Genomic DNA, 57,671 nt, shown 5'->3' with positions numbered 1-57,671 from the left:
CGGGCATGGGCTACAAGGCCAAGGTCGATACCCTGGCGGTGCCGATTACTTTTGGTGGGCTCAAGGACGGCCAGGTGGATGTGTTTCTCGGCAACTGGATGCCGGCTCAGCAAGGCTTCTACGACAAGTTCGTGGCCAATGGCGATGTGGTGCAACTGGCCAAAAACCTCGACGGCACCGAGTTCACCCTCGCCGTGCCGGACTACGTGTGGGACGCCGGGGTGCATGACTTTGCCGACCTGAACAAATTTGCCGACAAGTTCAACAAGAAGATCTACGGCATCGGCTCCGGCGCGCCGGCGAATATCTCGTTGCAGGAAATCATCAAGAAGAACGACTTCGACCTCGGCCAATGGAAGCTGATCGAGTCCAGCGAACAGGCGATGCTTGCCGAAGTGTCACGGGCGGTGAAGAAGCAGAAGTTCGTCACCTTCCTCGGCTGGACGCCGCACCCGATGAACGTGCAGTTAAAAATGCACTACCTCAAGGGCGGCGAGAAATATTTCGGTGATACAGGCAGCGTATATACCTTGACCCGCAAGGGTTACGCCCAGGCCTGCCCGAACGTAGGAAAACTGCTGACCAACCTGAGTTTTACCCAGGACATGGAGAACAGCATCATGGCCGAGGTGGCCAATAACAAGGTCAGCAATGCCGATGCGGCGAAGGCGTGGATCAAGGCGAATCCGGCGGTGTTGGAGAAGTGGCTGGACGGTGTGAAAACACTGGACGGCAAAGACGCATTGCCCGCTGTAAAAGCCAAACTCTAAGACCTGATGCAATCCAAATGTGGGAGGGGGCTTGCCCCCGATGAGGGAGTGTCAGCTGATATATCCATGGCTGACACACCGCTATCGGGGGCAAGCCCCCTCCCACAAGGTCCCACATGTACTGATACCCTTGAGTCAAACCTTCAAACCGAGTCCCTGATGCCCCGGCCCAACCGCCATACACTGTTCCCCTTCCTCAGCTGGCTACCGCGCCAAACCCGCGCCAGCGTCGGCCGGGATGCAATCGTCGGCCTCAGCGGCGCTGTACTGGCCTTGCCGCAGTCGATTGCCTACGCGCTGATCGCCGGCCTCCCACCGGAATACGGGCTGTATGCCGCGATCATTCCGGTACTGATCGCCTGCCTGTGGGGTTCGTCCTGGCACTTGATCTGCGGCCCCACGGCGGCAATCTCCATCGTGCTGTACGCCAGCGTCAGCCCATTGGCCGTGCCAGGGTCCCAGGACTACATCACGCTGATCCTGCTGCTCACCTTCCTCGCCGGGGTTTTCCAGTGGTTGCTGGGCATGCTGCGCTTCGGCGCGCTGGTGAATTTCGTCTCACATTCGGTGGTGCTCGGCTTCACCCTGGGTGCCGCCGTCGTTATCGCACTCGGGCAATTACCCAACTTGCTGGGCCTGGATTTGCCGAGTCAGGCCACGGCGATCAAAAGCTTGCTGGCATTGGTGGATCACAGCGGCGAATGGGACCACGCCTCACTCACTCTGGGCCTGGGCACCTTGCTGGTGGGCGCGCTGCTCAAGTATCTGGTGCCACGCTGGCCGACGCTACTGATCGCCCTGGCCCTGGGCAGCCTGGTGGCGTGGCTATGGCCGGCGATGTTCGGGCATGTGGCGCTGGTCAGCTCGTTTGTCGGCAAGTTGCCGCCGTTCAGCCCGTTGCCGATGGACCCGGACATGATCCTGCGCCTGCTGCCCAGCGCCGTGGCAGTGGGGATGTTGGGGTTGGTGACCAGCCTGTCGATTGCCCGCTCGTTGTCGGCCCGTTCACAGCAGTTGCTCGATGCCAACCAGGAAGTTCGTGCGCAGGGTTTATCCAATATCGTCGGCGGTTTTTTCTCCGGGTACTTGTCGGCCGGTTCGTTTACCCGTTCCGGTCTCAGCTATGAGGCGGGCGCCTGCTCGCCGTTGGCCGGGGTGTTTTCGGCGTTGTGGGTAGCGCTGTTTGCGTTGTTTGGCGCAGCGCTGATTGCGCATATTCCGATCCCGAGCATGGCGGCGAGTATCTTGCTGATCAGTTGGGGGCTGGTAGACCGTCGCGGTATTCGCGCGCTGTTCCGCGTGAGTCGCGCCGAGTTTGTGGTGATGAGCCTGACGTGTATCGCGACCTTGCTGCTGGAGTTGCAAACGGCGATTTACGCGGGGGTGTTGGCGTCGTTGTTTTTCTACCTCAAACGCACGTCGCAACCACGGGTGCAGCAATGGCGTGAAGGTGATGAAGATGTGTTGCGGGTGGGCGGGTCGATCTTTTTCGGCGCCAGCCATTACCTGCAAGTGCGCTTGCAGAGCCTGCAAGGTGAAAGGGTGGTGATCGAGGCGCAGCAGATCAACTTCATCGACTATTCGGGGGTAGAGATGTTGCACCAGGAGGCGCGGCGGTTGCGCGGGTTGGGGCGGAGTTTGACGTTGCGGCGGGCAAGGCCGCAGGTCGTCGAGGAACTGAAGAAGCTGGAGGGTCCAGACAACTGCCCCCTCCATTTCGAAGACTGAAACACGGTTAAAACTGTGGGAGGGAGCTTGCTCCCGATGGCGGTGTGTCAACCATGGATATATCAGCTGACACTCCCTCATCGGGGGCAAGTCGAGTCGTCGCACCGCCCCTCCCACATTGACTGTGCCCACTTTGGATTGGGGTTAAGCCAGCTGACGGCGCAGCTCGGCCAACACCGGCGCCGACTCCGGGCGCACACCGCGCCACAAGAAGAACGCCTCTGCCGCCTGCTCTACCAACATTCCCAGGCCATCCATTGCCACGGACGCACCTTGCTCACTCGCCCAACGACAAAACGCCGTCGGCTCCTTGGCATACATCATGTCGTAGCAAAACGTCTTGCCCGGTTCGATCAGGCTGCCGGCAATCGGCGGCACATCACCCGACAAACTGGCGGACGTGGCGTTGATGATCACGTCCACCGGCTCACGCAGCCAGTCGAAACCGCTGGCAGACACCGGGCCCAAATCGTCGAACAACTCGGCGAGCCTTTCGGCTTTTTCCACGGTGCGGTTGGCGATGATCAGCGAGGCGGGGCGCTCGGCCAGCAGGGGCTCCAATGCGCCCCGCACTGCGCCGCCAGCGCCCAGCAACAAGATACGTTTGCCTTGCAGGCTCAGCCCGGCATTCACCGTGAGGTCGCGTACCAGGCCAGCGCCGTCGGTGTTGTCGCCGAGTAAGGTGCCGTCGGCCAGTTTGCTCAAGGTGTTCACCGCGCCAGCACGCTCGGCACGCTGAGTAAGGCTGTTGGCCAAGCGATAGGCCTCTTCCTTGAACGGCACGGTGACGTTGGCGCCACGGCCCTGTAGGAAAAACTCACGGGCACAGCCGGTGAAATCCTCCAGGGGCGCGAGCAACGTGCTGTAGTCCAGTTGCTCGCCAGTCTGCTCGGCGAACATGCGGTGGATCAACGGCGATTTGCTGTGGCCGATAGGGTTACCGAATACGACGTAACGATCCATCAGACCACCGCCTTGGGCGCAGCCACGCCGAGCCAGTCGCGGTCTTGCAGGAAGTAGTCGGTGAGGCGCGCTTCTTCGCTGCCGGCCTCGGCTTTCCAGTCGTAGCTCCAGCGCACTTGTGGGGGCAGCGACATCAGGATCGACTCGGTACGCCCCCCCGATTGCAGGCCGAACAGGGTGCCACGGTCGTAGACCAGGTTGAATTCAACGTAGCGGCCACGGCGGAATTCCTGGAATTCGCGCTGCTGCTCGGTGTAGGCGGTGGCCTTGCGACGCTGCACGATCGGCAGGTAAGCGTCGATGTAGGCATCACCAATGGCGCGGATGAAGGCGAAGCAGGTGTCGAAGTCCCACTCGTTCAAGTCATCGAAGAACAGGCCGCCGATGCCGCGCGGTTCGTTGCGGTGCTTGATGTGGAAGTAGGTGTCGCACCAGGCTTTGTAACGCGAGTACACGTCCGGACCGAACGGCGCGCAGGCTTGCTCGGCCACGCGGTGCCAGTGGATGCAGTCTTCTTCGTTGCCGTAGTAGGGCGTGAGGTCGAAGCCACCACCGAACCACCACACCGCCTCTTCGCCTTCTTTTTCGGCGATGAAAAAACGCACGTTGGCGTGGGACGTTGGAATGTGAGGGTTGTGCGGGTGAATCACCAGCGACACGCCGAGGGCTTCAAAACCACGACCGGCCAACTCGGGACGATGGGCGCTGGCGGACGGTGGGAGACCGCTGCCAAACACGTGGGAAAAGTTGACGCCGCCTTTCTCGATCACTGCACCGTCTGCAATCACACGGGTGCGACCGCCGCCGCCGGCAGGCCGGGTCCAGGCGTCTTCGATAAAGCGCGTGTCCGGCTCAAAGGTTTCCAGGGCGCTGCAAATGCGGTCTTGCAGGTCAAGCAGGTAGGCCTTTACAGCCTCGGTGCGGGTAGTCATGGCATCACCTTGAATCGGGCAAAGCTACGCGAGGCCATTGGGCGTCGGCGGCAAATGGGCGCACAGGATACCACCGCACCCCATTGCGCCGCAGTTGACGAAGATCAAGCTTAGGAGTTCGATAGGCGGCTACGCGAATTCGAACCCAGGAGAAGTGCAGATGGCCAAACGTATCCAGTTCAGCGCCCATGGCGGCCCCGAAGTGCTTGAGTATGTGGACTACACGCCGGCGGAGCCTGGCCCACAGCAGGTTCGCGTACGCAACGAGGCCATCGGCCTGAACTTCATCGACACGTATTTCCGCAGTGGCCTGTACGCGCCGCCCGCCTTGCCATCGGGGTTGGGCGCAGAGGGCGCTGGCGTGGTCGACGCGGTGGGCAGTGAAGTCACCCAATTCAAGGTCGGTGACCGCGTGGCTTACGGCAGCGGCCCGCTGGGCGCCTACAGCCAACTGCATGTGCTGCCTGCCGCCAACCTGGTGCACCTGCCCGACGAGATCAGCTTCGAACAAGCCGCCGGCGCCATGCTCAAGGGCCTGACCGTGCAGTACCTGCTGCGCCAGACCTATGAGTTGAAGGGCGGCGAAACCATCCTGTTCCACGCGGCGGCTGGTGGCGTGGGTTCGCTGGCCTGCCAATGGGCCAAGGCCTTGGGCGTGAAGCTGATCGGCACGGTAAGCTCGTCGGAAAAAGCCGCCCTGGCCAAATCCCTCGGCGCTTGGGAAACCATCGATTACAGCAAGGAAAATGTCGCACAGCGCGTACTGGAATTGACCGACGGCAAAAAGGTGCCAGTGGTGTATGACGGTGTGGGCAAGGACACCTGGCTGACGTCGCTGGACAGTGTGGCGCCACGGGGTTTGGTGGTGAGCTTCGGCAATGCGTCGGGCGCGGTGGATGGGGTGAACCTGGGGATCCTGGCCGCCAAGGGCTCGCTGTACGTGACCCGCCCGACACTGGCGACCTACGCCAGCAACCCGAAGGATTTGCAACTGATGGCTGACGATCTGTTTTCGATGATCAAGAGCGGCAAGGTGCGCATTGATATCAACCAGCGATATGCGCTGGCGGATGCGGCGAAGGCGCAGACGGAGTTGTCGGGGCGCAGGACGACGGGGTCGACCATTCTGTTGCCGTAGGGCGATGGATTTTCAGGGGCTGTAAGGGCCTCATCGGGGGCAAGCCCCCTCCCACAGTTTGATCTGTGAAAACATTCAAATGTGGGAGGGGGCTTGCCCCCGATGGCCGCGACTCGGTTTCAAGAAGGCCGCACCACATCCCCCGTCACCAAATCCCGAATCAAACTCGGGTTCTTGCGCCCGCCCAGGGCGCCCCCCAATACCAGGTCCACCTGGCCACGGAAATACTGCTCCACCCGCAACCGCGTGCGCGCCGCCGGGCGGCCCTGGGGGTTGGCCGACGTGGAGATCAACGGCCCCACCTCTGCGCACAAATCACGCACCAACGGATGATCACTGACCCGCAGGGCGACCGTGTCATGCACACCGGTGACCCATTCCGGCAGCAAGCCCTGGTGAGGCACCAGCCAGGTATTCGGCCCCGGCCAGGTGCTGGCCATGCGGTCGATCCAGGTGTCCGGAAAGTCTTCGAACAGAAAATCGAACTGGCGAATATTGTCCGCGACCACAATCAGGCCCTTGTCCACCGAACGATTCTTGATCGCCAGCAAACGGTCCACCGCCTCTTCATTCCAAGGGTCGCAGCCCAGGCCCCATACCGCCTCGGTTGGGTAGGCAATCACCGCGCCTGCACGAATTTCCCGTGCGGCTTCCAGCACACGCCACCGACTCACCATTGCTCACTCTCCAGACTATTGCTCTGCGCAGTGTACCGATGTTCGTTATAAAACCCAGTTACAAAAGCGGGCAGCGCGCATGCCAGCGCCCGCTTTCACAGGTCACCAAACCCTCCAGTTCCAGCTCAGTGAGCGCTGCCAGCACCTGGGACAACGACCTTCCGCTGGCAATCGCCAGGCCTTCGCTGGTGTGCGGTGCCGCGTGCAGCAATGCCACCAGCGGATGGGTCACCGGCATCGGCGCCGGACGCGACAATGCTTGCCAGCCGCGCAGCCCCTCAAGAATGTGCTCGATGGTTTCCACCAGCACCGCGCCCTCGCGAATCAACTGGTGGCAGCCCTTGGCGCCAGGATGATGGATGGACCCCGGAATCGCGTACACCTCGCGCCCTTGCTCGGCTGCCAGCTTGGCGGTGATCAGCGAACCGCTGGCCATGCTGGCTTCTACCACCAGCACACCGAGGGACAGACCGCTGATGATCCGGTTGCGCCGTGGAAAGTTGCCAGCCTGGGGCGGAGCGTCCAGTGGAAACTCGGAAACGACCGCGCTGCCTTGGGCAATCATCGCCGCCGCGAGACGCCGGTGGCGCTGTGGATAAAAATTTTCGAGCCCGGTGCCCAACACTCCAATTGTCTGACCACCGACATCCAATGCGGCTTGATGCGCCGCACCGTCGATGCCCAGGGCCAAACCGCTGGTGATCACAAAACCGGCGCTCGCCAAGCTGCGGGAAAATGCGGCGGCGGTGTCCATGCCTGGCCGGGAGGCGCGGCGGCTGCCGACCATCGCCAGCTGGGGTTTTTCCAGGATTGAAGGGTCGCCCGCGACAAATAACAGCGGCGGCGCATCATCGATCTGGGCCAATAATGCGGGGTACTCGGGTTGGTCCCACATCAGCAAATGCTGGGCCGGACCGGCCAACCAAGCCAACGCCGCGCTGGCGCCATCGCGGACTTCATGGCTGCGCCGAGCCTGCGCACTGCTGGCGGGCAACCCAAGGGCACGCCAGGCACTGGCGGGGGCGCTAATGGCCTTTGAAGCGCTGCCAAACGCTTCGATCAATAAGCGAAAACGCTTCGAACCTAGTTCCGGCAGCCTGTGCAAGCGTAGTCGGGCTTCCAGTTCTGACGGAGATATTTCATGGCTGTTTGTCGGATACATCGGACCATCCTTGACCGGAACAAGCTGTGGATAACTCTGTTGGTAACTTATTTAGCAGGCTATTTATTGCGTTTGATGGGCAGTCTTGAAGCGGTCCATGACCGCCAACGGTCGTGAGGCACTGAGGACCAACCCGTAACTGAGTTTTTCGTAGGTGCGGAACACCAATAGAGTGCCGGCGCGAACATCGGGGAGCTTCAGCGGATCGCCCTTGAGGGCATCACGCACAATGGCACCGGTTTTGATCACGGTGAGCAGTTGGCCCTCGACCAGGCCATCGCGCCGGCCTTTATTCAGCGTCACGGCGTCCAACACGCCGATCTGGGTGACGCCCTTGGGGATATCGATAATGTGCCCTTCGATCAGGGACGTTGATAGCGGCGCTTGCAGGGTTGCCGGGTCTACGGGAGATTGCGCGCGCAACAGTCGGTCACCGGGACGCACCTCTTGGGTCACGCGTTGCAGGGCCAACGTGGTGAGGTCACCTGCCGTGACGAAACGGGCTGTGCCGATATCGTCGACATTAATGCCCAACAATTCATGGGTGCGCGGATCGGTATACACCTTGCCGCGTCGGAATATTCCGTAATGGGGTTGGGAAGGGTCCAGGTCGCCCCTGGCGTGGACCCGGTCTCCATTGGCACCCAGCACGCGGCCGCCATCGGCCGCGATGATGTACGGGGCGCGGTCTAGATCCTGGGGAGTATCAAGAATGCGGTTATGCAATAAAAACCGCTGGATGGCCTGTTGCGTCGGCAGATCCAGGCGCTGGGCAGGCGGGGGAACAAGGGCCATGGCAAACGGTGCCCACAGCAGCAAGACGAGTAGCGATTTCCTCATGGGGTGAATCTCCTTTATTATGTGCGTTCGCGTGAAATGCCTTGGCCTTCGCGGCTTTTAAGGGTTTCACACCGGTCGTGTGGGTCCATCCCAACGCCGATTTGCCTTTACCTCACATGTGCAGCAATTACGCTTATGGCTATTTTGAACATCCTCGAATTTCCCGACTCGCGCCTGCGCACTGTCGCCAAGCCGGTGGCCGTAGTGGACGACAAGGTTCGTCAGTTGGTCGATGACATGTTTGAAACAATGTATGAAGCCCCGGGCATCGGCCTCGCCGCGACCCAGGTCAACGTGCATCAGCGTGTCGTGGTCATGGACCTGTCGGAAGATCGCACCGCGCCGATGGTGTACATCAACCCCGAGTTCGAACCGCTGACCGACGAGATGGGCGAATACCAGGAAGGCTGCCTGTCGGTGCCGGAGTTCTACGAGAACGTCGAGCGCCCGCTGCGCGTGAAGATCAAGGCCCTGGACCGCGACGGCAAGCCGTTCGAGCTGATCGCCGAGGGCCTGCTGGCGGTGTGCATCCAACACGAATGCGACCACCTCAACGGCAAGCTGTTTGTCGACTACCTGTCTACGCTCAAGCGTGACCGGATCAAGAAGAAGCTGGAAAAAAAGCATCGCCAGCAAGCTTGATGCCTCTCTTCCAAAGGCTTGCTGCGGCAAGCCTTTTTCTTTTGTGACTGTTTTTAACCGAGACCTCCCATGACCGAGCCACTGCGCATTGTTTTTGCCGGCACGCCTGAATTTGCCGCCGAACACCTCAAGGCCCTGCTAGCCAGCCCTTACGACATCGTCGCGGTGTACACCCAGCCGGATCGCCCGGCCGGTCGCGGGCAAAAACTGATGCCGAGCCCGGTCAAGCAACTGGCCCTGGAACACAACATTCCTGTGCTGCAACCGCCAACCCTGCGCAATGCCGAGGCCCAAGCCGAACTGGCGGCGTTGAAACCGGACTTGTTGGTGGTCGTCGCCTACGGCCTGATCCTGCCGCAAGCAGTGCTGGATATCCCGCGCCTGGGCTGCATCAACAGCCATGCATCGCTACTGCCACGCTGGCGCGGTGCGGCGCCGATCCAGCGCGCCGTGGAAGCCGGCGACAGCGAAAGTGGCGTGACCGTGATGCGCATGGAGGCGGGTTTGGACACCGGCCCGATGCTGCTCAAAGTCACCACCCCGATTACCGGCGAAGACACCGGCGGCAGCTTGCACGACCGCCTCGCCGAGCTGGGCCCGCCCGCCGTCATCCAGGCCATCGCCGGGCTTGCCGCTGGCACCCTGGAAGGCGAAGTGCAGGACGACAGCCTGGCCACCTACGCCCACAAGCTGAACAAAGACGAAGCGCGCATCGACTGGAGCCGCCCGGCGGTAGAACTGGAACGCCTGGTACGCGCCTTCAACCCGTGGCCGATCTGCCACAGCACCCTCAACGGTGAAGCGCTGAAAGTGCTGGCCGCGACCCTGGCCGAGGGCACAGGCGCTCCCGGTGAAATCATCGGCGCCAGCAAGGACGGTCTGCTGGTGGCGTGCGGTGAACAGGCACTGTGTCTGACCCGTCTGCAATTGCCTGGCGGCAAGGCGCTGAATTTCAGCGATTTGTTCAACAGCCGTCGTGAGAAATTTGCCCTGGGCACCGTCCTTGGGGTGGCCGCGCAATGAATCCACGTCTGGCCGCCGCCAAGGCTCTCGCTGCCGTCCTCAACGGCAAGGCTTCGCTGAACAGTTCGTTGCCGACCCAACTGGATAAGGTTGAAGACCGTGATCGCGGTTTCACCCAGGACCTGGCTTTTGGCACCGCCCGCTGGCAGCCGCGCTTGTCGGCGTTGGCGGCCAAGCTGCTGCAAAAGCCCTTCAAGGCTGCGGACGCGGATGTCGAGGCACTGTTGTTGGTCGGTCTCTATCAGTTGCTCTACACCCGCGTGCCGGCCCATGCCGCGATCGGCGAAACCGTCGGTTGCGCCGACAAGCTGAAAAAGCCCTGGGCCAAAGCCCTGCTCAACGCGGTACTGCGCCGCGCCCAGCGCGAAAGCGAAGCGCTGCTGGCCGAGCTGGAACACGACCCGGTGGTGCGGACCGCGCACCCGCGCTGGCTGCAAAAATCCCTGAAAGCCTTCTGGCCTGAGCAGTGGGAAGCCATTTGCGCAGCCAACAACGCGCACCCGCCGATGATCCTGCGGGTCAACCGTCGCCATCGCAGCCGTGACGCGTATCTGCAATTGCTCACCGATGCCGGTATCAACGCCACACCGTGCGTGTACAGCGTCGACGGTATCGTGCTCGAAGCGGCCACCGATGTGCGCAGTCTACCGGGCTTTGCCGAAGGTTGGATCAGCGTGCAGGACGAAGCCGCGCAACTGGCCGCCGACCTGCTGGACCTGGCGCCCGGCCAACGTGTACTCGACGCCTGCTGCGCCCCCGGCGGTAAGACCTGTCACATTCTGGAAGTGGAAAAAGACCTGGCCGGTGTCGTCGCTGTCGACCTGGAAGCCAAGCGTCTGGTGCGTGTGCGCGAAAACCTCGCACGCCTGGGCCTGAACGCCGATCTGATCGCCGCTGATGGCCGTGACACCGCCACCTGGTGGGACGGCAAGCCGTTCCAGCGCATCCTGCTGGACGCACCGTGCTCCGCCACCGGCGTGATCCGTCGCCACCCAGACATCAAGCTCACCCGCCAACCCGACGACATCGCCGCCCTGGCCGTGCTGCAAGGCGAATTGCTCGATGCGATGTGGCCCACCCTGGAAGTCGGCGGCATCCTGCTCTACGCCACATGCTCCACCTTGCCCACGGAAAACACCGAAGTCATCGAAGCCTTCCTCTCCCGCACCAGCGGCGCGCGGGAGCTGGACCTCGCCACCGCGGCCGGGATCAAGCAGCCCCACGGTCGCCAACTGCTCGCGCAGGAAGGCGGACACGATGGCTTCTACTACGCCAAACTGATCAAGATCGCCGCCGCACGCGGCTGAACGGGTTTAAGGGAGTGACCGGATGAAAATCATCATCCTTGGGGCAGGGCAGGTGGGTGGCACGTTGGCCGAGCATTTGGCCAGCGAAGCCAACGACATCACCGTGGTCGACACCGACGGCGAACGCCTGCGCGACCTCGGTGACCGCCTGGACATCCGCACCGTACAAGGCCGCGCATCGTTCCCGACGGTGTTGCGCCAGGCCGGGGCCGACGATGCCGACATGCTGGTGGCGGTGACCAACAGCGACGAGACCAACATGGTCGCCTGCCAGGTTGCCCACACCCTGTTCCACACTCCGACCAAGATCGCCCGCGTGCGTGAAGCGGCGTACCTGACCCGCGCCGGCCTGTTCGACAACGATGCGATCCCCGTCGACGTGTTGATCAGCCCGGAACAAGTGGTGACCCACTACATCAAGCGCCTGATCGAAATTCCCGGCGCCTTGCAGGTGATCGACTTCGCCGAAGGCAAGGCGCAGCTGGTGGCGGTCAAGGCTTACTACGGCGGGCCGCTGGTGGGCCAGCAACTGCGCCAGTTGCGCGAGCACATGCCGAATGTGGAAACCCGCGTAGCGGCGATTTTCCGACGCGACCGGCCGATCTTGCCCCAGGGCGACACGGTGATCGAAGCCGACGACGAAGTGTTTTTCATCGCCGCCAAAGCAAATATTCGCGCAGTGATGAGCGAAATGCGCCGGCTGGATGAGTCCTACAAGCGCATCGTTATCGCCGGTGGTGGGCAGATCGGCGAGCGCTTGGCCGAGGCCATCGAAAGCCGTTACCAGGTGAAGATCATCGAGATGAGTCCGATCCGTTGCCGGCATTTGTCCGACACCCTCGACAGTACCGTCGTACTCCAAGGCAGCGCCTCGGACCGCGACCTGTTGCTGGAGGAGAACATCGCCGACGCCGACATCTTCCTGGCCCTGACCAACGATGACGAAGCCAACATCATGTCGTCGCTGCTGGCCAAGCGGCTGGGCGCGAAGAAGGTGATGACCATCATCAACAACCCGGCCTACGTGGACCTGATCCAGGGCGGCGATATCGACATCGCCATCAGCCCGCAGTTGGCGACCATCGGCACCTTGCTCGCCCACGTGCGACGCGGCGATATCGTCAGCGTGCACTCCCTGCGCCGTGGCGCGGCGGAAGCCATCGAGGCGATTGCCCACGGTGACGCCAAGTCGAGCAAGGTGATCGGCAAGGCCATCCGCGATATCGGCCTGCCGCCGGGCACCACCATCGGCGCGATCATCCGCGATGAAGAGGTGATCATCGCCCATGACGACACGGTGATCGCCACCGGTGACCATGTGATCCTGTTCCTGGTGGATAAGAAACATATCCGCGATGTGGAGAAACTGTTCCACGTGGGCCTGAGCTTTTTCTGATTTGACGGAGTGACCGACATGCTCGAATCCCTGGAAAAAATGCTCGCCAAGGGTGTGGACAATTCACTGCTGCGCTTCGGCTTGGGCAAGGGTTATCTGGACTTGAAGGACAACGGCCGGGCGGCGGAGCATTTGCAGAAGTGTGTGGCGTTTGATCCGAAGTATTCGGCGGCGTGGAAGCTGCTAGGCAAGGCGCAACTGGGATTGGAAGATCGTGCGGCGGCGCGGCTGGCATGGGAGAAGGGCATCGAAGCGGCCCAGGCCCATGGCGACAAACAGGCCGAAAAAGAAATGACGGTGTTCCTGAAAAAACTCGATCGCCAGGCTTGAGCGGAATCCAAATGTGGGAGGGGGCTTGCCCCCGATTGCAGTCTGTCAGCTACAGATGTATTGGCTGACACACTGCTATCGGGGGCAAGCCCCCTCCCACATTTAGTCCTACGGTGTTAGTACCACCGCTCCTCACCCGGCGGGCGTTTCTTGAAGCGCTTCATGCTCCACATGTACTGGCTCGGGTAGGCGCCGACATACCGCTCCACCACCTTGCTCATCGCCGCGCAGGACGTGGCGGTATCGGTGCTGTACATGTCTTCCGGCGCCGCTTCCAAAATCACTTTGTACCCTGAACCGTCCGGCAGCCGCAGGGCATGCAGGAACACGCCCACGGCCTTGTGGCCGGCGAGCATGTTCGGCACGAACTTGCTCGTCAGCGCCTGGGTGGCGAAGAACGGCACGAAGATCCCGGCCGATTCAGCCGGCTCCGGATCGGCGGGAATACCCACCTGGCCCCCTTTGCGCACTTCCTTGATCACACTGAGGATGCCTTCCTTGGTGGACGCCGCCACGCGGTTGCCCAACTGCACGCGCTGTTTGCGCAGCAGTTCGTCCACCGCCTTGAGCTTGGGCGGACGATAGAAAATGATCGGCTTGCACTGGCTGCAATAGAAGTGGTTCAGCACTTCCCAGTTGCCTAGGTGGCTGGTGATGCCGACCACGCCTTTACCCGAGGCCAGCGCTTCGTGCAGCACTTCCAGGCCTTCGACTTCGCGCACCAGGTCGATGGAGCGCTGTGCCGGCCAGATCCACGCGCAGGCGCTTTCGGTCAGGGACTTGCCGATGTCCATCAGGCTCTGGCCGACCAGGCGCTCGCGGGCGGCCGGGTCCATGTCCGGAAAGCATTTGGAGAGGTTGATCCGCACAGTGTCGCGGGAGCGGTTGGGGGTTTTCCACATGATCCAGCCAATCGCGGTGCCGACGGCCTGGACAGCACGCCAAGGCAGCAGGGCGAACAATCGCAGAGCCCCTACCAGCAAGGCGCCTTTAAACTTTTCCACAGGTCACTCCTGATCGTGTGTGGTGCGCAAAGCGGGCATTCTAACCGGCGTTGGCCAGGTCCGCGTAACGGTCGCAGTCTTGGGTGTGGTCCATGACCATGCCCGAGGCCTGCATGAACGCGTAGCAAATGGTTGGCCCGACAAAGGTAAAGCCGGCCTTCTTGAGCGCTTTGCTCATGGCTTCGGCTTCGGGCGTGATCGCCGGCACATCGCTGCGATCCTTGAAGTGATTGACCTTCGGCACCCCGCCCACAAACGACCAGAGCAACCCCACCGGGTCCTCCAGCGCCAGCCAGGCCGCGGCGTTGCGGCGGGTGGCGTTGAGCTTCAAGCGATTGCGCACGATGCCCGGGTCGAGCATCAGCGCTTCGATCTCGTCGTCCGTCAGTTGCGCCAAACGCTGCGCATCAAAGCCAAACAAGACCTTTCGATAATGCTCGCGTTTGCGTAAAACGGTGATCCAGGAAAGGCCTGCCTGGAACCCTTCGAGCAAAAGCAACTCGAACAAACCCTGCGCATCGCGCAGCGGCGTTCCCCACTCCTGATCGTGATAAGCCATGTACAGCGGATCTTCAGAACACCAAAAGCAGCGTGGCATAAGGCTCCAGGGAGTGGTGGCAGGGCCGAATCGGGTATACTCTCGCTCTTTAAATCGCAGCCCAAGTAACAGGTGAATTTTGTGAGCCAGCCTACGCCAGCCGTGCGTACCTTCCAAGACTTGATCCTCGCCCTCCAGCAATACTGGGCCGAGCAAGGTTGTGTGGTACTTCAGCCCTACGATATGGAAGTAGGCGCCGGCACTTTCCACACCGCAACATTCCTGCGGGCCATCGGCCCGGAAACCTGGAACGCCGCTTATGTGCAGCCCAGTCGTCGCCCGACTGACGGCCGCTACGGCGAAAACCCGAACCGTCTGCAGCACTACTACCAGTTCCAGGTGGTGTTGAAGCCGAACCCGGACAATTTCCAGGAACTGTACCTGGGCTCGCTGAAACACGTTGGTCTGGACCCCTTGGTCCACGACATCCGTTTCGTTGAAGACAACTGGGAGTCGCCGACCCTGGGCGCCTGGGGCCTGGGCTGGGAAGTCTGGCTCAACGGCATGGAAGTGACGCAGTTCACTTACTTCCAGCAAGCGGGCGGCATCGAGTGCTACCCGGTGACCGGCGAAATCACCTACGGCCTCGAGCGCCTGGCCATGTACCTGCAAGGCGTGGACTCGGTCTACGACCTGGTGTGGGCTGACGGCCCGTTCGGCAAAGTGACCTACGGCGACGTGTTCCACCAGAACGAAGTGGAGCAGTCCACCTACAACTTCGAACATGCCAATGTCGACAAGCTGTTCGAACTGTTCGACTTCTATGAAAGCGAAGCCAAGCGCCTGATCGAACTCGACCAGCCGCTGCCGTTGCCAAGCTATGAAATGGTGTTGAAGGCCTCCCATACCTTCAACCTGCTGGACGCGCGCCGGGCTATCTCGGTGACTGCACGCCAGCAATACATCCTGCGTGTACGCACCCTGGCGCGTTCCGTCGCCCAAGCCTACCTGCTGGCGCGCGCCAAGCTGGGCTTCCCGATGGCAACCCCGGACCTGCGTGATGAAGTGTTGGCTAAGCTGGAGGCTGCACAATGAGTGCTCAAGATTTCCTGGTTGAACTGGGCACCGAAGAGTTGCCACCCAAGGCACTCAACACCCTGGCCGACGCGTTCCTGGCCGGTATCGAAAAAGGCCTGCACAGCGCTGGCCTGAAATTCGCTGCGAAAAAAGTCTACGCCGCGCCACGTCGCCTGGCTGTACTGCTGACCGCGCTGGAAACCCAGCAACCGGACCGCAGCATCAACCTCGACGGCCCGCCACGCCAGGCGGCATTCGACGCTGAAGGCAACCCGACTCAAGCCGCCCTTGGTTTTGCCAAGAAGTGTGGCGTGGAGTTGAGCGAGATCGACCAGAGCGGCCCGAAGCTGCGCTTCAGCCAGGTGATCACCGGCAAGCCGACCGCCAGCCTGTTGCCGACCATCGTCGAAGACTCGCTGAACGACCTGCCGATCCCCAAGCGCATGCGCTGGGGTGCACGCAAAGAAGAATTCGTACGCCCGACCCAGTGGCTGGTGATGTTGCTCGGTGACCAGATCATCGACTGCACGATCCTCGCACAGACGGCTGGCCGTGATTCCCGTGGTCACCGCTTCCATCATCCGGAAGCGGTACGCATCACTTCGCCGGCCAACTACGCCGCCGACCTGCGTGCGGCTTACGTGCTGGCCGATGCCAACGAGCGTCGTGAACTGATCAGCAAGCGCACCGAAGAGCTGGCCCGTCTGCAGGAAGGCACCGCCATCGTGCCGCCAAGCCTGCTGGACGAAGTGACTGCCTTGGTTGAATGGCCGGTGCCGCTGGTGTGCTCGTTCGAAGAGCGTTTCCTCGACGTGCCGCAAGAAGCCCTGATCACCACCATGCAGGACAACCAGAAGTACTTCTGCCTGCTGGACGTGGACGGCAAGTTGCTGCCGCGTTTCATTACCGTGGCCAACATCGAGAGCAAGGACCCGCAGCAGATCATCGCCGGTAACGAGAAAGTCGTGCGCCCGCGCCTGACCGACGCCGAGTTCTTCTTCAAGCAAGACAAGAAGCAGAAGCTGGAAGACTTCAACCTGCGCCTGCAAAACGTGGTGTTCCAGGAAAAACTCGGCAGCGTCTACGACAAGGCCGTGCGCGTTTCCAAGCTGGCTGCCTATATTGCGCCACGCATTGGCGGTGATGCTGCCTGGGCTGCGCGTGCGGGCTTGCTGTCCAAGTGCGACCTGGCCACCGAAATGGTCGGCGAGTTCCCGGAGATGCAAGGTGTTGCCGGCTACTACTACGCCCTCAACGATGGCGAGCCGGACGATGTGGCGCTGGCGCTGAACGAGCAGTACATGCCGCGCGGTGCCGGCGCTGAGCTGCCAACCACCTTGACCGGTGCGGCCGTGGCTATCGCCGATAAGCTGGACACACTTGTGGGTATCTTCGGTATCGGCATGCTGCCCACCGGTAGCAAAGACCCGTACGCTCTGCGTCGTGCGGCCCTGGGTGTGCTGCGCATCCTGATCGACAAGAAGCTGGACCTCGACCTGACCCAGGCCGTGGTCTTCGCTGTTGGCCAGTTCGGCGCCAAGGTCAAGCAAGCCGGCCTGGCCGAGCAAGTGCTGGAGTTCGTGTTCGACCGCCTGCGCGCGCGTTACGAAGACGAAGGCGTGGACGTGTCGGTGTACCTCGCGGTACGTGCCCTGCAACCGGGTTCGGCACTGGACTTCGACCAGCGCGTACAAGCCGTGCAGGCCTTCCGCAAACTGCCGGAAGCCAATGCCCTGGCCGCTGTGAACAAGCGTGTATCGAATCTGCTGAGCAAGGCCGAAGGTCTGGGCAATGCCGATGTTGATCCTGGTCTGTTTGCCGACGCGAAAGAGTTCTCGCTGAACTCCGCGATTGCCAAGGCAGAAACCGCAGTGAAACCACTGATCGCCGAGCGCAACTACGCCGAAGCACTGGCGCGCCTGGCGACCTTGCGTGAACCGGTGGATGCGTTCTTCGAAGCGGTGATGATCAACGCTGAAGACGCGGGCGTGCGGAAAAACCGCTACGCCATGCTGGCGCGCCTGCGTGGTTTGTTCGTTGGTATCGCCGACATTTCGACGCTGGGCTGATCATGTTGAAACTGCTGATTCTCGATCGGGACGGAGTGATCAATTACGACTCCGACGCTTACATCAAGTCGGTGGAGGAGTGGATTCCACTGCCCGGCTCGATCGAGGCCATCGCGCAGTTGAGCAAGGCCGGCTGGACGGTGGCCATCGCCACCAACCAGTCCGGCATTGCCCGCGGTTACTACGACATCGCCACCCTGGACGCCATGCATGCGCGCCTGCGCACGTTGGTGGCCGAGCAGGGCGGTGAAGTGGGGTTGGTGGTGTATTGCCCCCACGGGCCGGATGAGGGCTGCGATTGCCGCAAACCCAAGCCTGGCATGTTGAAAACCATTGCAGAATATTACAAGGTGCCGTTGGCTGGGCTATGGTTCGTCGGGGACAGCCTCGGTGACCTGGAGGCGGCCAAAGCCGTCGACTCTCAGCCAGTTTTGGTTAAGACCGGGAAAGGCGAAAAGACCCAGGCGAAAAACCTGCCGGTGGGCACCTTGATTTTTGACGATCTGGCGGCGGTTGCCGCAGAACTTATTAACAACTAGCTGCCCTCGACTTCCTGACCAAGGACTGTTCGGGAGTGTGCTTTTAGCAGGCGGGCCTTGTCCCGCAACGGTAAATGCCGCCATGTCGATTTTGCAGGCCATCAGAACCTTCTTCTTTTACCTGCTGTTGGGCACCAGTTCGTTTCTCTGGTGCACCCTGAGCTTTTTTATTGCCCCCTTCCTGCCGTTCAAGGCGCGCTATCGCTTCATCAATGTCTATTGGTGCCGCTGCGCGTTGTGGCTGAGCAAGGTATTCCTGAACATCCGCTTCGAAGTCAAAGGCGCTGAAAACGTCCCCGACCAGCCCTGTGTGATTCTGTCGAACCACCAGAGCACCTGGGAGACGTTCTTCCTTTCCGCCTACTTCTCGCCGTTGAGCCAGGTGCTCAAGCGTGAGCTGTTGTACGTGCCGTTCTTCGGCTGGGCCATGGCCATGTTGCGCCCGATCGCCATCGACCGTGACAACCCCAAGGCGGCCCTCAAGCACGTGGCCAAGAAGGGCGACGAGCTGCTCAAGGATGGCGTTTGGGTACTGATCTTCCCGGAAGGTACACGCGTGCCCTACGGCACCGTAGGCAAGTTCTCACGCGGCGGAACCGCATTGGCAGTTAACGCTAACTTGCCGGTGCTGCCCATTGCACACAACGCCGGCAAGTTCTGGCCGAAGACCGGTTGGGCAAAACGCGCCGGTACGATCACTGTGGTCATCGGCGAGCCGATGTATGCCGAAGGTGAAGGGCCGCGTGCAATTGCTGCGCTGAATGACCGTGCTGCGGCGTGGAATGAAGCCCAGCAACGGGCCATGGGTTCACTGCCGCCGGAGCCTGTGGTGGTCGACACGCCGGTGATATGAGCATCTGTGGATAACCTGTGTACGGTTTGTTGGCGAATTGCCTTTTTTGATTCATAACAAGCTGATTTACATACATATTTCCCAGACTCATAAAATCGCGAAAAAGGTGCATAAGTTTTTTCCGCATTAAAAAACCGGTCCTTGTGACCGGTTTTTTATGCACAACACAAAAGCAGGTTTTTTCAGTCATCCAACAGCGGTAGTTGCACGCTGAATGTGGTGCCTTTGCCCACCACGCTATCGCACTGGATGCGACCGCCATGACGCTCGATCACGGCCTTGACCATGGTCAGTCCCAATCCGAGGCCTTCGCTGCCTTGGGCCGAATCGAAGCGCCGGTATTGATTGAACAGCTCAGGTAGATCTTCTGCGGCGATGCCCGGCCCTTGATCGCTGATGCGACATTCCAACCAACCTTGCGCGCTGCTGTGGCGCAACCGGACAGTCGTACCGGAAGGTGAATACTTGACGGCATTCTCCAGCACATTGAACAGCGCACGGGTCAGCAGGGATTGATCAGCCGACACCATCGCCTCATCCGTCTCCTCCAGATCGTGGACCAGGTGAATGCCCTTGAGCTGGGCGATTACCGCCACCTGGTCAAAGGCATCCATCACTAACATGGCGAACAGGGTCGGCTGGAACTGGTAACCGTCAGCCTCGGCCTTGGCCAGTTGTACAAAGGATTCCGTCAGGCTCAGTGCTCGTCGTACTTGTTGTTCGATCTGGGCAAAGACGGGGGACTCGCCGTGGTGCACATCCAGCAGCGCCAGGATCGCCGAATGCGGCGCGCGCAGGTCATGGGAGAGGAAGCGCAGCATGGTTTCGCGATGCTGTTGGGCCTCACGTTCCTTACTGAGGTCGGTCAGGCTCAGCAACCAACCGAGGGCGATATCGCCCTCTGCTGGTAATAGAGGCGCAAGCTCCATACGCAGGCTGCGTTGGCGGATATCGCGGAACTCCACCAGCTCCAACTCAGAGAGGGCAGGGCGCACACCGTTGTGCAAAGGCGGGTAGCCCAAGTCAGCCAGTTGCTCCAACAGGTTTTCGCTGACCAGCTCGTTGCAGAACACCTCACGGGCAATACGGTTGGCCAGCAGGATATTCCCTCTTGGATCGGTGATCAGCGTAGCGACCGGCAGACACTCCAGGCCATCGGCCATAAAGCGCCGGGTATCACGCGTACGGCTTACGGCTTGCTCCAGGGCAAAGATGCGCGACTGCAACACATCGCCCTTGCTGGCAGGCGCACGGCGGCGCTCAGGCAAGACTTTGGGCTCGTTGTCCAGGCGTGCCAGTTCCCAGCCGAAATAAGCGAGGATCACACTGAGGCGGCGCCAGTTCCAGATCAGGTAGCTGAGCAGCAGGCCGATCAGGCAAGCGGCCGGCGACCACCAGTGACCCAGGCGCAACAGCCCCAAAGAAACGAGTACGGCCATGCCCATGCAGCCCAGCGTCATCCACAGGGCATAGCGGGGACGATAAAGCAGCAGCCCCAGCAGTAACGCCACCAGAGACGTCGCCATCACCGCCGCCAACCACCCCGGCAGATCGACAATGCTGCGACCTTGTAGCAGGCCGTTGAGTATATTGGCCTGAATGTCCACACCAGCCGTGGTGCCCGCGGTGGAGGAGAGCGGCGTGACAAACCGGTCGCCCATTCCCGACTCGGTTGCACCGACCAGGATCAGGCGGTCGCGCAGCAAGCCGGGGGGCACCTCACCGTTTAAGACGCTGACGTAGGACACGCTGGGAAAGTGGGTATGAGGCCCTATAAAAGGGATGCGAATGGCATGTTCTCGATGCCAGTTTCGAGAGGCTGACGTTAAGGGTTCTCCCGGCATCGGTGAAGGCTCAGCCATCATCTCGTACGCCAGCCAGGCGAGCTGCGGAGCAGTGGCACCGGCAGGGCCTTCCCGCATGTACAACCGGCGAATGACGCCATCGCTATCCGCCTCAACGTTGATATGGCCTACACCCTTTGCGCACTTAAGCAGCGGCAACGGTTGCCCGTAACTCGCGGCGCCTTCGCGCACCAGCGGCAACAGGACATTGCCTGCGTTGCACACTGCGTCGCTCAAACGTTTATCGTTGGCTGGGTCACCGGGCTCACTGAAGATCACATCAAACAAGATCGCCGCCGGTTGCCCGGCACTGAGTCGGTCGATCAAGTCGGCGTGCAAGCTGCGTGGCCAAGGCCATGGACCGAGCTTTTTAAGGCTGGGGTCGTCGATGGTCACCAGCAGAATTCGTGGGTCCACCGGCAGTGGGGTAAGCCGGCGCAGGTTGTCGTACAGCACAGTGTTCAACGCCAGGCCGGAACTCAGCGACAGATAAGCCGTGATGGGTAACAGCAGTAACCCGATCCATAACCACTCGCGAACCAATCCGTGGAACAGGCGCTGGGCATGGGTAGGTTGGCGCTTCTCGGGCCTGCCCCAGAGCGTCATCGGTCAAAGCGCCTGGGTTGGCGGCGGGTAGCAATAGATGTCATAGATCCGAAGCCTCCTTATATGCACGCCAATATAGAGCCCAGTGAAGCTCATTTCAGGTGCCCTGGAAAATTATTCATGCGGGTTATGCCGCGCACAGAAGTCTACGGCGGCGCGTGCGTCGGTTGATCCTTTTCCTTACGGCTGGGAGCCGGTATCTTTCCCACATAGGTATCGAGGACTTTCAATAAGTTAGCTGCCCATTGAACTCAGCGTACCGAGAGATAAAAGGGCCGAGGTATCTGAACATAATTCTTCAGATTCTTCAGGCCGACAGCTGCCGTACTCTTCAGGTTAAAAGGACTCACCTATGCGCGTCGCAATACTGGATGACGAACCCGCGGAACTGCGCCGGGTGGAACAGACACTGCGACAAATCCCCAGCACCGCCGATCAGCCCTGGACCCTGCATTGCTTCGAGCGCGGCGAAGACCTGCTACGCCAACTGCGCCGCGAAACCTTTGACCTGCTGATCCTCGACTGGCAAGTGCCGGATATCACCGGCATCGCTCTACTGCGCTGGACCCGTGAACATATGGAATCACCGCCTGCCGTGATCATGTTGACCAGCCGTGATGCCGAGAGCGATATCGTCACCGCGCTCAACAGCGGCGCGGATGATTACGTCAGCAAACCCTTCCGCCCCAATGAACTGAAAGCCCGAGTGACGGCGGTGTTACGTCGCCATGGCCTGCAAAAAACCGCGTCCCATGAAGTACAAAGTTTCAACGACCTGACGTTCGATGACGCCGAGTTGACCGTCACCCGCGCGGGAAAACCGATCAACCTCACCGAGCGTGAGTACCGCTTGGCCAGTTGCCTGTTCGCCAATTTGGCCCGCCCACTGTCTCGTGAGTACCTGTATGAACGGTTCTGGACCCATGAAGAAATGGTGTCGTCACGGCCGTTGGATACACATATTTATCGGCTGCGTAACAAATTGGGGCTGACGGCTGATCGGGGTTGGCAGCTGTTGACGATCTACGGCTACGGGTATCGGTTGGAGAGTGTGGCGGCGGTTTCTCAGTGATGTTCCACGTGGAGCAATTTGGAAACCCCATTGGTTTCACCTAATAAAAAAGGCCAACGCTAAGCGTTGGCCTTTTTCGTTTAACGGCGACCCGAATGTCGATGGGCATATTAAGTGTCATGGCTACCCTAGGTGGAATCAGGGTTCCACATGGAACATGGGCACGATAACTGTCACATCTGAGCAACAATTAGTGTCGTACTGCGGACTATTGACCTTATTAAATGTTGTTTTCATAACCAGCATCCTCACCTAATGAAGGAGCTTGCTGGCGGCATCCAAAAAGGAACCGTTCTGCCAGAGCAAGTCCATCGTGGCAAGGGAGTCAGCCATTCGGTAACCCATCGCTTTGTACCCCGCCTGCCGTTTATCCCACATCCTCATCAATGCAGCATTGCCCGCGTCAACGAAGTCGATCACTCGCACGTCGACCTTATCGGCATGTGATCGATGCAACCGCCCTACATATTGCTGAAGGATACCCTTCCACGAGATGGGCATTGCCAGCACCAGCGTATCCAACGGCGGATGATCGAAGCCTTCACCTACTAGTTTTCCTGTTGCCAGCAGCACTCGTGGAGCATCGGGGGGAAGGGACTCAAGCTCATGCATACGGGAAATACGCTGTTTCTTAGGCACTCGCCCATGAAGCGTAAAAAGGTTATGCACGCGCTGCTTCAATTCTAATTCAAGGGCATCCACATGTTCCGTCCGCTCCGTTAGCACTAGAATTTTTCGCCCTTCGTTGTACGCCAGCTCAATCTCCGAGACGATTTTGGCTGTCCGCTCAGAATCGTCGGCTAGACGCCGAAAGACGTCCTGAATTCCAAAGCCCTCAGGGACCACTATTGGTTTGGGCAGCAATCGAGGCACGACAGATAGGTCATGGGGCGCACTTGTTGGTCGAGCAGCAGAATGTCGGATCGGTCCGCACTGCATGAAAATAATAGGCTGCTGCCCATCTCGACGCACTGGGGTTGCAGTGAGTCCCAGTACGTACCGCGCGGTCGCGCTTCTCAGAAGTGCCTCGAATGATACTGCTGATAGGTGATGACACTCATCAACGATGATTTGGCCGTAGCTTTTTACCTGATCGCTTATCTCGCCTTTTCGCGATAACGACTGCATTACGGCAATGTCGATGATGCCTGTAAGCTTTGCTTTTCCGCCCCCAAGATTACCAACGACACCATTCCCGACTCCCAAGAACGCCTGCAAGCGCTCTTGCCACTGCCTTAACAGTTCCGTCCGATGCACAAGCACCAACGTGTTAATGCCACGTGCGGCAATCAATGCAGCAGCACTCACCGTCTTACCAAAAGCTGTCGGTGCGCAGAGGATACCGGTGTCATGACTTAGCATTACGCTGACAGCAGCCTCTTGGTCAGACCGCAGGGCCCCGAGAAAACTCACGTCGATGGGGGCGCCCCCGAAGCGTTCGTCTTTGAGAATAGGGGTAACCCCGCTTTCCTCTAAAAGCCTCAGCGCCGCATCCAAACAGCCACGTGGTAAAGCAATATGTTTGGGGAAGTTCTGGGCACAGCCAATAATCCTCGGCTTGTTCCACACTGACATGCGCATGGCCTGAGCTTTGTAGAACTCAGGATTTTGAAAGGCAGCGAGCCGGACAAGCTGGTTTGCCAATGGCGGTGGTAATTCCGACTTTTCAAAGTAAATTAAGTTAGCCAGCGTGATGTTCAGAGCATCAGGCAACGGGCATGTCAATTTACGTGATCTCGATTCACGATCTTTCCAAGGTTCTGCATCACCTTCGTCATCGAAATAGGCGACACCTAACGGGTCCCGATTACCCATCGCCTGGATAATAACGGGCTGGATATCTTCTGGACTCATGCGCTGAATCGATGCCAGGAAGGCCCATTGATCAGGATGAGGCTCAAACGAGTCGTCTACAAAAACGCAATTGTTTTGGGCTCTGGCCCGCTTTTGTAAAGGGAGCGCGATGAGATTTCCAAAGCCGCCTTTGGGCATATAGTCCTGGTTTGGAAACAGTCGATCATAGGAGCTGAGCGCCAACTGCCGGGTGCGCTCACAGGCATGGCTGATGATTGCGGCACCGAGGCGGCGCGCATCGCAGGCAGGAACATTACGCTCAAAGAAAATCCAGCCATGAGCCCCTTGGCCTGAGCGCGATATTTCAAGCGCCACCGGGACGTTCAGCTCATGGCATGACTGCACAAAAGCTTTGGAATCATCACGCCATTAGGCCTCATCGAAGTCGACCGCCAAAAAACAACAAGTGTGATCAGAGAGTAGGGGGTAGATACCGACGACCACTTCGCCCGCCAGATGGCGATAAACTACCTCATCGGTCAGCGGAAGCAGTTGGCGATTACCGCAGTCGCCACATTTAATTCGGGGCTTCTCACAAACGCCAGGCCTCCATTCGTTTGCGCAGGCGGGTGCGTATCCTGATTTGCCCGTCTTACTTTCCCAGCGGATGGGGTAAACGTCCGTCCTACCACGAAACAAGCTTCGGAATAGGGCAAGCTTTTCATCAGTATTGAGTTGTTGCGAACGCTCAAGTAGAGCCACTGGTAGCTTGACCAGCTCATTAGGCAGCCTCCATTCGATACCATGAGTATCCAACAAGGCAATCAGCCGTGCATTTTCGGCCTGTAGCTTCGCCACCAGATTTGGGTCCATCACCCGCTTCAGCCTCTACATCTCAGGGGAAGGCTATAGCCTAACGCTACAATCCTCAGCCCATCAGAAAAACATCGAGACTATCGAACGACTGAGGTTCGGTCATTAAGAACCTCGGACTGCATGGTGGTTGGCTTTTAAATTACGGCTGAATCAATATTCGCTGAAGCAGGTAGTAACACACAAGGTATGAGACACGACTGACGTTTTCGTTATCTCCGGTATTGATCCATCGGGCATATCGCATACTCCTTCCAGACTATCGAGCGCGAGAAAATCTATACCTTCGGGAAATCCAGCCTTTTGCTGTGCCGAAGCTACTTTTATGCAAGGCAAACCTAATCAGGCCTATAATGCATGGCTAGCATGAGGTCAACCTATGGCAAGCGCCGATCAGCTCAAAGCACTGCTGAAATCTCACATTACTGGTGATGACAGCCACTTCTTCTCCGTCGCGATGCAGGTTGCAGCGCACGAGGCAAAGCTCGGCCATGGAAAACTGGCAGAAGAGCTCAAAGCTCTGATCGATGCCGCGAAAGCTCGGCCCTCTTCAAAAGTACTGAACAAAACGATCCCTATCAGCCAACCTCGTGGTGAGTTGGTCGGACTTCTCCAGGCCTCTTATCCACAAGCTCGACTTTCCGACATGATCCTGGACGATCAAGTTGCTATGCGTTTGCATCGGATCATCAAAGAGCAGCAGAACCATACGAAGATCCGTGCACACGGGCTTTCACCTCGCCGGAAACTGTTATTGGTCGGGCCACCAGGCACTGGCAAAACACTGACCGCCTCTGCATTGGCAAGTGAGTTGGGTGTTCCGCTGTTTGTTGTGCGACTCGATGCCTTGATCACCAAATTCATGGGGGAGACCGCCGCCAAACTGCGTCAGGTCTTTGATGCCATAACGGAAGTACGCGGTGTCTATTTTTTTGACGAGTTCGATGCCATCGGTTCGCAACGTGGCCAGGCAAATGACGTCGGCGAGATACGGCGCGTTTTGAATAGTTTTTTGCAAATGCTGGAGCAGGATCAGTCCCACAGTCTGGTAATCGCGGCTACAAACCACCCCGAGATTTTGGACTACGCCTTGTTCCGTCGGTTTGACGACATGATCCAGTACGGACTTCCCGAAGCAGAGCAAATCATCGCAGTGCTAAAGAATCGTTTATCGGCCTTTAAACCGAAACGGTTGGCTTGGTCAAAGCTCGCAGATAAAGCCAGCGGTCTGAGCTATGCCGACGTGGCACGGGCGGCAGACGATACCCTCAAAGATGCAATTATTCATGACCGTGCATCGATCACGGATTCTGATGTCTTAAAGATGTTGGAAGAGCGGAAGCTGATCAGTAAGAAAATACTAATCGATACATAATTCAAAGAGCAGTATCGCGATGACGGATCAACGCGGAGAAAACCTCCCGCATCTATTTCCCCAGAATACATCATCCGCAGAGCCTTTCACCTCCCATAGGGTTCCGGTAAGGCCTCCACCGCTTCCTGCACGTGACCGTGCCATCCACGGCAATGCTTTGCGAGAACAGCTCCAGCAGCTTCGGCCTGTTGCGGAGCAGGCGAAAGAAGAACAAGCGGCACTTGGAATCCAAGACGGCGTAGGTCTCCGAGTTCAGTTTGAAAGCTTCGACGATATCAAGCTCGCTTTTGAAAGTTTGGCAAATAAACCCAAGGGGATCGAACTTCTCAATTATAAAGAAGAAGGAGAAAAAGGCTTTGCGACCGTTTTTGTCCCGGATGGCAAGCTCGATTATTTTGAACGGGTCATCAGCGAGTACCTTGATGATCGTAAAGGTTCTACAGGTCGAAGCCTTGACCATAAAGCCCTAGTCAACACGATTCAATCCATCCATGTGGCTCAACTAGAGGCACTGTGGACGGATGCTCCAGCATTTTTTCCTACAGACGAAAACGAGATTATATGGTGGGAGGCTTGGTTACCCATCAGGGATAATCGCGACCTGGTAGCTGCAAGCTTCATTCAGGCCGCTCAGCTACTTGGTATTCGAGTATTGGAGGGAAGGCTTAATTTCCCAGAACGAACAGTGCTGACAATCCAGTGCAGCAAAGCACAGCTACAGCAGTCAGTTCTGACTCTTAACAGCATCGCTGAATTACGCAGGGCAAAGGAAACGGCGGATTTTTTTGATTCGTTTACACCTACAGAGCAGCACGAATGGGCTGCTGAACTTCTAGGCAGAACAACCTTCACCTCCTCAGAGAATACTCCGCACATCTGCATTCTTGATACGGGCGTGAACCACGGCCACCCACTTTTAACTCCAGCACTTGTGGAACCAGACCTTCACACTATCGAGCCGGATTGGGGTGTTGATGATCGCCATGGCCATGGTACCAGCATGGCAGGGTTAGCCCTCTATGGCGATTTAACCCATACATTAAGATCAGCGGAACCTCTGATCATTGAACATCGTCTTGAGTCTGTGAAGCTGCTACCAAGCGACGGAGCAAATGCTGGAGATGAGAAGAATTTTGGCTTCAATACAGTCGAAGCAGTAGCTCGCCCCGAGATAACGGCACCTCTTAGAGCACGACTGTTCAGCATGGCAGTCACTACCGTAGATGGCCGAGATCGGGGCCGCCCCTCATCCTGGTCATCCGCCCTTGACCGACTTGCCTTTGATGCAGATGGCCAAGGAGCAATCCCACGGCTATTTGTGGTTTCTGCAGGTAACATTCGAGAGAGCAGTGAATGGGTGGACTATCCAAGTAGCAATACATTGATGGGTATTTGCGATCCTGCGCAGGCTTGGAATTCATTAACTGTCGGAGCATTTACCGATCTAGTCGAGCTCGCACCAGGCTTGAGAGCTGTGGCCGCACAGGGAGGCCTGAGCCCATTCAGTACAACGTCGCAGAACTGGATCAGCCATTATCCCCTGAAACCAGATGTGCTCTTCGAGGGAGGTAATCTGATCCATGATGAGCTGCTGGGCCCTGCCACTGCAGGGGAGCTATCACTGCTGACAACGCATAATCGCCCAGTCGACCGCCATCTGACATTGGCCACTGCCACCAGCGCCGCGACCTCGCTTTGCTCCCGGATGGCAGCTCAGATAATGGCCGCATACCCAGCGCGCTGGCCTGAAACCATCCGGGCATTGATCGTTCATTCTGCTGAATGGACTGATGCGATGAAGCAAATGTTTCTTCCGCAAAATCGTAATCCAACAAAACAGGACTACGAACGTCTGGTTAGGCATTGTGGCTTTGGCGTTCCCAGCCTGGAGCGGGCCCAATGGAGCGCATCTAACTCGCTGACGCTGATTGTCGAGGACGCCCTCCAACCCTTTAAAAAGTTAAGAGGTAAAGACCCCTCTCCACGAGAAATGCACCTGCACGAGCTACCCTGGCCTAAGGACGAACTTGAAGCATTGGGGGCAACCGAAGTTGAGATGACCGTCACGTTGTCCTACTTCATCGAACCTAATCCATCCGCCCGCGGAAGATCTCGCTATCGATATGAATCCCACGGTCTTCGCTTCGACGTAAAACGCCCGACGGAGGATGTACCTCGGTTCAGAGCCAGGGTAAATGCCGCTGCGCTCGACGATGAAAATGGAGTGCCGAACCATGACAATGACCCGGCGTGGACTCTAGGTAAACAGAAACGCCATCGTGGTTCGCTCCATCAGGACACTTGGAAAGGCACTGCAGCCGAGCTAGCAAGCCGTGGCTATCTTGCCGTGTACCCATCATTAGGATGGTGGAAGACTAGGGGGGCTTTGGAGCGGTATGACAGCCTGGCACGATATGCGCTAATTATTTCGATCAAAGTCCCTGAGGTTGATACTGACATTTACAGCGTAATCGCTGCCAAGATCGCTCCAGAAAATGTCGTTCTGGTTTGACGGTATGATCCGCATAGGCAACAGGGAAGAAGCTTACGCCTCGCATCGCATCGCAGGACGGACTCCGTACTCAACCCCAGCTCTGTGGGCCGAAACTTGAGTCACGGTGGATGACAACAGCATTTGTGCCATAGGTGATTTCGGGGATCGCGGTCGGAACGGCATTTACCTGCCGCCCCTACCGCGACCCAATTTCTAGCGCCAAAGACCCACCGGATAACACTTAGGCTGAAAGCAAAAAAACCCGGCAGATGCAGATCTGCCGGGTTTTTTGCTTTCAGCCTAAGTGGAAACTAACCTTGGCTACATAGCTTAACTTTGACCGCAGTGGAAATTAACTTTTCCCACCTACACCGAATCAGAAATCCAGGTTAGACACCGCCAACGCATTGCTCTCGATGAAGTCACGACGAGGCTCGACCGCATCACCCATCAGGGTGTTGAAGATCTGGTCTGCGCCAATGGCATCTTCGATGGTGACGCGCAGCATGCGACGCTGGCTTGGGTCCATGGTGGTTTCCCACAATTGGTCCGGGTTCATCTCGCCCAGACCTTTGTATCGCTGGATGGTGTGGCGCTTGGTGCTTTCGGCCATCAGCCAATCAAGGGCTTCTTTGAATTCCTTGACCTGCTTCTTGCGTTCGCCACGCTGGATATAAGCGCCGTCGTCCAACAGGGTGCTCAGTTGTGCGCCCAGGGTCACCACGGTTTTGTAGTCGTTGCTGCCGAAGAAGTCGCGGTTGAAGGTGACGTAGTTCGACAGGCCGTGGGAGATCAGCTCGACCTCTGGCAGCCACACGCCACGTTCACGGTCTTCACGCAGGCTGGCTTTGTACACCAGGCCAGACTTCTCGACCGTGCGCAGACGCACTTCGTACTGGGCCAGCCAATCCTGCATCGCTGCATGATCGCCCAACTGTTCCAGGCTTACGGCAGGCAGATAGATGAAGTGCTCGGTCAGCTCCTGAGGGTACAGGCGCGACAGACGCTTAAGGGTCTTCATCACCATGCGGAAGTCGTTAACCAGACGCTCCAACGCTTCACCGGAGATGCCCGGTGCTTCGTCGTTCAAGTGCAGGCTGGCATCTTCCAGGGCCGACTGCGTCATGTACTCTTCCATGGCGTCGTCGTCTTTGATGTATTGCTCTTGCTTGCCCTTTTTCACTTTATACAACGGCGGCTGGGCGATGTAGATATAGCCGCGCTCGATCAGCTCTGGCAACTGACGGAAGAAGAAGGTCAACAGAAGCGTACGGATGTGCGAACCGTCGACGTCAGCATCGGTCATGATGATGATGTTGTGATAGCGCAGCTTGTCGATGTTGTACTCGTCACGGCCAATACCGCAGCCCAGCGCCGTGATCAAGGTGCCGACTTCCTGTGAGGAAATCATCTTGTCGAAGCGGGCTTTCTCGACGTTGAGGATCTTACCCTTCAACGGCAGGATGGCCTGGGTGCGACGGTTACGACCCTGCTTGGCGGAACCGCCAGCAGAGTCACCTTCCACCAGGTACAGTTCGGAGAGGGCAGGGTCCTTCTCCTGGCAGTCGGCCAGTTTGCCGGGTAGGCCAGCGATGTCGAGCGCGCCTTTACGACGGGTCATCTCACGGGCTTTACGTGCGGCTTCACGGGCACGTGCCGCGTCGATCATTTTGCCGACGACCAGCTTGGCTTCGTTCGGGTTCTCCAACAGGAAGTCGGAGAAGTATTTGCCCATTTCCTGTTCCACAGCAGTCTTCACTTCGGAAGACACCAGCTTGTCTTTGGTCTGGGAGCTGAACTTTGGATCCGGTACTTTCACCGAGATAATTGCGGTCAGGCCTTCACGCGCATCGTCACCGGTAGTGGCGACTTTGTGCTTCTTGGCCAAGCCTTCGGCTTCGATGTAGGTGTTCAGGTTACGCGTCAGTGCGGAACGGAAGCCCACCAGGTGAGTACCGCCATCGCGCTGTGGAATGTTGTTGGTGAAGCACAACAGGTTCTCGTTGAAGCTGTCGTTCCACTGCAGGGCGATTTCCACGCCGATGCCGTCTTCACGCTGGATGTTGAAGTGAAACACCTGGTTGACCGCAGTCTTGTTGGTGTTCAGGTATTCAACGAACGCACGCAGACCGCCTTCGTACTTGAACAGCTCTTCCTTGCCGCTGCGCTCGTCCTTGAGGACGATACCCACACCGGAGTTGAGGAAGGACAGTTCACGAATACGCTTGGCCAGGATGTCCCAGCTGAAGTGGATATTCTTGAAGGTCTCGCTGGAGGCCTTGAAGTGAATCTGGGTACCGGTGGTTTCACTGTCGCCGACGATGGCCATGGGTGCTTGAGGCACGCCATGCACGTAGGTCTGTTCCCAGATCTTGCCGCTACGGCGAACGGTCAACACCAGCTCTTCCGACAGGGCGTTCACTACGGAAACACCTACACCGTGCAAACCGCCGGAGACTTTATAGGAGTTATCGTCGAACTTACCGCCAGCGTGGAGCACGGTCATGATGACCTCTGCCGCCGAGACGCCTTCTTCTTTATGCACATCAACCGGGATGCCGCGACCGTTGTCACGCACGGTGATGGATTCATCCGGGTGGATGATGATGCTGATATCGTCGCAGTAACCGGCCAGCGCTTCGTCGATGGAGTTATCGACCACCTCGAACACCATGTGGTGCAGACCGCTACCATCATCGGTGTCGCCGATGTACATACCGGGACGTTTGCGTACGGCATCCAAACCTTTCAGCACTTTAATGCTGCTCGAGTCGTACGTTTGTTCTTCGCTCATGCCTTCACTCCCGATGGTCGTGGGTCTGGGTGATACGGCCCTGTTCCACGTGGAACAGAGCGACTGGCGTTTCCGTCTGCCAGCCTTCCCTCAATAATTCGTGGTCTACACAGGTGATAAACACCTGGCAGCGTAATTCTTCCAACAAGCGGCATAGCGCGCGGCGGTGTTGCTCGTCGAGTTCGGACGGCAAGTCATCCACCAGATAAATACACTGACCGCGGCGAGCCTGGCTCACCAAGTGACCCTGGGCGATACGCAGCGCGCACACCACCAACTTTTGCTGACCGCGGGACAAGATGTCCGCAGCATTATGAGCGCCTAATCTAAGGCGCAAATCAGCGCGTTGGGGTCCGGCCTGGGTATGGCCAATTTGCTGATCCCGCTGCAAGGACGTAGCAAGCACTGCACTCAGTTCACGCTCTTTGTCCCAACCACGGTAATAACTCAGCGTCAGCCCTTCGAGATCCAACAACTCACTCAAGGTCTGCTCAAAGACTGGTTTCAAGGCTTTGATATAGGCACGGCGGTATTCATCTATTTCGTCGCTGGCCAGGCACAGTTCCCGGTCCCAGGCCGCTTGCGAAGCGGCGTCAAGTGTACCATGCCGCAGCCATGAGTTCCGCTGCCGCAGGGCCTTCTGCAGGCGCTGCCAAGTGGCCATGAAACGCGGTTCCACGTGGAACACTCCCCAATCGAGGAATTGCCTGCGGATTTTTGGCGCACCTTCCAACAAACGGAAGCTGTCAGGGTTGATCAGTTGCAGTGGCAGGATTTCTGCCAGTTGCGCCGCACTACGAGCATTTTGCCCGTCGATACGAATTTGGAACTCTCCGCCGCGATCACGGGATATCCCCAGGCTACTGTTCCCGCCTTCAGCCAATTCGACCTGGCCAAACACCGTGCACGCCAATTGTTCGTATTGGATAACCGGCAACAAGCGAGCGCTGCGAAATGAACGGGCAAGCCCAAGCAAATGAATGGCTTCCAGCACACTGGTTTTGCCACTGCCGTTGGCGCCATGAAGGATATTGATGCGGGGGGAGGGGGAGAAGGTCACCGGGTGCAGATTGCGCACCGCGGTGACCGAGACGCGACTAAGGGACATCTAGCTTCTATTACAGGCGCATCGGCATAACAACGTAGGCCGAGTCGTCGTTATCGGATTCTTGCACCAGTGCGCTGCTGTTGGAGTCCGACAGAATCAGGCGAACCTGTTCAGTGGTCATCACACCCAGCACGTCGAGCAAGTAACTCACGTTGAAGCCAATTTCCAGGGAACCGCCGTTGTAGTCGACGCCCACTTCTTCCTCTGCCTCTTCCTGTTCCGGGTTATTGGCCTGGATTTTCAGCTGACCGTTGGCCAGTTGCAGACGAATACCACGGTACTTTTCGTTGGACAGAATCGCCGTACGGCTGAAAGCCTCGCGCAGGGCTTGGCGGTCACCCAACACCAGCTTGTCGCCGCCTTTGGGCAGCACGCGCTCATAGTCAGGGAACTTGCCATCAACCAGCTTGGAGGTGAAGGTAAACTCACCGGTGGTCGCACGAATATGATGCTGACCCAACACGATGCTGACATTGCCGTCCGGCTCAGTCAGCAGACGCGCCAACTCAAGAATACCTTTGCGCGGCACGATCACCTGATGACGATCAGGTTGACCGATATCGGCCTTCATCGAGCACATTGCCAGACGGTGACCATCCGTGGCCACGGCGCGGATGATGCCTTCGGAGACTTCCAACAACATGCCGTTAAGGTAGTAACGCACGTCCTGCTGAGCCATGGCGAAGCTGGTGCGCTCGATCAAACGGCGCAACCTGCTTTGCTCCAGGCTGCAGGTCAGCGAGCCAGGGCCTTCTTCAACAGTCGGGAAATCATTGGCGGGCAAGGTGGACAAGGTGAAGCGGCTGCGGCCGGCCTTGACCACCAGCTTGGCGTCATCAACTTTAATGTCGATCAACGCGTCGTTCGGCAGGCTTTTGCAGATATCCATCAGCTTGCGCGCCGGCACTGTGATCTCGCCCGGCTCGGCAGGCTCTTCCAGTTGAACGCGACCGACCAATTCGACTTCCAGGTCAGTACCGGTCAGGGACAATTGCTGGCCTTCGACCACCAGCAATACGTTGGAAAGCACCGGCAAGGTCTGCCGGCGCTCGACGACGCCTGCGACCAGTTGCAGGGGTTTCAACAGGGCTTCGCGTTGAATGGTGAAATGCATGGTCTAGTCCCTTGCCTTAATAAGCTGCGCTGGTGTCATCACGTTGTCAGTGTACGCAGCAGGTTCTTGTAGTCCTCGCGAATATCCGCGTCGGATTCCTTAAGTTCATTGATCTTGCGGCATGCGTGCAAGACCGTGGTGTGGTCACGACCACCAAACACATCACCGATTTCCGGCAGGCTGTGGTTGGTCAACTCTTTGGAGAGCGCCATGGCCACCTGACGCGGACGCGCTACCGAGCGCGAACGACGCTTGGACAACAGGTCGGATATCTTGATCTTGTAGTACTCGGCCACGGTGCGCTGGATGTTATCCACACTCACCAGTTTGTCCTGCAGTGCCAACAAGTCTTTCAGAGATTCGCGAATCAGTTCGATGGTGATGTCGCGGCCCATGAAGTGCGAGTGAGCGATAACGCGCTTGAGCGCGCCTTCAAGCTCACGCACGTTGGAACGAATGCGCTGGGCAATGAAGAACGCCGCATCGTGAGGCAGGTCGACCTTCGCCTGGTCGGCCTTTTTCATCAGGATCGCCACGCGGGTTTCCAACTCTGGAGGCTCGACCGCCACGGTCAGGCCCCAGCCGAAGCGCGATTTCAAACGTTCTTCCAAACCTTCGATTTCCTTCGGGTAACGGTCGCTGGTCAAGATGACCTGCTGGCCGCCTTCGAGCAAAGCGTTGAAGGTGTGGAAAAACTCTTCCTGGGAACGCTCTTTGCGGGCGAAGAATTGGATGTCATCGATCAGCAGCGCATCAACGGAGCGGTAGAAACGCTTGAACTCGTTGATGGCATTGAGCTGCAAGGCCTTGACCATGTCAGCCACGAAGCGCTCCGAGTGCAGGTACACAACCTTGGCATTCGGATTCTTCTTTAATAGGTGGTTACCCACAGCGTGCATCAAGTGCGTCTTACCCAAGCCAACGCCACCATAAAGGAAGAGCGGGTTGTAACCGTGCTTGGGGTTGTCGGCGACTTGCCAGGCAGCCGCGCGGGCCAGCTGGTTGGATTTACCTTCGACGAAGTTCTCAAACGTAAACGTGCGGTTCAGGTAGCTGGTGTGCTTGAGCGCACCCTCAACCTGTACGGTGCGCTGCTCGGCGCGGACCGGCGCTTGCTGCGAGCTGGCGCCCGCCATCGGGTCGAAGCTGTCGCGGGACGGCTCTTCATTCTCAGGAGCACTTTTCTGCGCAGAGGATTTCGACGGCGCTGCCGCTGGAACTGGCGCCGTGGCGACCGGTGCCGCCGCAGCCTGGGCTTGCGATGCCGCCGCAGCCAATGGTGCATTCGGTGCAGCGCGGGGCGCGGAGCTACGTTTGCTTCCTATTAATAAGGAAAGCATGGGGGCGACGCCGTTGCCGTGTTCATCGAGCAATTCGAGAACGCGGCCCAGGTACTTCTCGTTGACCCAGTCGAGAACAAAACGATTGGGTGCGTAGACACGCAACTCGTCGCCTTCGGCTTCGACCTGTAGCGGACGGATCCAGGTGTTGAATTGCTGGGCAGGCAGCTCTTCGCGCAAAAGCTCCACGCACTGCTGCCAAAGTTCCACTGACACGGATATCCCCTAAGTTGAAAGCCGGTGAGGCAAAAACAGCCGCCATTGTAGCGGCGAGCCGCCCACTTATCCACATGTAGGTTGCTCACAGGGCAGCCAAAATCAACGTGTTATCCGAGAAAAAAGCGACCGATGGTCTGTGCATAAGCTCTGTGGATAAGCGCACCTAAGCTCGTTGTACAAGTGGGGTCGAAAGTCTGTGGGTAACTGGGCTGTGGATAACAACCCATTCCACCCACAGCTTATCCGACAGCGCAGCACAGGCAGAGCACCGTTTCTCCCCCGTGTTGTCATTCTCTGTACATCAGGCAGAATAAGGCCCCAAGGTAGTTATCCACAGATGATTGCCTCACTAGCTTTTATAAGCTTTACAGAAAAGCTTTAAATAACTTCCTTCTTTATTTTTATATCTATGGCATTGCTTGAGAAAGCGAGCGGACAGAAAAGCGCCCTTTGCCTTATAGAGATCTAATTAAAGGAATAGCTGGTTGGAAATTGACCTAGAGGCTTGCTTTCTCTAGAATCGCCGGTCTCTTAAAACGGGGGCCATTCCGGCCCGTTGTGGACGAACCAGGTAACAACGCCATGAAACGTACTTTCCAACCAAGCACCATCAAACGCGCCCGCACCCACGGTTTCCGTGCTCGCATGGCTACCAAGAACGGCCGTGCTGTCCTGTCGCGTCGTCGCGCCAAAGGTCGCGCACGTCTGGCAGTTTGATAATCCGGTACTGGTGGTGAGTCAGGACTTCAGTCGGGAAAAGCGTCTGCTAACCCCCCGGCACTTCAAGGCAGTCTTTGACTCCCCCACCGGCAAGGTTCCGGGGAAAAATCTCCTGCTCCTTGCGCGTAACAACGATCTGGATCACCCCCGCCTTGGGTTGGTGATCGGCAAGAAGAGCGTAAAGCTCTCCGTTGAGCGCAATCGCCTCAAGCGTCTGATGCGCGAATCGTTTCGCCTCCACCAGGAGACTCTGGTTGGTTGGGATATTGTTATCGTCGCGCGCAAAGGCTTGGGTGATGTAGAAAACCCCGAATTGATTCAGCATTTCGGCAAGCTCTGGAAACGTCTGGCGCGTACCAACAAGCCGGCACCAGCAGTCAGCACCGAAACTGTAGGGGTAGACAGCACTGATGCGTAAACTGGCCCTCGTTCCGATCCAGTTTTATCGCTATGCCATTAGTCCCCTGATGGCCAGCCACTGTCGTTTCTACCCCAGTTGTTCCTGCTACGCGTTAGAGGCCATCGAAAATCATGGTCTTCTGCGCGGTGGCTGGCTGACCTTTCGTCGTTTAGGTCGCTGTCATCCGTGGAATCCCGGTGGTTATGACCCGGTTCCACCTATCCCTACCTCCCGTTCTTCTTCGATGGCCGAGTAATCATGGATATTAAACGCACGATCCTGATCGTCGCCCTGGCAATCGTGTCCTACGTCATGGTCCTTAAGTGGAACCAGGACTATGGCCAGGCTGCCCTGCCGACTCAGAATGTTGCTACCAACCAGGCTGCGCCGGCTATTCCGGACACCCCGCTGGGTAACAATGCGTCCGCGAGTGCCGATGTTCCCAGCGCGAATGGCGAGACAAGCGCCCCTTTAGAAACGCCAGTGGTCACCAATAAAGACCTCATCCACGTCAAAACGGATGTGCTCGACCTGGCTATCGACCCACAAGGCGGTGACATCGCGCAGTTGAAACTGCCGCTGTATCCACGTCGTCAAGACCACCCGGATGTTCCGTTCCAACTGTTCGATAACGGTGGTGAACGCACTTATCTGGCACAAAGTGGCCTGACCGGCACCAACGGTCCGGATGCACGGGCTACCGGTCGTCCGGTTTATTCGACCGAACAGAAGACTTATCAGCTGGCTGATGGCCAGAACCAGTTGAACGTCGACCTGAAATTCAGTCACGACGGCGTCAACTACATCAAGCGTTTCAGCTTTACCCGCGGTTTGTACGACTTGAAGGTCACTTACCTGATCGACAACGAAAGCGACAAGCCTTGGAGCGGCAACCTGTTTGCCCAGCTCAAGCGTGATGGTAGCTCCGATCCTTCTTCCAGCACCGCCACTGGCACCGCGACTTACCTGGGCGCCGCCCTGTGGACAAGTAGCGAGCCGTACAAAAAAGTGTCGATGAAAGATATCGACAAGGGCGCGCTGAAAGAAACCGTCCAAGGCGGTTGGGTAGCCTGGCTGCAACACTACTTCGTGACCGCCTGGATCCCGAACAAGGGTGAAGCCAACCTGGTTCAAACCCGTAAGGACAACCAGGGCAACTACATCATCGGCTTTACTGGCCCGGCGTTGACCGTCGCTCCAGGTGCCAAGGCTGAAACCAGCGCTACCCTGTACGCCGGTCCGAAAAGCCAGGCTGTGCTGAAAGAATTGTCCCCAGGTCTGGAACTGACCGTTGACTACGGCATTCTGTGGTTCATTGCCCAGCCGATTTTCTGGCTGCTGCAACATATCCACAGCATCGTGGGTAACTGGGGCTTCTCGATCATCTTCCTGACCATGCTGATCAAAGGGCTTTTCTTCCCTCTGTCGGCAGCCAGCTACAAGTCGATGGCGCGCATGCGTGCCGTGGCACCGAAACTGGCGGCTCTGAAAGAGCAACATGGTGATGACCGGCAGAAAATGTCGCAGGCCATGATGGAGCTGTACAAGAAAGAGAAGATCAACCCGTTGGGTGGATGCTTGCCGATTCTCGTACAAATGCCAGTGTTCCTGTCGCTGTACTGGGTACTTCTGGAAAGCGTGGAAATGCGTCAGGCGCCGTTCATTCTGTGGATAACTGACCTGTCGATCAAAGACCCGTTCTTTATCCTGCCGATCATCATGGGCGCGACCATGTTTATCCAGCAGCGTCTGAACCCGACTCCGCCGGATCCGATGCAGGCCAAGGTGATGAAAATGATGCCAATCATCTTCACCTTCTTCTTCCTGTGGTTCCCTGCGGGCCTGGTGCTGTACTGGGTAGTCAACAACGTGTTGTCGATCTCCCAACAGTGGTACATCACGCGTAAAATCGAAGCGGCTACCAAAAAAGCTGCGGCGTAATTTACTCTGTGGATAACCACTCAAGACGCCCCCTAGTGGGGCGTTTTGCTTTCCGTCACTTTTGTCCTGGAACCTGCTGATGAGCGCTCCTCGTGAAACCATCGCTGCTGTCGCTACCGCTCAAGGTCGCGGTGGTGTCGGTATCGTTCGAATTTCCGGGCCGCTTGCCGGCATCGCCGCCAAGGCCATCAGTGGCCGAGAGTTGAAGCCTCGCTATGCCCATTACGGTCGGTTTCTGGATGCTGACGAAAGCGTATTGGATGAAGGCTTGGCTATCTATTTCCCGGGCCCCAACTCCTTCACCGGTGAAGATGTCCTGGAATTGCAGGGCCATGGCGGCCCCGTCGTATTGGATATGTTGCTCCAGCGCTGCCTGCAGTTGGGTTGCCGCCTGGCGCGGCCGGGGGAGTTCAGCGAACGCGCGTTCCTGAATGACAAACTCGACCTGGCCCAAGCCGAAGCCATTGCGGATTTGATCGAAGCCAGTTCTGCACAGGCAGCGCGCAATGCATTGCGCTCATTGCAGGGCGCGTTTTCCCTGCGTGTGCATAACTTGACCGAGCAATTGATCAGCTTGCGGATCTATGTCGAGGCGGCGATTGATTTTCCCGAGGAAGAAATCGACTTTCTTGCCGATGGCCACGTATTGGCGATGCTGGATAAAGTCCGCGAAGAGTTATCCACAGTTCTGCGCGAAGCCGGGCAGGGTGCCTTGTTGCGGGATGGCATGACGGTGGTGATCGCTGGCCGACCCAATGCCGGCAAATCCAGCCTGCTTAATGCCCTGGCGGGACGTGAGGCAGCAATCGTGACCGAGATTGCCGGCACTACGCGGGATATCCTGCGCGAACATATCCACATCGATGGCATGCCGCTGCACGTCGTCGATACCGCCGGCCTTCGCGATACCGATGACCAGGTGGAAAAGATTGGTGTGGAGCGGGCGCTCAAGGCCATTGCCGAAGCGGACCGGGTGCTACTGGTCGTGGACGCTACGGCGCCAGAAGCTGTGGACCCTTTTGCACTCTGGCCAGAATTCCTCGAACAACGGCCGGACCCGGCCAAAGTCACCTTGATCCGCAACAAGGCCGACCTGACGGGCGAAGCCATTGCACTGGAAACCAGTGAGGATGGCCACGTCACCATTAGCCTAAGTGCGAAGTCGGCAGGGGAAGGTTTGGAGTTGCTACGCGACCACCTCAAGGCCTGCATGGGCTACGAGCAGACCTCGGAAAGCAGCTTCAGTGCGCGTCGTCGGCACCTTGAGGCGTTGCGCCATGCCAGTGCGGCGTTGGAGCACGGCCGCGCACAACTGACCTTGGCGGGTGCGGGGGAGTTGCTGGCCGAGGATCTACGCCAGGCACAGCAACTGCTGGGGGAAATCACCGGGGCATTCAGCTCCGATGATTTGTTGGGACGAATCTTTTCCAGTTTCTGCATCGGCAAATAGCCGAGTTATCCACAGCGGCTTACCAGTTGTAGGACACCGTACCGAGCAAGGTACGGCTGTCTCCCCAGTAGCAACGCCCCGCGTCGTTGCAACCAGAAACATATTCCTTGTCGAACAGGTTCTTGGCGTTCAGGTCGACCGACCAATGCGAATCGATCTGGTAGCCAATGGCGGCATCCACCAAGGTGACACTGCCGGGGTCGAGTTTCCCGTAGAGGGTCGGCTTGGTATAGGAATAGGCACTGTCGAAGTAACGCACGCCACCACCCAGCGACAATCCTTTCAGTTGGCCATCCAGAAAGCGATATTTCCCCCACACCGACGCCTGGTTACGTGGAACACCGGTCATCTGACGGCCCTCGACCAATGAGCCAACCGTATCCTTGGTAATCCGCGCATCGGTGTAGGTGTAGGCCGCCGTCAGGTTCAGGTTGGGCGTGATGTTGCTGTTGATCTCAAGTTCTGCGCCCTTGGCGCGGCTTTCACCCACTTGGCGATAGGTGTTGGTGGTGCTATCGAGGTAGGTGTCGTCGCGCTTGAGCAAGTCATAGACCGACAGCGTCATCGCCGTGTCCCAACCGATCGGTTCGTATTTCAAACCCACTTCGTATTGGCGGCTGGTGATTGGCTTGAGTGGCGAGCCTGTCACCGAGATCTGCTGGACCGGGACAAATGCGGTGGAGTAGCTGACATACGGCGTCAGGCCGTTGTCGAACTGGTACATCACACCGCCCTGGTAGGTGAATTTTTGCTCGGTGGTGCTTGTATCGGTCTTGGGATTTACCTTGTCGCGAAAATCACTGTCGACCCAATCCTGGCGACCGCCGAGCAGGAACAACCAGTGGTCATATTTGCTCTGGATCTGGGCATAAACCCCTTTCATCTCCTGTTCGAGCAAGGTGTTCTGGATGGCCAACGGTGTGGTCGGTTCGCGCAGGTAAACCGGGTTATACACATTGATGGCACCGACGATACCGGCGTCCCAGTCTTGGTTGAACGAGGTTCGGTCGTAGCTCGCGCCAAACAGCACGGTGTTTTCCATAGCGCCCAACTGGAACTTGCCTTCCAGTTGGTTATCCAGGGAGTACACCATCGATTTGTTGTAGCGGTCGTAGGCATTCATGTTCAGTTGGGTGCCGAAGCCCTGATTGTTCAGGTCACCTGGCCAGGTTTCATGGCGATTGATGCGTGACTGCATATAGCGCGAGTTCTGGCGGAACTGCCAATCGTCGTTGAAGCTGTGGGCAAATTCATAACCGGTGCTCCAGGCTTCGCGCTCAAAGGTGTTCCAATCCGGGTCGCCGAGCATGGTGTGCTTGGACAGCTTGCCATTGGGATTACTGAGCAGGGTGCCGGCAGCCGGTAGGCCTAGTTCCAGGTTGGTGTGGTCTTTCTGGTAGTTGGCCAGCAGGGTGAGGGTGTTGTAGTCGTCGAAATTCAGGGTCAGAGACGGCGCGATGTAGAGACGATCGTCCGGGACGTGGTCCGTCTGCGTATCTGACTTGCGCCCCAGCATCACCACCCGCCCGAGGATATTGGCGTTGTCATTGAGTGGGCCGGAGATATCCACACCCAACTGTCGGCGGTTGTTGGAGCCATAACCCAACTGCACTTCACCTTGGGGTGTCTCGGTCGGGTGTTTGCTGACCAGGTTCACCAAGCCGCCTGGAGCATTTTCACCGTAAAGCAGGGACGAAGGCCCACGGAAGATTTCCACACGCTCCAGGCCGTAAGGCTCGCTGGTGGTGTCATACCGATTGCCTTGTACGCGTAGGCCGTCTCGCAGCAGCCCGTAGCCGTAATCCGTGGCGTTGAAACCGCGAATGAAGAACAGATCCCCTGCCAATCCGTCGCCCGCAGCAAACGGAGGCGCGAAGATACCGGGTACATAGCCCAGCACTTCGGTCAGGGTTTGCGACTTCTGGTCCTTGATACGCTGGCCGGTGACCACCGACACCGAACGGGGTGTTTCCGACAGTGGTGTGCTGGTCTTGGTGCCGATGCGACTGTTCTGCGCCTTGTACCCCACATCGCCTGCGATGTCCTGGTTGAAGCCGATCTGTTGATAAGTACTCACCGTAGTGGGCGCAAGTGTCAGTTGCCCAGCGGGCGCGGCTTGCAACACATAGCTACCAGGAGCCTGGGCCACCGCTTGAAGCCCGGAGTTTTGCAGCAGCAGCGCAAAGCCTTGATCCACTGAATAGTCGCCGTCCAGCCCTGGCGTATCCAACCGCGCCGTTTGTTGAGGGGAAAAAGACAGGATCACGTTGGCCTTGGCGGCGAATTGGCTCAAGGCGTTGTCCAAAGGGCCGGCGGCAATCGCATAGTGCTGCACAGCACTGGCGGCCATGGCGCTTGTTGAGAGCAAAACACTGGCGGTGGCTGCACTGGTGAGCAGCAAGCTGTAGGTCATACCGTGGCGGAAGAGTCGCTGGCGAAGCTGGGTGGAAAGGCGCATAGGTGGTTAAGCCCTGAAGGTCGCGTCGTAATTACCTGTAGGGCCGCGCCAGGTAAAAAAAAGATAACCCCCCCTGTGGATTATTTTTGCGTTCAACCAATACGCTTTACCGACACCCAATAACGGGTGAAGTAGTTCACCTGAATCGGCAGCGTCGCCTGCAGATTGGCCAGCACCGCGTCAGTGGAGTCCAGCCTGAAAGTCCCGGAGACACGCAACCGTGCCGAGGCCAAGTCGCAGCGCAACACGCCCGGCCGATAACGGGCCAAATCGTCGATCACATCCCCAAGTCGAGCATCCAGCACGATGAGCTGGCCATCGACCCAGGCAGCCTGAGCCCCTCGATACACGTGGTTGGCCCCGACGTTCTGCCGATCAAAGTCTGCGCTTTCACCCGCACTGAGTTGCCGCACATGGTCGGGTTGATCACCCGGCGTGACAGTCACCCGATCTTCCAGAACCCCCACCCGCGTAGAGTCCGCTAATTGGCGCACGGTAAACCGCGTGCCCAAGGCCTGGACACGTCCCTCACGGGTTTCAACGTAAAACGGCATCTGCCCACCCCATTTGCCGGTGTGGATAAGTACTTCACCCTCGCGTAATCGGATCAACCGCTGGCGCCCATCAAACACCACATCAATGGCAGTGTGGGTGTTGAGATCGATCCGGGTGCCATCCGCCAGCTCGATGCGTCGCCGTTCCCCCACAGAGGTGCGGTAGTCCGCCCAGACGTTGCCCAGCGACGTATGTTGCTGAACATTCCAGCCGAGATAACCCGTGCTGCCGAGCACCATCATCCACTTGAGTACCTGGCGCCGTTGATGAGTGGTGGATAACGCCCGGCGGGTTAAATCCTGAGGTAACGCACCCAGGCTGCGTTGCAGTTGTTCCATCTGGTTCCACGCCGCCTGATGGGACGGGTCGCCATTGAGCCATTGTTGCCAGGCATGCCGTTCAGCAGGCGTAGGTGATTGGGATTGAAACTGCACATACCAACTGGCAGCGGCCTCAAACGTCTTTCGATCCGGGGCCGCCATTACAGGCCCGCCATGATCAGCGAGCATTCAGTCAGCGCACGGATCATGTGCTTCTTCACCGTGGTCAGCGATACCTGCAATTGATCGGCGATCTGTTGATAAGTCAGGCCGTCGATCTGCGAGAGCATGAAGATTCGCCGCGCGCGCTCCCCAAGCCCAGACAGTGCTTTATCCACAGCTACCAGGGTCTCGATGATGATCGCCTTGTCTTCTTCACTGATGGCCGTGGCTTCGGGTCGCTCGGCCAAGGTCTGCCTGTAGGCCTGTTCAATCGCATGCCGACGATATCGATCAATCACCAGGCCCCGGGCAATGGTCGCCAGATAGTCCCGCGGCTCCAGGATCTGCGCGGCATTACGCCCGCCCAGGATACGCACGAACGTATCGTGTGCCACGTCGGCTGCATCGCAGGCGTTATGCAACTTGCCTTTAAGCCACCCGTGCAACCACGAATGGTGCTGCTCGTAGATGTGCTGGACTGCAGTCGTGTGCGAAGGAGGGGACATAGGGCATGACAACGGTGGGTTAATGATAATCGCTATTATTAACTGTCCGACCGTTTTCTCACAATAGCTCCCTGCTCACGCTGTCTTTCAGTGAATTCTGTGGATTAAGCCCTGTGAATAACCGCCCCTGTGCCCAGTTGATAACAGGGCCTAAAACCTGAGCAAAACCCCCTCTGTGGATAACCATCTCATTAATCCACAGGCTTAAAGCACTTATCCAAGGGCCTCATTGGCACATGACCACAGACTTTTGAATCGCTGTACACAACGTAAATAAAGGGCTACATCAATCTATCCACAGAAAGTCTGCTCCATAGAAATAAACATAAAAACAAAGATTTAATAAATTTCTCTCTTTTAATTTCTATTGTCCGTGATTCATCCACAGCTGGTTAAATTTTGTGCAAAGGGTTCTTTAGGAAGGGCGAAGTCCCTATACTTGCCGCCAAAGCTCTAAAACCCTTTCAACAAACAATTCCTGATTACCTACATAAGCAGGCACGAGGTGCGTGGTGGATTTCCCTTCCCGTTTTGAAGTGATCGTCATCGGCGGCGGTCATGCCGGTACCGAGGCAGCACTGGCGTCAGCACGCATGGGCGTAAAAACCCTGTTGCTGACGCACAACGTGGAAACCCTCGGTGCGATGAGTTGCAACCCCGCCATTGGTGGGATCGGCAAAAGCCATCTGGTCAAAGAAATCGACGCCCTTGGCGGCGTGATGGCCATGGCTACCGATAAAGGTGGTATTCAATTTCGCGTGCTTAATAGCCGCAAAGGCCCGGCCGTGCGCGCTACGCGGGCTCAAGCCGATCGCATCCTGTACAAGGCAGCCGTGCGTGAAACCCTGGAAAACCAGCCGAACCTGTGGATATTTCAACAGGCAGCCGATGACTTGATCGTCGAGCAGGATCAGGTGCGCGGTGTTGTCACCCAAATGGGCCTGCGTTTCTTCGCAGAATCCGTGGTGCTGACCACCGGCACCTTCCTCGGCGGACTTATCCACATTGGTATGCAGAACTATTCCGGTGGCCGCGCCGGTGATCCGCCGTCGATTGCCCTGGCAAAACGCCTGCGTGAATTGCCGCTGCGCGTCGGCCGCCTGAAAACTGGGACCCCACCGCGTATCGACGGGCGTTCTGTGGATTTCTCGGTGATGACCGAGCAGGCCGGCGACACGCCGATCCCGGTGATGTCGTTCATGGGCTCCAAAGAACAGCACCCGAAACAGGTCAGTTGCTGGATTACCCATACCAACGCCCGCACCCACGAAATCATTGCCGCCAACCTCGACCGTTCGCCGATGTATTCCGGGGTGATCGAAGGGATTGGCCCGCGTTATTGCCCGTCGATCGAAGACAAGATCCACCGCTTTGCCGACAAGGAAAGCCACCAGGTCTTCATTGAGCCCGAAGGTTTGACCACTCACGAGCTGTACCCGAACGGGATTTCCACTTCATTGCCGTTCGATGTGCAAATTCAGATCGTGCAATCGATTCGCGGTATGGAAAACGCGCACATCGTGCGTCCGGGTTATGCCATTGAGTACGATTACTTCGATCCGCGTGACCTGAAGTACAGCCTGGAAACCAAAGTGATCGGCGGCCTGTTCTTCGCCGGACAAATCAACGGCACCACCGGCTACGAAGAAGCCGGCGCCCAAGGTTTACTCGCCGGAACCAACGCAGCGCTGCGCGCGCAGGGCAAAGACAGCTGGTGCCCGCGTCGCGACGAGGCGTATATCGGCGTGTTGGTCGATGACCTGATTACCCTGGGGACTCAGGAACCCTACCGGATGTTCACGTCCCGGGCGGAATACCGTCTGATCCTGCGCGAAGACAACGCCGACCTGCGTTTGACCGAAAAAGGCCGCGAACTGGGCCTGGTCGATGACGTGCGTTGGGCTGCGTTCTGCAAAAAACGCGAAAGCATCGCGTTGGAAGAACAACGCCTGAAAAGTACCTGGGTTCGCCCCGGCACAGAGCAGGGCGATGCAATTGCCGAAAAATTCGGCACGCCGCTGACTCACGAATACAACTTGCTGAACCTGCTGTCCCGTCCGGAAATCGACTACGCTGGTCTGGTCGAAGTGACAGGCCAGGGCGCAGAAGACCCACAGGTTGCCGAGCAGGTCGAAATCAAGACCAAGTACGCCGGTTACATTGATCGCCAGCAGGACGAAATTGCCCGCCTGCGCGCCAGTGAAGACACCAAGCTGCCTGTGGATATCGACTACACCGGGATTTCCGGGCTGTCGAAAGAAATTCAGAGCAAGCTGGGGATAACTCGGCCAGAGACCCTGGGCCAGGCTTCACGTATCCCCGGCGTCACCCCGGCAGCCATTTCGCTGTTGATGATCCATTTGAAAAAACGCGGCGCGGGCCGTCAGTTGGAGCAAAGCGCTTGAGTTCGTTGGTCACCTCGCAACACGCCGAAGAGTTATCCACAGGTGCACGCCAGTTGGGCGTCGACCTGACCCCGGCCCAGCACGAATTGCTGCTGGGCTACCTGGCCCTGTTGATCAAATGGAACAAGGCCTACAACCTGACCGCTGTCCGCGATCCAAACGAAATGGTTTCCCGCCATCTGCTCGACAGCTTGAGCGTGATGCCGTTTATCGAAAACGGTCGTTGGTTGGACGTTGGCAGTGGCGGTGGCATGCCTGGCATTCCCCTGGCCATCCTGTTTCCAGAGTCCCAGGTCACCTGCCTGGACAGCAACGGCAAGAAAACCCGCTTCCTCACCCAGGTCAAACTCGAACTCAAGCTGGATAACCTGCAAGTTATCCACAGTCGTGTCGAAGCCTTCACGCCTGAACAGCCTTTCAACGGAATTGTTTCCCGGGCATTCAGCAGCATGGAGAACTTCAGCAACTGGACTCGCCACCTGGGCGACCGAGACACGCGCTGGCTGGCAATGAAGGGCGTCCATCCAAGCGATGAGCTGTTAGCATTGCCGGCAGACTTCCACCTCGATAGCGAACACGCCTTGGCCGTACCCGGTTGCCAAGGCCAACGCCATCTGCTGATACTGCGCCGCACGGCATGATTGGGAACACAAGCAAGAATGGCTAAGGTATTCGCGATAGCGAACCAGAAAGGTGGCGTGGGTAAAACCACCACCTGCATCAACCTCGCAGCATCCCTGGTCGCCACCAAGCGCCGGGTGCTGTTGATCGATCTCGATCCACAGGGCAACGCCACCATGGGTAGCGGTGTGGATAAACACGGCCTGGAAAACTCGGTCTACGACTTGCTGATTGGCGAGTGTGACCTGGCGCAGGCCATGCACTTTTCCGAACACGGTGGTTATCAACTGCTGCCGGCCAACCGCGATCTGACCGCGGCGGAAGTGGTGCTGCTGGAAATGCAGATGAAGGAAAGCCGTCTGCGCAGCGCCTTGGCGCCTATTCGCGAGAACTACGATTACATCCTGATCGACTGCCCACCGTCATTGTCGATGCTGACACTGAACGCGTTGGTGGCCGCCGACGGGGTGATTATCCCCATGCAGTGCGAGTACTACGCACTGGAAGGGTTGAGCGACCTTGTGGATAACATCAAGCGTATCGCCGAGTTGCTCAACCCGAACCTGCAGATCGAAGGCTTGTTGCGGACCATGTTTGATCCGCGCCTGAGCCTGATGAACGATGTTTCGGCGCAGCTCAAGGAACACTTTGGCGATAAGTTGTACGACACGGTGATCCCGCGCAACATCCGTCTGGCCGAAGCGCCAAGCTACGGCATGCCGGCGCTGGCTTACGATAAAGCATCCCGTGGCGCCATTGCCTACCTGGCCCTGGCCGGCGAGATGGTTCGTCGCCAACGCCGCAACTCACGCACCGCTGCCGCCCAGCCAACTTAAGGAATCCCCATGGCCGTCAAGAAACGAGGTCTCGGACGTGGACTGGATGCACTGTTGAGTGGTCCGACCGTCACATCGCTTGAAGAACAAGCGGTGCAGGCCGACGAGCGCGAGCTGCAGCACCTGCCCCTGGACCTGATCCAGCGCGGCAAATACCAGCCACGCCGGGACATGGACCCCCAGGCGCTGGAAGAACTGGCCAACTCCATCAAGACCCAAGGCGTGATGCAGCCGATTGTGGTGCGTCCGATCGGTGGCGGTCGTTTTGAGATCATCGCCGGTGAACGCCGCTGGCGCGCGAGCCAGCAGGCCGGCAAGGACACCATCCCGGCGATGGTGCGCGATGTGCCCGATGAAACCGCCATCGCCATGGCATTGATCGAGAACATCCAGCGCGAAGACCTCAACCCCATTGAGGAAGCCATCGCCTTGCAGCGCCTGCAGCAGGAATTCCAGCTGACCCAGCAACAAGTGGCCGAGGCGGTGGGCAAGTCCCGCGTGACCGTGTCCAACTTGCTGCGCCTGATTGCGCTCCCGGAAGTCATCAAGACCATGTTGTCCCACGGCGACCTGGAAATGGGCCACGCCCGTGCATTGCTCGGATTGCCGGAAAATCAACAGGTTGAAGGGGCGCGACACGTTGTCGCACGGGGCCTCACCGTTCGCCAGACCGAGGCCCTGGTTCGCCAGTGGCTCAGCGGCAAACCTGCACCGGTCGAAACGGCCAAACCTGATCCGGATATCGCCCGCCTCGAACAGCGCCTGGCCGAGCGCCTAGGCTCTGCGGTGCAGATTCGTCACGGCAAGAAAGGCAAAGGCCAATTGGTCATCGGATATAACTCCCTCGATGAGCTGCAGGGCGTCCTTGCCCACATCCGCTGAAACATTTGCTTATGTAGCGTGTGATCGGAAATCACTACCCGACAGTTGAATAGGGGCAGAACCGCCCCTATACTCTGCGCGCATTTTGTCGGCACAAATTATGCCAAGTTATTGATTTCCGGCAGCCGACCATTGAGGAGCAAGAGTGATGGAAACCCGCACGCCAAACACGTTGCCGTTCCATCGCTTGGCCGTTTTTCCGGTTTTATTGGCTCAACTTGTCATTTTGCTGATCGCCGCGCTGGCGCTTTGGTACTGGCATGGAGTCGTAGCCGGATATTCAGGACTCTGCGGAGGCCTGATAGCCTTGCTGCCCAATATGTATTTTGCTCACAGGGCCTTTCGGTTTTCCGGCGCCCGAGCAGCCCAGGCTATCGTCCGGTCCTTTTATGCCGGCGAAGCAGGGAAACTGATTTTAACGGCAGTGCTGTTTGCACTGACCTTTGCAGGTGTGAAGCCATTGGCGCCGCTGGCTGTATTCGGCGTCTTCGTGTTGACCCAACTGGTCAGCTGGTTCGCTCCCCTGCTAATGAAAACAAGACTTTCGAAACCTTAGGGCGTTTGAGGCAACCATGGCAGAAACAACCGCTTCGGGCTATATCCAGCACCACTTGCAGAACCTGACCTTCGGTCAGCTTCCTAATGGCGGCTGGGGCTTTGCCCACTCCGCAGCAGAGGCCAAAGAAATGGGCTTCTGGGCTTTCCACCTGGATACTCTGGGCTGGTCGGTCGCATTGGGTCTGATCTTCGTCCTGATTTTCCGCATGGCGGCAAAGAAGGCGACTTCCGGTCAGCCAGGTGCATTGCAGAACTTCGTTGAAGTATTGGTCGAATTCGTCGATGGCAGCGTGCGGGACAGCTTCCATGGTCGTAGCGCGGTGATTGCACCGTTGGCACTGACCATCTTCGTCTGGGTGTTCCTGATGAACGCCGTCGACCTGATCCCGGTCGACTGGATTCCTCAGCTGGCCATCCTGATCTCCGGCGATCACCACATTCCTTTCCGTGCGGTTTCCACCACGGACCCTAACGCTACCCTGGGCATGGCCCTGTCGGTATTCGCGTTGATCATTTTCTACAGCATCAAGATCAAGGGCATCGGCGGCTTCATCGGCGAACTGACCCTGCACCCGTTCGGCAGCAAGAACATCTTCGTTCAAGCCCTGCTGATCCCGGTGAACTTCCTGCTGGAATTCGTGACCCTGGTCGCCAAGCCGATCTCCCTGGCCCTGCGACTGTTCGGCAACATGTATGCCGGCGAGTTGGTGTTCATCCTGATCGCTGTGATGTTCGGCAGCGGTCTGCTCTGGCTTAGCGGCCTGGGCATTGTCCTGCAGTGGGCGTGGGCTGTGTTCCACATCCTGATTATCACCCTGCAGGCGTTCATCTTCATGATGCTGACCATCGTCTACCTGTCGATGGCGCACGAAGAAAACCATTAAGACCAGTCTCGACTAGTCTGATGTCCTTCCCGGTAACACGGGAAGGTGGCCCTCACGGGCTATGAAACGATTTGTTTTACCGCTTTAAAATCTAAAAAACCTAAACCATACGACGTAAAAGTCGGGAGGAAAGATGGAAACTGTAGTTGGTCTAACCGCTATCGCTGTTGCACTGTTGATCGGCCTGGGCGCCCTGGGTACTGCCATTGGTTTCGGCCTGCTGGGCGGCAAATTCCTGGAAGGCGCAGCGCGTCAGCCAGAAATGGTCCCAATGCTGCAAGTTAAAATGTTCATCGTCGCCGGCCTGCTCGACGCCGTGACCATGATCGGTGTTGGTATCGCTCTGTTCTTCACCTTCGCGAACCCCTTCGTTGGTCAACTCGCCGGTTAATCACTCGTTTTTCGAGTGATTGGTGTGTTGTGCAACGAATGAGCGAGGTATTGGCGTGAACATTAATGCAACCATTATTGGTCAGTCCTTAGCGTTCTTGATTTTTGTCGTTTTCTGCATGAAGTTCGTATGGCCTCCGGTCATCGCAGCTCTGCACGAACGTCAGAAGAAGATCGCGGATGGACTGGACGCTGCAGCACGAGCAGCTCGCGACCTGGAGTTGGCCCAAGATAAAGCGGGTCAGCAACTGCGCGAAGCGAAAGCTCAAGCAGCCGAAATCATTGAGCAAGCCAAGAAACGCGGTAACCAGATCGTTGAAGAGGCTGTTGAAAAAGCCCGTATCGACGCTGACCGTGTGAAGGTTCAGGCTCAGGCCGAGATCGAGCAGGAACTGAACGGTGTCAAAGACGCGCTGCGTGCCCAACTGGGTGCCCTGGCCGTTGGCGGTGCTGAGAAGATCCTGGGTGCCACAATCGATCAAAACGCGCACGCGGAGCTGGTTAACAAACTGGCTGCTGAAATTTAAGCGAGGGCGATCATGGCAGAATTGACCACGTTGGCCCGACCTTACGCTAAGGCAGCCTTCGAGCACGCCCAGGCCCACCAGCAGCTGGCCTCTTGGTCAGCCATGCTCGGCCTGGCTGCAGCAGTGTCGCAAGACGACACCATGCAGCGCGTGCTCAAGGCCCCGCGACTGACGAGCGCAGACAAGGCCGCCGCGTTTATTGACGTGTGCGGCGACAAGTTTGATGTGAAGGTGCAGAACTTCATCCACGTCGTTGCCGAAAACGACCGTCTCCTGCTTCTGCCGGAGATCGCCGCTCTGTTCGACCTGTACAAGGCCGAGCAAGAGAAATCGGTAGACGTTGAAGTAACCAGTGCTTTCGCATTGAACCAAGAACAGCAAGACAAACTCGCCAAGGTTCTCAGTGCACGACTCGACCGGGAAGTGCGCCTGCAAGTTGCGGAAGACAAGTCCCTCATTGGGGGCATTGTCATTCGCGCCGGCGACCTGGTTATCGATGGCTCGATTCGCGGCAAACTCGCGAATCTTGCCGAAGCATTGAAATCTTGAGTTTGAAGGGGCAGCAGAGCAATGCAGCAACTCAATCCTTCCGAAATAAGTGAAATTATCAAGGGCCGCATCGACAAGCTCGATGTGACCTCCCAAGCCCGTAACGAAGGCACTGTCGTCAGCGTATCTGACGGCATCGTGCGGATTCACGGTCTGGCCGACGTAATGTCCGGCGAGATGATCGAGTTTCCGGGCGGCGTCTACGGTATGGCCCTCAACCTGGAGCAAGACTCCGTAGGTGCCGTAATCCTCGGTGCTTACCAGTCTCTGGCTGAAGGCATGAGCGCCAAGTGCACCGGCCGCATCCTGGAGGTTCCGGTTGGTAAGGAACTGCTGGGTCGCGTAGTCGACGCACTGGGTAACCCTGTTGACGGCAAAGGTCCACTGGGCAACACCGAGACCGACGCGGTCGAGAAAGTTGCTCCAGGCGTGATCTGGCGTAAGTCGGTAGACCAGCCTGTACAGACTGGCTACAAGGCTGTCGATGCCATGATCCCTGTCGGCCGTGGCCAGCGTGAGCTGATCATCGGCGACCGTCAGATCGGTAAAACCGCTCTGGCCATCGACGCGATCATCAACCAGAAAGACAGCGGCATTTTCTGCGTCTACGTAGCGATCGGTCAGAAACAATCGACCATCGCCAACGTGGTTCGCAAGCTGGAAGAGAACGGCGCACTGAAGAACACGATCATCGTGGCTGCCAGTGCTTCGGAATCGCCTGCGCTGCAGTACCTGGCACCGTACGCCGGTTGCACCATGGGTGAATTCTTCCGTGACCGCGGTGAAGACGCGCTGATCGTTTATGACGATCTGTCCAAGCAAGCAGTGGCTTACCGCCAGATTTCCCTGCTGCTGCGCCGTCCACCAGGTCGTGAAGCTTACCCAGGCGACGTGTTCTATCTCCACTCCCGTCTGCTGGAGCGCGCATCCCGCGTTTCGGAAGAGTACGTAGAGAAGTTCACCAACGGCGCAGTGACCGGCAAAACCGGTTCCCTGACCGCACTGCCGATCATCGAAACCCAGGCTGGCGACGTTTCCGCGTTCGTTCCGACCAACGTGATTTCCATCACCGACGGTCAGATCTTCCTGGAATCGGCCATGTTCAACTCGGGCATCCGCCCTGCAGTGAACGCCGGTGTTTCGGTATCCCGTGTGGGTGGTGCCGCTCAGACCAAGATCATCAAGAAGCTCTCCGGTGGTATCCGTACCGCTCTGGCTCAGTACCGTGAACTGGCGGCATTCGCCCAGTTCGCTTCTGACCTGGACGAAGCGACCCGTAAGCAACTTGAGCATGGTCAGCGCGTTACCGAGCTGATGAAGCAGAAGCAATACGCCCCAATGTCGATCGCTGACATGGCGTTGTCGCTGTATGCCGCTGAGCGTGGGTTCCTGACTGACGTTGAAATCGCCAAGGTTGGCAGCTTTGAACAAGCGCTGATTGCTTACTTCAACCGCGATCACGCCGACTTGTTGGCCAAGATCAACGTGAAGGGTGACTTCAATGACGACATCGACGCTGGCCTCAAAGCCGGTATCGAGAAGTTCAAGGCCACCCAAACCTGGTAAGCCGCAGCGGGAGCCGCAAGGCTCCCGCTTGCTAACCTGATAGGTGTTACATGGCAGGCGCAAAAGAGATTCGCAGTAAGATTGCGAGCATCAAAAGCACGCAAAAAATTACCAGCGCCATGGAAAAAGTGGCGGTCAGCAAAATGCGCAAGGCACAAATGCGCATGGCTGCTAGCCGTCCTTATGCGGAGCGTATCCGCCAGGTAATTGGGCATTTGGCCAACGCCAACCCGGAATACCGCCACCCGTTCATGATCGACCGCGAAGTTAAGCGTGTGGGTTATGTGGTTGTGAGCAGTGACCGTGGTTTGTGCGGTGGTTTGAATACCAACCTGTTCAAGGCCCTGGTCAAGGACATGGCGGTAAACCGCGAAAACGGCGTCGAGATCGATCTGTGTGTTGTTGGTAGCAAGGGTGCGGCCTTTTTCCGCAACTTCGGCGGTAACGTCGTTGCAGCTATCAGCCACCTGGGTGAAGAGCCGTCGATCAATGACTTGATCGGCAGTGTGAAGGTGATGCTGGATGCGTACCTGGAAGGCCGGATTGACCGCCTCTCCGTGGTATCCAACAAGTTCATCAACACCATGACCCAGCAGCCAACCGTGGAGCAATTGATTCCACTGGTGGCGACCCCGGATCAGGAACTCAAGCACCACTGGGACTACCTCTACGAACCAGACGCCAAAGAGCTGCTTGACGGCTTGATGGTGCGCTACGTGGAGTCGCAGGTGTACCAGGCGGTGGTCGAGAACAACGCAGCTGAACAAGCGGCGCGGATGATCGCGATGAAAAACGCTACCGATAACGCCGGTGATCTGATCAGTGATTTGCAACTGATCTACAACAAGGCGCGTCAGGCTGCGATCACCCAAGAGATCTCGGAAATCGTCGGCGGCGCTGCCGCGGTTTAACGGTTCAAATATTCAGAGGATCCAGCTATGAGTAGCGGACGTATCGTTCAAATCATCGGCGCCGTTATCGACGTGGAATTTCCACGCGACAGCGTACCGAGCATCTACAACGCGCTGAAAGTACAAGGCGCGGACACTACTCTGGAAGTTCAGCAGCAGCTGGGCGACGGCGTAGTTCGTACCATTGCGATGGGTTCCACCGAAGGCTTGAAGCGCGGTCTGGACGTTGTCGACTCTGGCGCAGCCATCTCCGTACCGGTCGGTAAAGCGACCCTGGGCCGGATCATGGACGTACTGGGCAACCCGATTGACGAAGCTGGCCCGATCGACACCGAAGAGCGCTGGGGCATTCACCGTCCAGCACCTTCGTTCGCGGAACAAGCTGGCGGCAACGACCTGCTGGAAACCGGCATCAAGGTTATCGACCTGGTTTGCCCGTTCGCCAAGGGCGGTAAAGTCGGTCTGTTCGGTGGTGCCGGTGTAGGCAAGACCGTAAACATGATGGAACTGATCCGTAACATCGCCATCGAGCACAGCGGTTATTCCGTGTTCGCCGGTGTGGGTGAGCGTACTCGTGAGGGTAACGACTTCTACCACGAGATGAAGGACTCCAACGTTCTGGACAAAGTGGCACTGGTTTACGGTCAGATGAACGAGCCGCCGGGAAACCGTCTGCGCGTAGCACTGACTGGCCTGACCATGGCCGAGAAGTTCCGTGACGAAGGTAACGACGTTCTGCTGTTCGTCGACAACATCTACCGTTACACCCTGGCCGGTACTGAAGTATCCGCACTGCTGGGCCGTATGCCTTCGGCAGTAGGTTACCAGCCGACCCTGGCTGAAGAGATGGGCGTTCTGCAAGAACGTATCACTTCGACCAAGGAAGGTTCGATCACCTCGATCCAAGCGGTATACGTACCTGCGGACGACTTGACCGACCCGTCGCCAGCGACCACTTTCGCCCACTTGGACGCCACCGTCGTTCTGTCCCGTGACATCGCTTCCCTGGGTATCTACCCAGCGGTCGATCCACTGGACTCGACTTCGCGCCAGCTGGACCCGAACGTGATCGGCCAGGAGCACTACGACACCGCTCGCGGCGTTCAGTACGTGCTGCAGCGTTACAAAGAACTGAAGGACATCATTGCGATCCTGGGTATGGACGAGCTGTCGGAAGCCGACAAGCAGTTGGTAAACCGTGCTCGTAAGATCCAGCGTTTCTTGTCGCAGCCGTTCTTCGTGGCTGAAGTCTTCACCGGTGCCTCGGGTAAATACGTTTCCCTGAAAGACACCATTGCTGGCTTCAAAGGCATCCTCAACGGTGACTACGACCACCTGCCAGAACAAGCGTTCTACATGGTCGGCGGCATCGAAGAAGCGATCGAGAAAGCCAAGAAACTGTAATCCAAGCGCCCGGAAACGGGCGCTCATCAGGTTGAGGCAATCAGATGGCTATGACAGTCCATTGCGATATCGTCAGCGCGGAAGGGGAAATCTTCTCCGGTCTGGTAGAGATGGTGATTGCACACGGCGAACTCGGTGACCTTGGTATTGCCATGGGTCACGCGCCGTTGATCACCAGCTTGAAGCCGGGTCCGATCACTCTGACCAAGCAAGGCGGGGAAAGGGAGGTGTTTTACATCTCCGGTGGTTTCCTCGAGGTTCAGCCGAACATGGTCAAGGTACTTGCCGACACTGTGCAACGTGCTGGCGACCTGGATGAAGCCTCCGCTCAGGAAGCCGTCAAGGCTGCCGAGAAGGCCCTGAACGAAAAGGGTGCGGACTTCGACTACAGCGCTGCTGCTGTACGTCTGGCCGAGGCTGCAGCCCAGCTGCGCACGCTCCAGCAGATCCGCAAGAAGTAAGCGGCCATGCCGTCACGCTTCAAGCGCGATTGATTAAAAAGGGTAGCCTCGGCTACCCTTTTTCTTTTTCCGCACAAAACATCTCTGGTCTGAAGCCAGACCTCCCAGGATTGGTAGCCATCCATGTCTCTTGAAATCGTGATTCTTGCCGCAGGCCAGGGCACCCGCATGCGTTCAGCCCTGCCCAAGGTGCTGCACCCGGTTGCCGGCAATTCCATGCTTGGCCATGTTATCCACACGGCCCGGCAACTTGATCCGCAGCGCATTCACGTCGTGATCGGCCATGGTGCCGACGCGGTGCGTGAACGCCTGGCAGCGGACGACCTGAATTTCGTATTGCAAGACAAGCAACTCGGCACCGGCCACGCCACTGCGCAAGCGGTGCCGTTCATCACCGCCGATACCGTACTGATCCTCTACGGTGACGTGCCGTTGATCGAAGTCGAAACCCTGCAACGCCTGCTCAAGCATGTCGTGCCTGGCCAGATGGGCCTGCTCACCGTTGAATTGGATGACCCGACCGGCTACGGCCGCATCGTGCGCAATGCCGACGGCAAGGTTGCCGCCATCGTTGAACACAAAGATGCCAGCGAAGCCCAGCGCGCAATCACCGAAGGCAACACCGGCATTCTGGCGGTGCCTGCCAATAAGCTCGCCGACTGGATGAGCCGCCTGTCCAACAACAACGCCCAAGGCGAGTACTACCTCACCGACGTCATCGAGATGGCCGTGAGCGATGGCCTGCTGGTCGCCACCGAACAACCCCACGACCCAATGGAAGTGCAGGGCGCCAACGACCGCAAGCAGCTCGCCGAACTGGAGCGTCACTACCAACTGCGCGAAGGCCGCCGCCTGATGGCCCAGGGCGTGACCCTGCGCGACCCGGCGCGCTTCGATGTGCGTGGTGAAGTGACCGTTGGCCGCGACGTGCTGATTGATATCAACGTGATCCTCGAAGGCCGCGTGGTCATCGAAGATGACGTGGTGATCGGTCCGAACTGCGTGATCAAGGACAGCACCCTGCGCAAAGGCGTCGTCATCAAGGCTAATAGCCACCTGGAAGGCGCGGTGATGGGTGAGGGCAGCGATGCTGGCCCATTTGCCCGCCTGCGCCCTGGCAGCGTGCTGGAGGCCAAGGCCCATGTGGGTAACTTTGTCGAACTGAAAAACGCCCATCTGGGCGAGGGCGCCAAAGCCGGTCACCTGACCTACCTGGGTGACGCCGTCATCGGTGCACGCACCAACATCGGCGCCGGCACCATCACCTGCAACTACGATGGCGCCAACAAGCACCAGACCGTGTTGGGCGAAGACGTATTTATCGGCTCCAACAACTCGTTGGTCGCTCCAGTAAGCATCGGTGATGGTGCCACCACCGCTGCGGGCTCCACCATCAACGTGGATGTGGATAACTTGCAGCTCGGCGTGGCGCGCGCCCGTCAACGCAACATCGACGGTTGGAAGCGCCCGGTCAAAATCAAGAAAAGCTGAGTTATCCACAGTTCAAGCTTCAATGATTTCTAAATGTGGGAGGGGGCAAGCCC

Annotated in this window: 49 protein-coding genes and 1 pseudogene (1 of these 50 running past the window's edge); 34 read left to right on the top strand and 16 right to left on the bottom strand. The window is 58.0% G+C overall.

The window, feature by feature from the left end:
- Both choX and DYL61_RS18555 read left to right on the top strand, forming a co-directional pair.
- Nucleotides 1-770 carry the 3' portion of a choline ABC transporter substrate-binding protein gene (choX, locus tag DYL61_RS18560; protein WP_135309517.1) on the top strand. The gene continues 145 nt to the left of window position 1, outside the view, so only the last 770 of its 915 coding nucleotides appear in the window; its start codon lies beyond the left edge, outside the window; the stop codon is at nt 768-770.
- Between the two features lie 159 nt (nt 771-929).
- Nucleotides 930-2,498: a SulP family inorganic anion transporter gene (locus DYL61_RS18555; protein WP_135309516.1), complete on the top strand. Its 1,569-nt coding sequence runs from the start codon at nt 930-932 to the stop codon at nt 2,496-2,498.
- Nucleotides 2,499-2,642: 144 nt separating this feature from the next.
- On the opposite strand, the gene aroE is transcribed toward DYL61_RS18555, so the two are convergent.
- Nucleotides 2,643-3,461 (bottom strand): shikimate dehydrogenase, encoded by an 819-nt coding sequence (aroE, locus tag DYL61_RS18550; protein ID WP_135309515.1) that lies wholly within the window; start codon nt 3,459-3,461, stop codon nt 2,643-2,645.
- Nucleotides 3,461-4,393 carry an oxygen-dependent coproporphyrinogen oxidase gene (gene hemF / locus DYL61_RS18545; RefSeq protein WP_135309514.1) on the bottom strand — a complete coding sequence of 311 codons (933 nt, stop codon included), beginning with the start codon at nt 4,391-4,393 and terminating at the stop codon, nt 3,461-3,463. Before hemF ends, aroE begins: the two co-directional genes overlap by 1 nt.
- 160 nt (nt 4,394-4,553) lie before the next feature.
- On the opposite strand from hemF, the gene DYL61_RS18540 reads away from it, so the two are divergent.
- On the top strand, nt 4,554-5,531 hold the full coding sequence (locus DYL61_RS18540; RefSeq protein WP_135309513.1) for an NADPH:quinone reductase: 978 nt from the start codon (nt 4,554-4,556) through the stop codon (nt 5,529-5,531).
- Between the two features lie 119 nt (nt 5,532-5,650).
- Here DYL61_RS18540 and tsaC read toward each other — a convergent pair whose 3' ends face one another.
- The 3 genes from tsaC to DYL61_RS18525 all read right to left on the bottom strand — a co-directional run bounded on the left by tsaC (nt 5,651) and on the right by DYL61_RS18525 (nt 8,210).
- The gene (gene tsaC, locus DYL61_RS18535) at nt 5,651-6,208 is read right to left on the bottom strand and encodes an L-threonylcarbamoyladenylate synthase type 1 TsaC (protein WP_105695837.1); all 558 of its coding nucleotides are present in this window, start codon (nt 6,206-6,208) and stop codon (nt 5,651-5,653) included.
- A 58-nt stretch (nt 6,209-6,266) separates the two neighbouring features.
- Nucleotides 6,267-7,370 (bottom strand): DNA-processing protein DprA, encoded by a 1,104-nt coding sequence (dprA, locus tag DYL61_RS18530; RefSeq protein ID WP_135309512.1) that lies wholly within the window; start codon nt 7,368-7,370, stop codon nt 6,267-6,269.
- 63 nt (nt 7,371-7,433) lie between these two features.
- A complete protein-coding gene (locus DYL61_RS18525) occupies nt 7,434-8,210 on the bottom strand; it encodes a peptidoglycan-binding protein (RefSeq protein ID WP_135309511.1) in 777 nt (258 codons plus the stop codon).
- A 135-nt stretch (nt 8,211-8,345) separates the two neighbouring features.
- Here DYL61_RS18525 and def point away from each other — a divergent pair, with 135 nt between their 5' ends.
- From def to DYL61_RS18500, 5 genes are all read left to right on the top strand, one after another.
- Nucleotides 8,346-8,852, top strand: coding sequence for a peptide deformylase (gene def / locus DYL61_RS18520; protein ID WP_105521380.1), 507 nt, complete (start codon nt 8,346-8,348; stop codon nt 8,850-8,852).
- Between the two features lie 69 nt (nt 8,853-8,921).
- The gene (gene fmt / locus DYL61_RS18515; RefSeq protein ID WP_135309510.1) at nt 8,922-9,875 is read left to right on the top strand and encodes a methionyl-tRNA formyltransferase; all 954 of its coding nucleotides are present in this window, start codon (nt 8,922-8,924) and stop codon (nt 9,873-9,875) included.
- A complete protein-coding gene (rsmB, locus tag DYL61_RS18510; RefSeq protein ID WP_135309509.1) occupies nt 9,872-11,182 on the top strand; it encodes a 16S rRNA (cytosine(967)-C(5))-methyltransferase RsmB in 1,311 nt (436 codons plus the stop codon). Before fmt ends, rsmB begins: the two co-directional genes overlap by 4 nt.
- 22 nt (nt 11,183-11,204) lie before the next feature.
- Complete coding sequence (gene trkA, locus DYL61_RS18505; protein ID WP_135309508.1) at nt 11,205-12,578, top strand: Trk system potassium transporter TrkA; 1,374 nt, start codon at nt 11,205-11,207, stop codon at nt 12,576-12,578.
- An 18-nt stretch (nt 12,579-12,596) separates the two neighbouring features.
- Nucleotides 12,597-12,908, top strand: coding sequence for a tetratricopeptide repeat protein (locus DYL61_RS18500; RefSeq protein ID WP_135309507.1), 312 nt, complete (start codon nt 12,597-12,599; stop codon nt 12,906-12,908).
- Between the two features lie 116 nt (nt 12,909-13,024).
- Here DYL61_RS18500 and DYL61_RS18495 read toward each other — a convergent pair whose 3' ends face one another.
- Together DYL61_RS18495 and DYL61_RS18490 are read right to left on the bottom strand one after the other, a co-directional pair.
- The gene (locus DYL61_RS18495) at nt 13,025-13,912 is read right to left on the bottom strand and encodes a lysophospholipid acyltransferase (RefSeq protein ID WP_071490897.1); all 888 of its coding nucleotides are present in this window, start codon (nt 13,910-13,912) and stop codon (nt 13,025-13,027) included.
- A gap of 40 nt (nt 13,913-13,952) precedes the next feature.
- Nucleotides 13,953-14,510 (bottom strand): DNA-3-methyladenine glycosylase I, encoded by a 558-nt coding sequence (locus DYL61_RS18490; RefSeq protein ID WP_135309506.1) that lies wholly within the window; start codon nt 14,508-14,510, stop codon nt 13,953-13,955.
- An 81-nt stretch (nt 14,511-14,591) separates the two neighbouring features.
- Between DYL61_RS18490 and glyQ the strand changes: the two genes are divergently transcribed.
- The 4 genes from glyQ (at nt 14,592) to DYL61_RS18470 (ending at nt 18,988) form a co-directional block, all read left to right on the top strand.
- Nucleotides 14,592-15,545, top strand: a complete 954-nt coding sequence (gene glyQ, locus DYL61_RS18485) for a glycine--tRNA ligase subunit alpha (protein WP_003187265.1) — start codon at nt 14,592-14,594, stop codon at nt 15,543-15,545.
- Nucleotides 15,542-17,596, top strand: a complete 2,055-nt coding sequence (gene glyS, locus DYL61_RS18480) for a glycine--tRNA ligase subunit beta (protein ID WP_135309505.1) — start codon at nt 15,542-15,544, stop codon at nt 17,594-17,596. The genes glyQ and glyS overlap by 4 nt, the downstream gene beginning before the upstream one ends.
- Nucleotides 17,596-18,135, top strand: a complete 540-nt coding sequence (gene gmhB / locus DYL61_RS18475) for a D-glycero-beta-D-manno-heptose 1,7-bisphosphate 7-phosphatase (protein WP_193559447.1) — start codon at nt 17,596-17,598, stop codon at nt 18,133-18,135. Before glyS ends, gmhB begins: the two co-directional genes overlap by 1 nt.
- A gap of 82 nt (nt 18,136-18,217) precedes the next feature.
- Nucleotides 18,218-18,988: a lysophospholipid acyltransferase family protein gene (locus DYL61_RS18470; protein WP_105695846.1), complete on the top strand. Its 771-nt coding sequence runs from the start codon at nt 18,218-18,220 to the stop codon at nt 18,986-18,988.
- 182 nt (nt 18,989-19,170) lie between these two features.
- Here DYL61_RS18470 and DYL61_RS18465 read toward each other — a convergent pair whose 3' ends face one another.
- Nucleotides 19,171-21,438: a CHASE2 domain-containing protein gene (locus tag DYL61_RS18465; RefSeq protein WP_135309504.1), complete on the bottom strand. Its 2,268-nt coding sequence runs from the start codon at nt 21,436-21,438 to the stop codon at nt 19,171-19,173.
- 352 nt (nt 21,439-21,790) lie between these two features.
- On the opposite strand from DYL61_RS18465, the gene DYL61_RS18460 reads away from it, so the two are divergent.
- Nucleotides 21,791-22,510 (top strand): response regulator transcription factor, encoded by a 720-nt coding sequence (locus DYL61_RS18460; RefSeq protein ID WP_135309503.1) that lies wholly within the window; start codon nt 21,791-21,793, stop codon nt 22,508-22,510.
- A gap of 252 nt (nt 22,511-22,762) precedes the next feature.
- Here DYL61_RS18460 and DYL61_RS18455 read toward each other — a convergent pair.
- Nucleotides 22,763-25,177, bottom strand: a pseudogene (locus DYL61_RS18455) (TOTE conflict system archaeo-eukaryotic primase domain-containing protein).
- A 379-nt stretch (nt 25,178-25,556) separates the two neighbouring features.
- Between DYL61_RS18455 and DYL61_RS18450 the strand changes: the two are divergent.
- Both DYL61_RS18450 and DYL61_RS18445 read left to right on the top strand, forming a co-directional pair.
- Nucleotides 25,557-26,552: an AAA family ATPase gene (locus DYL61_RS18450; RefSeq protein ID WP_135309502.1), complete on the top strand. Its 996-nt coding sequence runs from the start codon at nt 25,557-25,559 to the stop codon at nt 26,550-26,552.
- A 19-nt stretch (nt 26,553-26,571) separates the two neighbouring features.
- Entirely contained in the window at nt 26,572-29,064 is a 2,493-nt protein-coding gene (locus DYL61_RS18445) for a S8 family peptidase (RefSeq protein ID WP_202978040.1), read from the top strand.
- 358 nt (nt 29,065-29,422) lie between these two features.
- On the opposite strand, the gene gyrB is transcribed toward DYL61_RS18445, so the two are convergent.
- Genes gyrB through dnaA form a run of 4 tightly spaced genes read right to left on the bottom strand, consistent with a single transcriptional unit; the run spans nt 29,423 to nt 35,618 of the window.
- On the bottom strand, nt 29,423-31,840 hold the full coding sequence (gyrB, locus tag DYL61_RS18440; RefSeq protein WP_105695849.1) for a DNA topoisomerase (ATP-hydrolyzing) subunit B: 2,418 nt from the start codon (nt 31,838-31,840) through the stop codon (nt 29,423-29,425).
- Nucleotides 31,841-31,844: 4 nt separating this feature from the next.
- Nucleotides 31,845-32,948: a DNA replication/repair protein RecF gene (gene recF, locus DYL61_RS18435; RefSeq protein ID WP_135309501.1), complete on the bottom strand. Its 1,104-nt coding sequence runs from the start codon at nt 32,946-32,948 to the stop codon at nt 31,845-31,847.
- Between the two features lie 10 nt (nt 32,949-32,958).
- Complete coding sequence (gene dnaN, locus DYL61_RS18430) at nt 32,959-34,062, bottom strand: DNA polymerase III subunit beta (RefSeq protein ID WP_105695850.1); 1,104 nt, start codon at nt 34,060-34,062, stop codon at nt 32,959-32,961.
- Between the two features lie 38 nt (nt 34,063-34,100).
- Entirely contained in the window at nt 34,101-35,618 is a 1,518-nt protein-coding gene (dnaA, locus tag DYL61_RS18425) for a chromosomal replication initiator protein DnaA (protein ID WP_135309500.1), read from the bottom strand.
- Between the two features lie 585 nt (nt 35,619-36,203).
- Between dnaA and rpmH the strand changes: the two genes are divergently transcribed.
- The 5 genes from rpmH (at nt 36,204) to mnmE (ending at nt 40,132) form a co-directional block, all read left to right on the top strand.
- Nucleotides 36,204-36,338 (top strand): 50S ribosomal protein L34, encoded by a 135-nt coding sequence (gene rpmH, locus DYL61_RS18420; protein ID WP_003213577.1) that lies wholly within the window; start codon nt 36,204-36,206, stop codon nt 36,336-36,338.
- A 16-nt stretch (nt 36,339-36,354) separates the two neighbouring features.
- A complete protein-coding gene (rnpA, locus tag DYL61_RS18415; protein ID WP_010168490.1) occupies nt 36,355-36,759 on the top strand; it encodes a ribonuclease P protein component in 405 nt (134 codons plus the stop codon).
- Entirely contained in the window at nt 36,752-36,997 is a 246-nt protein-coding gene (gene yidD, locus DYL61_RS18410) for a membrane protein insertion efficiency factor YidD (protein ID WP_010207715.1), read from the top strand. The genes rnpA and yidD overlap by 8 nt, the downstream gene beginning before the upstream one ends.
- Nucleotides 36,998-36,999: 2 nt before the next feature.
- Nucleotides 37,000-38,682, top strand: a complete 1,683-nt coding sequence (gene yidC / locus DYL61_RS18405) for a membrane protein insertase YidC (protein ID WP_105695853.1) — start codon at nt 37,000-37,002, stop codon at nt 38,680-38,682.
- Between the two features lie 79 nt (nt 38,683-38,761).
- A complete protein-coding gene (mnmE, locus tag DYL61_RS18400) occupies nt 38,762-40,132 on the top strand; it encodes a tRNA uridine-5-carboxymethylaminomethyl(34) synthesis GTPase MnmE (protein ID WP_135309499.1) in 1,371 nt (456 codons plus the stop codon).
- A 19-nt stretch (nt 40,133-40,151) separates the two neighbouring features.
- Here mnmE and DYL61_RS18395 read toward each other — a convergent pair whose 3' ends face one another.
- The 3 genes from DYL61_RS18395 to DYL61_RS18385 all read right to left on the bottom strand — a co-directional run bounded on the left by DYL61_RS18395 (nt 40,152) and on the right by DYL61_RS18385 (nt 44,133).
- Nucleotides 40,152-42,590: a TonB-dependent siderophore receptor gene (locus DYL61_RS18395; RefSeq protein ID WP_135309498.1), complete on the bottom strand. Its 2,439-nt coding sequence runs from the start codon at nt 42,588-42,590 to the stop codon at nt 40,152-40,154.
- Between the two features lie 92 nt (nt 42,591-42,682).
- Nucleotides 42,683-43,627, bottom strand: coding sequence for a FecR domain-containing protein (locus tag DYL61_RS18390; RefSeq protein WP_135309497.1), 945 nt, complete (start codon nt 43,625-43,627; stop codon nt 42,683-42,685).
- A complete protein-coding gene (locus DYL61_RS18385; protein ID WP_135309496.1) occupies nt 43,627-44,133 on the bottom strand; it encodes a sigma-70 family RNA polymerase sigma factor in 507 nt (168 codons plus the stop codon). The genes DYL61_RS18390 and DYL61_RS18385 overlap by 1 nt, the downstream gene beginning before the upstream one ends.
- A gap of 512 nt (nt 44,134-44,645) precedes the next feature.
- Between DYL61_RS18385 and mnmG the strand changes: the two genes are divergently transcribed.
- From mnmG to glmU, 14 genes are all read left to right on the top strand, one after another.
- Complete coding sequence (gene mnmG / locus DYL61_RS18380) at nt 44,646-46,538, top strand: tRNA uridine-5-carboxymethylaminomethyl(34) synthesis enzyme MnmG (protein ID WP_105696012.1); 1,893 nt, start codon at nt 44,646-44,648, stop codon at nt 46,536-46,538.
- Nucleotides 46,535-47,179 (top strand): 16S rRNA (guanine(527)-N(7))-methyltransferase RsmG, encoded by a 645-nt coding sequence (gene rsmG, locus DYL61_RS18375; protein WP_071490884.1) that lies wholly within the window; start codon nt 46,535-46,537, stop codon nt 47,177-47,179. The genes mnmG and rsmG overlap by 4 nt, the downstream gene beginning before the upstream one ends.
- Nucleotides 47,180-47,197: 18 nt before the next feature.
- The gene (locus DYL61_RS18370; RefSeq protein ID WP_135309495.1) at nt 47,198-47,995 is read left to right on the top strand and encodes a ParA family protein; all 798 of its coding nucleotides are present in this window, start codon (nt 47,198-47,200) and stop codon (nt 47,993-47,995) included.
- A 9-nt stretch (nt 47,996-48,004) separates the two neighbouring features.
- Nucleotides 48,005-48,877 (top strand): ParB/RepB/Spo0J family partition protein, encoded by an 873-nt coding sequence (locus tag DYL61_RS18365; protein ID WP_135309494.1) that lies wholly within the window; start codon nt 48,005-48,007, stop codon nt 48,875-48,877.
- Between the two features lie 148 nt (nt 48,878-49,025).
- The gene (locus DYL61_RS18360; RefSeq protein WP_043048220.1) at nt 49,026-49,433 is read left to right on the top strand and encodes a F0F1 ATP synthase subunit I; all 408 of its coding nucleotides are present in this window, start codon (nt 49,026-49,028) and stop codon (nt 49,431-49,433) included.
- A gap of 16 nt (nt 49,434-49,449) precedes the next feature.
- Entirely contained in the window at nt 49,450-50,319 is an 870-nt protein-coding gene (gene atpB / locus DYL61_RS18355; RefSeq protein ID WP_003213554.1) for a F0F1 ATP synthase subunit A, read from the top strand.
- 133 nt (nt 50,320-50,452) lie between these two features.
- Nucleotides 50,453-50,710: a F0F1 ATP synthase subunit C gene (atpE, locus tag DYL61_RS18350; RefSeq protein WP_002555987.1), complete on the top strand. Its 258-nt coding sequence runs from the start codon at nt 50,453-50,455 to the stop codon at nt 50,708-50,710.
- A gap of 55 nt (nt 50,711-50,765) precedes the next feature.
- Complete coding sequence (locus tag DYL61_RS18345; protein ID WP_008439543.1) at nt 50,766-51,236, top strand: F0F1 ATP synthase subunit B; 471 nt, start codon at nt 50,766-50,768, stop codon at nt 51,234-51,236.
- Between the two features lie 12 nt (nt 51,237-51,248).
- The gene (locus DYL61_RS18340; RefSeq protein WP_105695860.1) at nt 51,249-51,785 is read left to right on the top strand and encodes a F0F1 ATP synthase subunit delta; all 537 of its coding nucleotides are present in this window, start codon (nt 51,249-51,251) and stop codon (nt 51,783-51,785) included.
- Nucleotides 51,786-51,806: 21 nt separating this feature from the next.
- Nucleotides 51,807-53,351 (top strand): F0F1 ATP synthase subunit alpha, encoded by a 1,545-nt coding sequence (gene atpA, locus DYL61_RS18335; RefSeq protein WP_135309493.1) that lies wholly within the window; start codon nt 51,807-51,809, stop codon nt 53,349-53,351.
- 50 nt (nt 53,352-53,401) lie between these two features.
- Nucleotides 53,402-54,262, top strand: a complete 861-nt coding sequence (atpG, locus tag DYL61_RS18330) for a F0F1 ATP synthase subunit gamma (protein ID WP_010565870.1) — start codon at nt 53,402-53,404, stop codon at nt 54,260-54,262.
- Between the two features lie 27 nt (nt 54,263-54,289).
- Nucleotides 54,290-55,666, top strand: coding sequence for a F0F1 ATP synthase subunit beta (gene atpD / locus DYL61_RS18325; protein WP_010207684.1), 1,377 nt, complete (start codon nt 54,290-54,292; stop codon nt 55,664-55,666).
- A 44-nt stretch (nt 55,667-55,710) separates the two neighbouring features.
- Complete coding sequence (locus DYL61_RS18320; protein ID WP_032885166.1) at nt 55,711-56,127, top strand: F0F1 ATP synthase subunit epsilon; 417 nt, start codon at nt 55,711-55,713, stop codon at nt 56,125-56,127.
- A 123-nt stretch (nt 56,128-56,250) separates the two neighbouring features.
- Nucleotides 56,251-57,618: a bifunctional UDP-N-acetylglucosamine diphosphorylase/glucosamine-1-phosphate N-acetyltransferase GlmU gene (gene glmU, locus DYL61_RS18310; RefSeq protein ID WP_135309492.1), complete on the top strand. Its 1,368-nt coding sequence runs from the start codon at nt 56,251-56,253 to the stop codon at nt 57,616-57,618.
- Nucleotides 57,619-57,671 lie beyond the last annotated feature (53 nt).

This window comes from Pseudomonas nabeulensis (genome assembly GCF_004682045.1).
Taxonomy (GTDB): Bacteria; Pseudomonadota; Gammaproteobacteria; order Pseudomonadales; family Pseudomonadaceae; genus Aquipseudomonas; species Aquipseudomonas nabeulensis.
The sequence above is the reverse complement of the archived record's forward strand: the minus strand, read 5'-3'. Positions and strand labels throughout refer to the sequence as shown.

Coding starts and splice junctions, on each gene's coding strand:
- DYL61_RS18555 (WP_135309516.1), top strand. CDS start 930: ATGCCCCGGCCCAACCGCCATACACTGTTCCCCTTCCTCAGCTGGCTA.
- aroE (WP_135309515.1), bottom strand. CDS start 3,461: ATGGATCGTTACGTCGTATTCGGTAACCCTATCGGCCACAGCAAATCG.
- hemF (WP_135309514.1), bottom strand. CDS start 4,393: ATGACTACCCGCACCGAGGCTGTAAAGGCCTACCTGCTTGACCTGCAA.
- DYL61_RS18540 (WP_135309513.1), top strand. CDS start 4,554: ATGGCCAAACGTATCCAGTTCAGCGCCCATGGCGGCCCCGAAGTGCTT.
- tsaC (WP_105695837.1), bottom strand. CDS start 6,208: ATGGTGAGTCGGTGGCGTGTGCTGGAAGCCGCACGGGAAATTCGTGCA.
- dprA (WP_135309512.1), bottom strand. CDS start 7,370: ATGTATCCGACAAACAGCCATGAAATATCTCCGTCAGAACTGGAAGCC.
- DYL61_RS18525 (WP_135309511.1), bottom strand. CDS start 8,210: ATGAGGAAATCGCTACTCGTCTTGCTGCTGTGGGCACCGTTTGCCATG.
- def (WP_105521380.1), top strand. CDS start 8,346: ATGGCTATTTTGAACATCCTCGAATTTCCCGACTCGCGCCTGCGCACT.
- fmt (WP_135309510.1), top strand. CDS start 8,922: ATGACCGAGCCACTGCGCATTGTTTTTGCCGGCACGCCTGAATTTGCC.
- rsmB (WP_135309509.1), top strand. CDS start 9,872: ATGAATCCACGTCTGGCCGCCGCCAAGGCTCTCGCTGCCGTCCTCAAC.
- trkA (WP_135309508.1), top strand. CDS start 11,205: ATGAAAATCATCATCCTTGGGGCAGGGCAGGTGGGTGGCACGTTGGCC.
- DYL61_RS18500 (WP_135309507.1), top strand. CDS start 12,597: ATGCTCGAATCCCTGGAAAAAATGCTCGCCAAGGGTGTGGACAATTCA.
- DYL61_RS18490 (WP_135309506.1), bottom strand. CDS start 14,510: ATGCCACGCTGCTTTTGGTGTTCTGAAGATCCGCTGTACATGGCTTAT.
- glyS (WP_135309505.1), top strand. CDS start 15,542: ATGAGTGCTCAAGATTTCCTGGTTGAACTGGGCACCGAAGAGTTGCCA.
- DYL61_RS18470 (WP_105695846.1), top strand. CDS start 18,218: ATGTCGATTTTGCAGGCCATCAGAACCTTCTTCTTTTACCTGCTGTTG.
- DYL61_RS18465 (WP_135309504.1), bottom strand. CDS start 21,438: ATGACGCTCTGGGGCAGGCCCGAGAAGCGCCAACCTACCCATGCCCAG.
- DYL61_RS18460 (WP_135309503.1), top strand. CDS start 21,791: ATGCGCGTCGCAATACTGGATGACGAACCCGCGGAACTGCGCCGGGTG.
- DYL61_RS18450 (WP_135309502.1), top strand. CDS start 25,557: ATGGCAAGCGCCGATCAGCTCAAAGCACTGCTGAAATCTCACATTACT.
- DYL61_RS18445 (WP_202978040.1), top strand. CDS start 26,572: ATGACGGATCAACGCGGAGAAAACCTCCCGCATCTATTTCCCCAGAAT.
- gyrB (WP_105695849.1), bottom strand. CDS start 31,840: ATGAGCGAAGAACAAACGTACGACTCGAGCAGCATTAAAGTGCTGAAA.
- recF (WP_135309501.1), bottom strand. CDS start 32,948: ATGTCCCTTAGTCGCGTCTCGGTCACCGCGGTGCGCAATCTGCACCCG.
- dnaN (WP_105695850.1), bottom strand. CDS start 34,062: ATGCATTTCACCATTCAACGCGAAGCCCTGTTGAAACCCCTGCAACTG.
- rpmH (WP_003213577.1), top strand. CDS start 36,204: ATGAAACGTACTTTCCAACCAAGCACCATCAAACGCGCCCGCACCCAC.
- yidD (WP_010207715.1), top strand. CDS start 36,752: ATGCGTAAACTGGCCCTCGTTCCGATCCAGTTTTATCGCTATGCCATT.
- yidC (WP_105695853.1), top strand. CDS start 37,000: ATGGATATTAAACGCACGATCCTGATCGTCGCCCTGGCAATCGTGTCC.
- mnmE (WP_135309499.1), top strand. CDS start 38,762: ATGAGCGCTCCTCGTGAAACCATCGCTGCTGTCGCTACCGCTCAAGGT.
- DYL61_RS18395 (WP_135309498.1), bottom strand. CDS start 42,590: ATGCGCCTTTCCACCCAGCTTCGCCAGCGACTCTTCCGCCACGGTATG.
- DYL61_RS18390 (WP_135309497.1), bottom strand. CDS start 43,627: ATGGCGGCCCCGGATCGAAAGACGTTTGAGGCCGCTGCCAGTTGGTAT.
- DYL61_RS18385 (WP_135309496.1), bottom strand. CDS start 44,133: ATGTCCCCTCCTTCGCACACGACTGCAGTCCAGCACATCTACGAGCAG.
- DYL61_RS18370 (WP_135309495.1), top strand. CDS start 47,198: ATGGCTAAGGTATTCGCGATAGCGAACCAGAAAGGTGGCGTGGGTAAA.
- DYL61_RS18365 (WP_135309494.1), top strand. CDS start 48,005: ATGGCCGTCAAGAAACGAGGTCTCGGACGTGGACTGGATGCACTGTTG.
- DYL61_RS18360 (WP_043048220.1), top strand. CDS start 49,026: ATGGAAACCCGCACGCCAAACACGTTGCCGTTCCATCGCTTGGCCGTT.
- atpB (WP_003213554.1), top strand. CDS start 49,450: ATGGCAGAAACAACCGCTTCGGGCTATATCCAGCACCACTTGCAGAAC.
- atpE (WP_002555987.1), top strand. CDS start 50,453: ATGGAAACTGTAGTTGGTCTAACCGCTATCGCTGTTGCACTGTTGATC.
- DYL61_RS18340 (WP_105695860.1), top strand. CDS start 51,249: ATGGCAGAATTGACCACGTTGGCCCGACCTTACGCTAAGGCAGCCTTC.
- atpA (WP_135309493.1), top strand. CDS start 51,807: ATGCAGCAACTCAATCCTTCCGAAATAAGTGAAATTATCAAGGGCCGC.
- atpG (WP_010565870.1), top strand. CDS start 53,402: ATGGCAGGCGCAAAAGAGATTCGCAGTAAGATTGCGAGCATCAAAAGC.
- atpD (WP_010207684.1), top strand. CDS start 54,290: ATGAGTAGCGGACGTATCGTTCAAATCATCGGCGCCGTTATCGACGTG.
- DYL61_RS18320 (WP_032885166.1), top strand. CDS start 55,711: ATGGCTATGACAGTCCATTGCGATATCGTCAGCGCGGAAGGGGAAATC.
- glmU (WP_135309492.1), top strand. CDS start 56,251: ATGTCTCTTGAAATCGTGATTCTTGCCGCAGGCCAGGGCACCCGCATG.